The sequence below is a fragment of the Vogesella mureinivorans genome (assembly GCF_007644035.1).
In the GTDB taxonomy this organism is placed as follows: domain Bacteria; phylum Pseudomonadota; class Gammaproteobacteria; order Burkholderiales; family Chromobacteriaceae; genus Vogesella; species Vogesella mureinivorans.
The window spans coordinates 54247-107872 of sequence record NZ_VMTV02000291.1 but is presented as its reverse complement, the minus strand read 5'-3'; the positions used below and the strand labels follow the sequence as shown (position 1 = coordinate 107872).

57 protein-coding genes and 1 pseudogene (2 of these 58 running past the window's edge) are annotated in these 53626 nt (G+C 61.6%); 26 read left to right on the top strand and 32 right to left on the bottom strand.

Annotated elements, in window-relative coordinates; genetic code table 11:
* A protein-coding gene (gene fdnG, locus FLQ44_RS08890; RefSeq protein ID WP_147694083.1) for a formate dehydrogenase-N subunit alpha crosses the window boundary here: on the bottom strand, positions 1–2946 show its 5' portion. 111 nt of this gene lie to the left of the window's left edge; the window shows 2946 of its 3057 coding nt (coding positions 1–2946); the start codon lies at positions 2944–2946; its stop codon lies off the left edge, out of view.
* A 217-nt stretch (positions 2947–3163) separates the two neighbouring features.
* On the opposite strand from fdnG, the gene FLQ44_RS08885 reads away from it, so the two are divergent.
* The 4 genes from FLQ44_RS08885 to FLQ44_RS08875 all read left to right on the top strand — a co-directional run bounded on the left by FLQ44_RS08885 (position 3164) and on the right by FLQ44_RS08875 (position 7789).
* A complete protein-coding gene (locus FLQ44_RS08885) occupies positions 3164–4579 on the top strand; it encodes a sigma-54-dependent transcriptional regulator (protein ID WP_147694082.1) in 1416 nt (471 codons plus the stop codon).
* Positions 4558–6621, top strand: a complete 2064-nt coding sequence (locus FLQ44_RS08880) for a sensor histidine kinase (RefSeq protein ID WP_206208771.1) — start codon at positions 4558–4560, stop codon at positions 6619–6621. Before FLQ44_RS08885 ends, FLQ44_RS08880 begins: the two co-directional genes overlap by 22 nt.
* Positions 6622–6641: 20 nt before the next feature.
* Positions 6642–6998, top strand: a complete 357-nt coding sequence (locus FLQ44_RS23600; RefSeq protein WP_170252900.1) for a hypothetical protein — start codon at positions 6642–6644, stop codon at positions 6996–6998.
* A gap of 215 nt (positions 6999–7213) precedes the next feature.
* The gene (locus tag FLQ44_RS08875; protein WP_170252898.1) at positions 7214–7789 is read left to right on the top strand and encodes a lysophospholipid acyltransferase family protein; all 576 of its coding nucleotides are present in this window, start codon (positions 7214–7216) and stop codon (positions 7787–7789) included.
* Between the two features lie 114 nt (positions 7790–7903).
* Here the strand turns inward: FLQ44_RS08875 and FLQ44_RS08870 are convergent, their stop codons facing one another.
* Entirely contained in the window at positions 7904–8464 is a 561-nt protein-coding gene (locus FLQ44_RS08870) for a DUF1415 domain-containing protein (protein ID WP_147694081.1), read from the bottom strand.
* Positions 8465–8570: 106 nt separating this feature from the next.
* Positions 8571–8774 carry a cold-shock protein gene (locus FLQ44_RS08865; RefSeq protein WP_026107859.1) on the bottom strand — a complete coding sequence of 68 codons (204 nt, stop codon included), beginning with the start codon at positions 8772–8774 and terminating at the stop codon, positions 8571–8573.
* A 317-nt stretch (positions 8775–9091) separates the two neighbouring features.
* On the opposite strand from FLQ44_RS08865, the gene FLQ44_RS08860 reads away from it, so the two are divergent.
* Complete coding sequence (locus FLQ44_RS08860; RefSeq protein WP_170252896.1) at positions 9092–10180, top strand: HD domain-containing phosphohydrolase; 1089 nt, start codon at positions 9092–9094, stop codon at positions 10178–10180.
* A gap of 167 nt (positions 10181–10347) precedes the next feature.
* Positions 10348–10659, top strand: coding sequence for a pyrimidine/purine nucleoside phosphorylase (ppnP, locus tag FLQ44_RS08855; RefSeq protein WP_147694079.1), 312 nt, complete (start codon positions 10348–10350; stop codon positions 10657–10659).
* 45 nt (positions 10660–10704) lie between these two features.
* On the opposite strand, the gene FLQ44_RS08850 is transcribed toward ppnP, so the two are convergent.
* Both FLQ44_RS08850 and FLQ44_RS08845 read right to left on the bottom strand, forming a co-directional pair.
* Entirely contained in the window at positions 10705–11733 is a 1029-nt protein-coding gene (locus tag FLQ44_RS08850; RefSeq protein ID WP_147694078.1) for a potassium channel family protein, read from the bottom strand.
* Between the two features lie 47 nt (positions 11734–11780).
* Positions 11781–12479, bottom strand: a complete 699-nt coding sequence (locus tag FLQ44_RS08845; RefSeq protein WP_170252894.1) for a Crp/Fnr family transcriptional regulator — start codon at positions 12477–12479, stop codon at positions 11781–11783.
* 30 nt (positions 12480–12509) lie between these two features.
* Here FLQ44_RS08845 and FLQ44_RS08840 point away from each other — a divergent pair, with 30 nt between their 5' ends.
* Together FLQ44_RS08840 and FLQ44_RS08835 are read left to right on the top strand one after the other, a co-directional pair.
* Positions 12510–13022 carry an Mpo1 family 2-hydroxy fatty acid dioxygenase gene (locus FLQ44_RS08840; RefSeq protein ID WP_147694076.1) on the top strand — a complete coding sequence of 171 codons (513 nt, stop codon included), beginning with the start codon at positions 12510–12512 and terminating at the stop codon, positions 13020–13022.
* Positions 13023–13062: 40 nt separating this feature from the next.
* Entirely contained in the window at positions 13063–14322 is a 1260-nt protein-coding gene (locus tag FLQ44_RS08835) for an Hsp70 family protein (protein ID WP_240801226.1), read from the top strand.
* Positions 14323–14774: 452 nt separating this feature from the next.
* Here FLQ44_RS08835 and FLQ44_RS08830 read toward each other — a convergent pair whose 3' ends face one another.
* From FLQ44_RS08830 to trxB, 6 genes are all read right to left on the bottom strand, one after another.
* A complete protein-coding gene (locus FLQ44_RS08830; protein WP_147694075.1) occupies positions 14775–15710 on the bottom strand; it encodes a DUF808 domain-containing protein in 936 nt (311 codons plus the stop codon).
* A gap of 101 nt (positions 15711–15811) precedes the next feature.
* On the bottom strand, positions 15812–16555 hold the full coding sequence (locus FLQ44_RS08825) for an alpha/beta hydrolase (protein ID WP_240801225.1): 744 nt from the start codon (positions 16553–16555) through the stop codon (positions 15812–15814).
* Positions 16556–16608: 53 nt separating this feature from the next.
* Entirely contained in the window at positions 16609–18012 is a 1404-nt protein-coding gene (locus FLQ44_RS08820; protein WP_147694073.1) for a PhoH family protein, read from the bottom strand.
* 51 nt (positions 18013–18063) lie between these two features.
* Positions 18064–18507, bottom strand: coding sequence for a peroxiredoxin (locus tag FLQ44_RS08815; RefSeq protein WP_147694072.1), 444 nt, complete (start codon positions 18505–18507; stop codon positions 18064–18066).
* Between the two features lie 14 nt (positions 18508–18521).
* A complete protein-coding gene (locus FLQ44_RS08810) occupies positions 18522–19064 on the bottom strand; it encodes a Smr/MutS family protein (protein WP_240801232.1) in 543 nt (180 codons plus the stop codon).
* 72 nt (positions 19065–19136) lie between these two features.
* A complete protein-coding gene (gene trxB / locus FLQ44_RS08805) occupies positions 19137–20087 on the bottom strand; it encodes a thioredoxin-disulfide reductase (protein WP_147694070.1) in 951 nt (316 codons plus the stop codon).
* A gap of 116 nt (positions 20088–20203) precedes the next feature.
* On the opposite strand from trxB, the gene FLQ44_RS08800 reads away from it, so the two are divergent.
* The gene (locus FLQ44_RS08800) at positions 20204–20383 is read left to right on the top strand and encodes a YjfB family protein (RefSeq protein WP_170252892.1); all 180 of its coding nucleotides are present in this window, start codon (positions 20204–20206) and stop codon (positions 20381–20383) included.
* Positions 20384–20442: 59 nt separating this feature from the next.
* Here the strand turns inward: FLQ44_RS08800 and FLQ44_RS08795 are convergent, their stop codons facing one another.
* From FLQ44_RS08795 to glnE, 7 genes are all read right to left on the bottom strand, one after another.
* Complete coding sequence (locus FLQ44_RS08795; RefSeq protein ID WP_147694068.1) at positions 20443–21012, bottom strand: hypothetical protein; 570 nt, start codon at positions 21010–21012, stop codon at positions 20443–20445.
* Positions 20993–21454 (bottom strand): YbaN family protein, encoded by a 462-nt coding sequence (locus FLQ44_RS08790; protein ID WP_147694067.1) that lies wholly within the window; start codon positions 21452–21454, stop codon positions 20993–20995. The genes FLQ44_RS08795 and FLQ44_RS08790 overlap by 20 nt, the downstream gene beginning before the upstream one ends.
* Positions 21455–21510: 56 nt before the next feature.
* Positions 21511–22104 (bottom strand): TetR/AcrR family transcriptional regulator, encoded by a 594-nt coding sequence (locus FLQ44_RS08785; protein ID WP_147694066.1) that lies wholly within the window; start codon positions 22102–22104, stop codon positions 21511–21513.
* Positions 22101–23156: a lipopolysaccharide heptosyltransferase II gene (waaF, locus tag FLQ44_RS08780; RefSeq protein WP_147694065.1), complete on the bottom strand. Its 1056-nt coding sequence runs from the start codon at positions 23154–23156 to the stop codon at positions 22101–22103. The genes FLQ44_RS08785 and waaF overlap by 4 nt, the downstream gene beginning before the upstream one ends.
* Positions 23157–23217: 61 nt before the next feature.
* Positions 23218–23424, bottom strand: a complete 207-nt coding sequence (locus FLQ44_RS08775; protein WP_017508367.1) for a zinc-finger domain-containing protein — start codon at positions 23422–23424, stop codon at positions 23218–23220.
* A gap of 48 nt (positions 23425–23472) precedes the next feature.
* Positions 23473–24396, bottom strand: coding sequence for a branched-chain amino acid transaminase (locus FLQ44_RS08770; protein WP_147694064.1), 924 nt, complete (start codon positions 24394–24396; stop codon positions 23473–23475).
* A 52-nt stretch (positions 24397–24448) separates the two neighbouring features.
* Positions 24449–27145, bottom strand: coding sequence for a bifunctional [glutamate--ammonia ligase]-adenylyl-L-tyrosine phosphorylase/[glutamate--ammonia-ligase] adenylyltransferase (gene glnE / locus FLQ44_RS08765; RefSeq protein ID WP_147694063.1), 2697 nt, complete (start codon positions 27143–27145; stop codon positions 24449–24451).
* Between the two features lie 28 nt (positions 27146–27173).
* Between glnE and FLQ44_RS08760 the strand changes: the two genes are divergently transcribed.
* Genes FLQ44_RS08760 through FLQ44_RS08745 form a run of 4 tightly spaced genes read left to right on the top strand, consistent with a single transcriptional unit; the run spans position 27174 to position 33855 of the window.
* Complete coding sequence (locus tag FLQ44_RS08760; RefSeq protein ID WP_170252890.1) at positions 27174–31028, top strand: YhdP family protein; 3855 nt, start codon at positions 27174–27176, stop codon at positions 31026–31028.
* A 15-nt stretch (positions 31029–31043) separates the two neighbouring features.
* A complete protein-coding gene (locus tag FLQ44_RS08755) occupies positions 31044–31853 on the top strand; it encodes a carbon-nitrogen hydrolase family protein (RefSeq protein ID WP_147694061.1) in 810 nt (269 codons plus the stop codon).
* A gap of 11 nt (positions 31854–31864) precedes the next feature.
* A complete protein-coding gene (gene tldD / locus FLQ44_RS08750) occupies positions 31865–33301 on the top strand; it encodes a metalloprotease TldD (RefSeq protein WP_147694060.1) in 1437 nt (478 codons plus the stop codon).
* Positions 33302–33360: 59 nt separating this feature from the next.
* Positions 33361–33855 (top strand): MarR family winged helix-turn-helix transcriptional regulator, encoded by a 495-nt coding sequence (locus tag FLQ44_RS08745; protein ID WP_147694059.1) that lies wholly within the window; start codon positions 33361–33363, stop codon positions 33853–33855.
* A 221-nt stretch (positions 33856–34076) separates the two neighbouring features.
* On the opposite strand, the pseudogene FLQ44_RS24335 reads toward FLQ44_RS08745, so the two are convergent.
* The 5 genes and pseudogenes from FLQ44_RS24335 to FLQ44_RS08715 all read right to left on the bottom strand — a co-directional run bounded on the left by FLQ44_RS24335 (position 34077) and on the right by FLQ44_RS08715 (position 38077).
* Positions 34077–34514 (bottom strand): annotated as a pseudogene (locus FLQ44_RS24335) (GNAT family N-acetyltransferase).
* A gap of 69 nt (positions 34515–34583) precedes the next feature.
* Positions 34584–34979 (bottom strand): peptide-methionine (R)-S-oxide reductase MsrB, encoded by a 396-nt coding sequence (gene msrB, locus FLQ44_RS08730; protein WP_147694056.1) that lies wholly within the window; start codon positions 34977–34979, stop codon positions 34584–34586.
* A 42-nt stretch (positions 34980–35021) separates the two neighbouring features.
* Positions 35022–35669, bottom strand: a complete 648-nt coding sequence (locus FLQ44_RS08725; RefSeq protein ID WP_147694055.1) for a histidine phosphatase family protein — start codon at positions 35667–35669, stop codon at positions 35022–35024.
* Between the two features lie 46 nt (positions 35670–35715).
* Entirely contained in the window at positions 35716–36591 is an 876-nt protein-coding gene (locus FLQ44_RS08720; RefSeq protein WP_147687891.1) for an AEC family transporter, read from the bottom strand.
* A 121-nt stretch (positions 36592–36712) separates the two neighbouring features.
* Positions 36713–38077 (bottom strand): deoxyguanosinetriphosphate triphosphohydrolase, encoded by a 1365-nt coding sequence (locus tag FLQ44_RS08715; RefSeq protein ID WP_240801224.1) that lies wholly within the window; start codon positions 38075–38077, stop codon positions 36713–36715.
* A gap of 157 nt (positions 38078–38234) precedes the next feature.
* Here FLQ44_RS08715 and FLQ44_RS08710 point away from each other — a divergent pair, with 157 nt between their 5' ends.
* On the top strand, positions 38235–39461 hold the full coding sequence (locus tag FLQ44_RS08710; protein ID WP_170252888.1) for an MFS transporter: 1227 nt from the start codon (positions 38235–38237) through the stop codon (positions 39459–39461).
* Positions 39462–39481: 20 nt separating this feature from the next.
* Positions 39482–40084 (top strand): helix-turn-helix transcriptional regulator, encoded by a 603-nt coding sequence (locus FLQ44_RS08705; RefSeq protein WP_240801223.1) that lies wholly within the window; start codon positions 39482–39484, stop codon positions 40082–40084.
* 42 nt (positions 40085–40126) lie between these two features.
* Here FLQ44_RS08705 and FLQ44_RS08700 read toward each other — a convergent pair whose 3' ends face one another.
* Positions 40127–40933 (bottom strand): hypothetical protein, encoded by an 807-nt coding sequence (locus FLQ44_RS08700; protein WP_147694052.1) that lies wholly within the window; start codon positions 40931–40933, stop codon positions 40127–40129.
* A gap of 414 nt (positions 40934–41347) precedes the next feature.
* Between FLQ44_RS08700 and FLQ44_RS08695 the strand changes: the two genes are divergently transcribed.
* Positions 41348–41833 (top strand): AtaL-like protein, encoded by a 486-nt coding sequence (locus FLQ44_RS08695; protein WP_147694051.1) that lies wholly within the window; start codon positions 41348–41350, stop codon positions 41831–41833.
* Between the two features lie 59 nt (positions 41834–41892).
* Positions 41893–42324, top strand: coding sequence for a c-type cytochrome (locus FLQ44_RS08690; protein WP_147694050.1), 432 nt, complete (start codon positions 41893–41895; stop codon positions 42322–42324).
* A 106-nt stretch (positions 42325–42430) separates the two neighbouring features.
* On the opposite strand, the gene FLQ44_RS08685 is transcribed toward FLQ44_RS08690, so the two are convergent.
* On the bottom strand, positions 42431–42862 hold the full coding sequence (locus FLQ44_RS08685; protein ID WP_147694049.1) for a c-type cytochrome: 432 nt from the start codon (positions 42860–42862) through the stop codon (positions 42431–42433).
* A gap of 152 nt (positions 42863–43014) precedes the next feature.
* Here FLQ44_RS08685 and FLQ44_RS08680 point away from each other — a divergent pair, with 152 nt between their 5' ends.
* Genes FLQ44_RS08680 through FLQ44_RS08655 form a run of 6 tightly spaced genes read left to right on the top strand, consistent with a single transcriptional unit; the run spans position 43015 to position 47090 of the window.
* Positions 43015–43449 carry a Fur family transcriptional regulator gene (locus FLQ44_RS08680; RefSeq protein ID WP_147694048.1) on the top strand — a complete coding sequence of 145 codons (435 nt, stop codon included), beginning with the start codon at positions 43015–43017 and terminating at the stop codon, positions 43447–43449.
* Positions 43446–44372 (top strand): CobW family GTP-binding protein, encoded by a 927-nt coding sequence (locus FLQ44_RS08675; RefSeq protein WP_147694047.1) that lies wholly within the window; start codon positions 43446–43448, stop codon positions 44370–44372. The genes FLQ44_RS08680 and FLQ44_RS08675 overlap by 4 nt, the downstream gene beginning before the upstream one ends.
* 12 nt (positions 44373–44384) lie before the next feature.
* Positions 44385–44573, top strand: a complete 189-nt coding sequence (locus tag FLQ44_RS08670) for a hypothetical protein (protein ID WP_147694046.1) — start codon at positions 44385–44387, stop codon at positions 44571–44573.
* Complete coding sequence (locus tag FLQ44_RS08665; protein ID WP_147694045.1) at positions 44570–45310, top strand: metal ABC transporter ATP-binding protein; 741 nt, start codon at positions 44570–44572, stop codon at positions 45308–45310. Before FLQ44_RS08670 ends, FLQ44_RS08665 begins: the two co-directional genes overlap by 4 nt.
* Positions 45310–46185, top strand: coding sequence for a metal ABC transporter permease (locus FLQ44_RS08660; RefSeq protein ID WP_147694044.1), 876 nt, complete (start codon positions 45310–45312; stop codon positions 46183–46185). The genes FLQ44_RS08665 and FLQ44_RS08660 overlap by 1 nt, the downstream gene beginning before the upstream one ends.
* An 8-nt stretch (positions 46186–46193) precedes the next feature.
* Complete coding sequence (locus FLQ44_RS08655; protein WP_147694043.1) at positions 46194–47090, top strand: metal ABC transporter solute-binding protein, Zn/Mn family; 897 nt, start codon at positions 46194–46196, stop codon at positions 47088–47090.
* On the opposite strand, the gene FLQ44_RS08650 is transcribed toward FLQ44_RS08655, so the two are convergent.
* The gene (locus tag FLQ44_RS08650) at positions 47080–47742 is read right to left on the bottom strand and encodes a sulfite exporter TauE/SafE family protein (protein WP_147694042.1); all 663 of its coding nucleotides are present in this window, start codon (positions 47740–47742) and stop codon (positions 47080–47082) included. The two genes, FLQ44_RS08655 and FLQ44_RS08650, sit on opposite strands and share 11 nt — an antisense overlap.
* Positions 47743–48039: 297 nt before the next feature.
* Between FLQ44_RS08650 and FLQ44_RS08645 the strand changes: the two genes are divergently transcribed.
* On the top strand, positions 48040–48822 hold the full coding sequence (locus FLQ44_RS08645) for an enoyl-CoA hydratase (RefSeq protein WP_147694041.1): 783 nt from the start codon (positions 48040–48042) through the stop codon (positions 48820–48822).
* Between the two features lie 77 nt (positions 48823–48899).
* Here the strand turns inward: FLQ44_RS08645 and FLQ44_RS08640 are convergent, their stop codons facing one another.
* From FLQ44_RS08640 to FLQ44_RS08620, 5 genes are read right to left on the bottom strand one after another with little or no spacing between them, the layout of a single operon-like run.
* Complete coding sequence (locus FLQ44_RS08640; protein WP_147694040.1) at positions 48900–49682, bottom strand: peptidylprolyl isomerase; 783 nt, start codon at positions 49680–49682, stop codon at positions 48900–48902.
* Positions 49683–49700: 18 nt separating this feature from the next.
* The gene (locus FLQ44_RS08635; protein ID WP_147694039.1) at positions 49701–50492 is read right to left on the bottom strand and encodes a peptidylprolyl isomerase; all 792 of its coding nucleotides are present in this window, start codon (positions 50490–50492) and stop codon (positions 49701–49703) included.
* A gap of 2 nt (positions 50493–50494) precedes the next feature.
* Positions 50495–50755, bottom strand: a complete 261-nt coding sequence (locus FLQ44_RS08630) for a BolA family protein (RefSeq protein ID WP_147694038.1) — start codon at positions 50753–50755, stop codon at positions 50495–50497.
* Complete coding sequence (locus FLQ44_RS08625) at positions 50752–51054, bottom strand: YciI family protein (RefSeq protein WP_147694037.1); 303 nt, start codon at positions 51052–51054, stop codon at positions 50752–50754. The genes FLQ44_RS08630 and FLQ44_RS08625 overlap by 4 nt, the downstream gene beginning before the upstream one ends.
* On the bottom strand, positions 51054–51587 hold the full coding sequence (locus tag FLQ44_RS08620) for a septation protein A (protein WP_147694036.1): 534 nt from the start codon (positions 51585–51587) through the stop codon (positions 51054–51056). The genes FLQ44_RS08625 and FLQ44_RS08620 overlap by 1 nt, the downstream gene beginning before the upstream one ends.
* Positions 51588–51891: 304 nt before the next feature.
* On the opposite strand from FLQ44_RS08620, the gene FLQ44_RS08615 reads away from it, so the two are divergent.
* Positions 51892–52824 carry an exopolyphosphatase gene (locus FLQ44_RS08615; RefSeq protein ID WP_147694035.1) on the top strand — a complete coding sequence of 311 codons (933 nt, stop codon included), beginning with the start codon at positions 51892–51894 and terminating at the stop codon, positions 52822–52824.
* Here the strand turns inward: FLQ44_RS08615 and FLQ44_RS08610 are convergent.
* Positions 52821–53492, bottom strand: a complete 672-nt coding sequence (locus FLQ44_RS08610; protein WP_206208769.1) for an HAD family hydrolase — start codon at positions 53490–53492, stop codon at positions 52821–52823. The genes FLQ44_RS08615 and FLQ44_RS08610 overlap by 4 nt on opposite strands.
* 95 nt (positions 53493–53587) lie before the next feature.
* Here FLQ44_RS08610 and FLQ44_RS08605 point away from each other — a divergent pair, with 95 nt between their 5' ends.
* A protein-coding gene (locus FLQ44_RS08605) for a nucleotide-binding protein (RefSeq protein WP_147694033.1) crosses the window boundary here: on the top strand, positions 53588–53626 show its beginning. The gene runs 588 nt beyond the window's last position; only the first 39 of its 627 coding nucleotides appear in the window; its start codon is at positions 53588–53590; its stop codon lies beyond the right edge, outside the window.

Below are 53626 nucleotides of genomic sequence, written 5' to 3'. Positions count from 1 at the left end.
TTCCCAGCCCCAGTGCAGCGGTATGCCGATCTGGTGCACGGTCTGGCCGTTGACCTGCAGCGCCATCAGCCGCTTGGTCACCACCGCCTTGGCCTTGATGAAGCCGCGCTTGGAGCTCACCTTCACCGTGTCGCCCTGCACAATGCCTTTTTCCTGCGCCAGCGCCACGCCGATTTCGACAAACTGTTCCGGCTGGGCAATGGCGTTCAGCAGCACCGATTTGGTCCAGAACTGGAAGTGCTCGGTCAGGCGGTAGGTGGTACCCACGTACGGGTAGTCCTTGTGCGTGCCCAGGCGCTCGCGGTCGGTCTTGAAGATACGCACCGCCGGGCTGCTGACCACTTTGGGGTGCAGCGGGTTGGTGCCGATCGGGCTTTCCATCGGCTCGTAGTGCTCGGGGAAAGGGCCGTCGGCCAGCTTGTCGGTACAGAACAGCCGCGCCACGCCTTCCGGGTTCATGATGAACGGGTTCATGCCGCTGTCCGGGCCGGCGTCGGCCTTGAAATCGGGGATGTCCGCCCCGGCCCATTTTTCGCCGTTCCAGCCGATCAGCTTGCGCTTCGGGTCCCACGGCGCACCGGCCGGGTTGCAGCTGGCGCGGTTGTACAGGATGCGGCGGTTGGCCGGCCACGCCCACGACCAGCCCGGCGTATTGCCCAAACCGGTGTCGGTGTTGTCGCGGCGTGCCATCTGGTTGCCGGCTTGCGTCCAGCTGCCAGAGAAAATCCAGCAGGCGCAGCTGGTGCTGCCGTCGTCTTGCAATGTGGCAAAGCCGGGCAGCTGTTCGCCTTTTTTGGCCAGGAATTTGCCCGGCTCTTTCGGGTCTGGCAGGTCGGCCAGCGCCTTGCCGTTCATTTCGCGCGCCAGTTCTTCCGGGCTCGGGGCGTTCGGGTCGCGGTAGTGCCACGCTACGTTCAGGATAGGCTCGGCCACCTTGCCGCCTTCTTGCAGGTACATCTGGCGCAGGGTGTTGAACAGCTCGCCGATAATCTCGTTATCGCCCTTGGCTTCGCCCGGCGCGTCGGCGCCTTTCCAGTGCCACTGTAGCCAGCGTGCCGAGCTGACAATGGCGCCGTCTTCTTCGGCAAAACAGGTGGACGGCAGGCGGAATACCTCGGTCTGGATGTCGGCCGGGTTCACATCGTGCGCTTCGCCGTGGTTCTGCCAGAAGGTGGAGGTTTCGGTGGCGATCGGGTCGATGATCACCATGTATTTCAGCTTGCTGAACGCCTGCGTGACCTTGGTGGCATCGGGGAAGGACGCCAGCGGGTTGAAACCCTGCACGATAAAGCCGTTCATCTTGCCCTGGTGCATCAGCTCCACGATGTGCAGCACGTCGTACAGCTTGTCCCACTTGGGCAGCCAGTCGAAGCCCCAGTTGTTGTCTGCGGTGGCTTTGTCACCCCAGAACCACTTCATCAGGCTGACAAAGAACTTGGGCGTGTTGCTCCAGTAGTTGAACTGGTTGGGCTGCAGCGCCTTGGGCGTGGTTTTGCTGATGTAGCTGGCGTAATCGGGGTGGTCTTTTTCGTTGGGCAGCGTCAGGTAGCCGGGCAGGGCGGTGGACAGCAGGCCCAGGTCGGACAGGCCCTGGATATTGGAGTGGCCGCGCAGCGCGTTCACGCCGCCGCCGGGCATGCCCATATTGCCCAGCAGCAGCTGGATCATGGCCATGGTGCGGATGTTTTGCGCGCCCACGGTGTGCTGGGTCCAGCCCAGTGCGTACAGGATGGTGCCGACTTTGTCCGGGCGGGCGGTCTCGCCCAGCTGTTTGCACACTTCCAGAAAGCCTTCTACCGGCGTGCCGCACAGGTTGGTGACTACCTCGGGTGTATAGCGCGCAAAGTGCGCTTTCATCAGGTTCCATACGCAGCGCGGGTGCTGCAGCGTGGGGTCGGTTTTGGCGTTGCCGTCGGCATCCAGCTCGTAGGCCCAGCTGCTGCGGTCGTACTTGCCCTTGGCTTCGTCGTAGCCGCTGAACAGGCCTTCTTCAAAGCCAAAGCCTTCGCCCACGATAAAGCTGGCGTTGGTATAGGCTTTTACGTAGTCCCAGTGAATCTTGTCGTGGGCGATCAGCCAGTTGATCACGCCGCCCAGGAAAGGGATGTCGGCGCCGGCGCGAATCGGCATGTACAGGTCGGACACGGCGGCGGTGCGGTTGTAGCGCGGGTCCACCACGATCAGCTTGGTGCCGCGGGTTTTCTTGGCTTCGATGGCCCATTTGAAGCCCACCGGGTGCGCCTCGGCGGCGTTGCCGCCCATCACCAGGATAAAGTCGGCGTTCTTGATATCTACCCAGCTATTGGTCATGGCGCCACGGCCAAAGGTAGACGCCAGTGCCGATACGGTCGGGCCGTGGCACACGCGGGCCTGGGCGTCGGTGGCGATAATGCCCAGGCTGCGCAGGAATTTTTGCGTGATGATGCCGGTTTCGTTGGAGCCGGCCGACGCGGTGAGCATGGCGGTGGTAAGCCAGCGGTTAAGCGGCACGCCGTCGGCGTTTTTGTCCAGCACGTTGGCGTCGCGGTCGGCCTTCATGTGCTTGGCAATGCGGTGGAGGGCGTCGTGCCAGCTGATGCGCTTCCACTCATCGCTGCCGGCTTCGCGTACTTCCGGGTATTTCAGGCGTTTGGGGCTATGGATGAAGTCCAGCAGGCCGGCGCCTTTGGGGCAGAGCGAGCCGCGGCTTACCGGGTGGTCCGGGTCGCCTTCGATGTGCATGATTTCCGCTTTGGCGTTTTTGGCACCGTCACCCAGGCTGTACAGAATCAGGCCGCAGCCTACCGAACAGTAGGTACAGGTGTTGCGCGTTTCGCGTGCACCCAGCAGCTTGTACTGGCGCACCTCGGCCAGCGCTTGGGCCGGGCTAAAGCCCATGGCCACCAGGCTGGAGGCGCCTACCTGCGCCGCGCTGAGTTTGAAAAACTGCCGCCGGTTCACTTCCATCGGACTCTCCTTTTTATCGCTATTCGTTTGACGTGCGTCGGGTTGCGCAATAGCCTTGGCATAGCATTTGCCGTGCCCGTGGTAGGGTTTTTATATTTTTCACGAATAAACAAGGTGTTGCGTGTGGCTGCCCAGGGTTGGCCGCATGGGTACCAGACAAATAGTCGCAATAGCCCTGCGCGTGGTGCGACTATTTGTCCGCAGAAGGAGTAGGGTCTTGCAGCGAGAAAATACCTTGGCAGCGGCCGCTGACAGCGCGGCCAAACCATGGGGCAGCTACAGCGTGCTGGTGGTGGATGACGAGCCGGGCATGGTGAATTTCATCCGCCGGGCGCTAGAGGTGCGCTGCGGCAGCGTGCATGCCGCCGGTAGCGTGGAAGAGGCCGAGCCGCTGGTGGCGCAGCAGCGTTTTGACCTGATCGTGCTGGATATTTCCCTGCCCGGCATGTCGGGGGTGAACTGGCTCAAGCAGCTGCGTGAGCGCGGGGTAAACAGCGAAGTCATCCTGATGACGGCGTTTGCCGACGTGGAAACTGCTATCGATGCGCTGCGCGCCGGCGCCTCGGACTTTCTGCTCAAGCCGTTTTCGCTGGCGCAGCTGATCAACTCGGCACGGCGTGCCTTCGAGCGGGCGCGGCTGGAGGCAGAAAACTGGGTGCTGCGCCGCGAGGTGGCCTCGCACGCCAGCCGCAGCCATGTCAGCCGCGACGGCTTGATCGGCCACTCGCCCGCCATTGCCGAGCTGCGCACGCTGCTACAGCGCTTTGCCCCCATGCCCTCCACCGTGCTGATCCAGGGTGAATCCGGCACTGGCAAAGAGGTGGTGGCGCGCGCGCTGCATCAGCAAAGCCCGCGCGCCAACGCCAGCTTTGTGCCGGTAAACTGCGCGGCCATTGCGCAGGAGCTGATCGAAAGCGAGCTGTTTGGCCACGTGAAAGGCGCCTACACCGGTGCCACCGGCAGCCGCGACGGCCTGTTTTACTACGCCCGCGGCGGCACGCTGTTTCTGGATGAAATCGGCGAGCTGCCGCTGCCCATCCAGGCCAAGCTGCTGCGCGTGCTGGAGGAGCGGCGCATCCGGCCGGTGGGCTCGGAGCAAGAGATCAAGGTAGACGTGCGCGTGATTGCCGCCACCAATAAACCGCTGGCGGACGAAGTAGCCGCCGGGCGCTTCCGTGCCGACCTGTACTACCGCCTGCAGGTGCTGGAGCTGCACTTGCCGCCGCTGCGCGAGCGCACCGAGGACCTGCCCGAGTTGGCCGCGCACTTCATGGACCTGCTCAGCCCTGCGCTGGGGGTGCAGCCGGTCGCCGTGGAGCCGGCCATTCTGGCCGCCATGGCCGCCTACGACTGGCCGGGCAATGTGCGCGAGCTGAAAAACCTGGTAGAGCGGTCGCTGATCCTGGGCTACGTGCCGCGCGACCTGCCGTGCACCCGTGCCGTGGGCGGCACGAGCCCGGCGGGCGAGCCTGCGGCCAACCTGGCCGGCGCGGACGAGTGCCTGGCCGAGGTGGAAAACCGCCATATCCGCGCCATTCTGGCCGCCTGTGGCGGCAATAAATCCGAGGCGGCGCGCCGCCTGGGCATCTCGCGCAAGACGCTGGAGCGCAAATGTCTGGCCTGGGGCGAGTAGCGCGGCTATGGCAGCGGCTGATGCAGCCGCTGAACCGCTCGGTACGCAACCGCTTTGTGGCGCTGGCGCTGTTCCCGCTGGTGGTGGGCTTTCCGGTGCTGTTATTGCTGCTGGCCGGCTGGGGTGGGGCGGCGTTCCAGGAACTGCTGGTGTTCAAGGTACGCAGCGACCTGGCGGTGGCTACCACCTATTTTGAACGGGTGCAGGGCGACGTTGGCCGCAGCATCGAGGCATTGGCTAACTCCGAGGCGCTGGCCGACGCCCAGCGCCGCCCTGGCCCCGGGCTGGATGCGCTATTGCAGGCACGCGCGCAGTCGCTGGCGCTGGATTACCTGCTGCTGGTCGACGAGCAGCGCCAGGTGCTGGCCAGCTCGCTCAATGGTGCGCGGCACCACATCTACCCCGCCGGCGGGGTGCCAGCCGCCGGGCTGAGCGGACAAAGCCGTGTGGCGCTGGATGCGTTTAGCCCCGCACAGCTGGCCGCACTGTCACCGGCCTTGCAGCAACGGGCGCGTATCGACTTGCGCCCTACGCGCGGTGCCCGGCCCAGCCTGCAGCAGCAAAGCCAGGCCGGGCTGGTGCTGCACGCTGCGGCCGCTGTGCCGGGCCGGCGTCTGGCGCTGGTAGGGGGCTTGTTGTTGAACCGTAATGTGGATTTTGTCGACCGCATCCAGCACCTGGTTTACCCGCCGGGCTCGCTGCCGCAGCGTAGCCGTGGCTCAACGACGCTGTTTCTGGATGATGTGCGGATTGCCACCACGGTCGCGTTGCCCCATGGCGGTCGCGCCATCGGTACTCGTGTGTCCGGCGCGGTAGCCGAGCGTGTGCTGGAGCATGGCCAGCTGTGGCTGGACCGCGCGCTGGTGGTGGGCGACTGGTATGTTTCCGGCTATCAGCCACTGCAGGATAGCCGTGGCGAGCGGGTGGGCATGTTGTACGTGGGCTTTCTGGAGCAGCCCTTTGTGCTGGCCAAATGGATGGCGCTGGCCGTGCTGTTTGTGCTGTTTGCCATCACCATGGCGGTGGCGGCCTGGGTGAGCTGGCGTTTTGCTCAGTCGGTTATCCACCCGGTAGGGCGGCTGCGCGCCACCATGCGCCAGGTAGAGGCCGGGCAGCTGGATGCCCGCGTCGGCACGCTGCCGCAGGACGACGAGCTGGCCCTGCTGGCCAGCCATTTTGACCACCTGCTGGACCGCATCCAGTCACAAAACCAGGCGCTCACCCGCTGGGCCGCCGAGCTGGACGACAAAGTGGCCGAGCGTACGCGCGAGCTGGCGGCGGCCAACCAGACGCTGCTCACGGCGCAGCAGCAGCTGTTCAAATCGGAAAAGCTGGCGGCCATTGGCCAGTTGGCCGCAGGCATCGCCCACGAGGTCAACAACCCGGTGGCGGTGATGCAGGGCAACCTGGAACTGATGCGCGAGCTGCTGGGCGAGGCCGCCGCGCCGGTGGCCGAGGAGTTCCGCCTGCTGAACGAGCAAGTGCAGCGCATCCGCCTGATTGTGGCCAAGCTGCTGCAGTATGCACGCCCCAGCGAATACGCAGGCTACCTGCAGCAAGTGCGGCCAGAGGAGGTCTTCCAGGATAGCCTGGTGCTGGTTAGCCACCAGCTGGGGCGCAGCCATGTAGCCGTCCGCAAGGATTGGCAAGCCGCGGGCGCCTTGCTGGTAAACCGCTACGAGCTGCAGCAGGTGCTGATCAACCTGCTGCTTAACGCGCTGCAGGCCATGCCGGATGGCGGCATGCTGGCGCTGGCCACGCAGGATTGCCCGGGGCGTGATGGCCAGGCCGGTGTGTTGTTGTCGGTATCGGATAGCGGGCCGGGTATCGCGCCGGGTGATATGGCGCAGCTGTTTACGCCTTTCTTTACGCGCAAGGCAGATGGCAGCGGCCTGGGTCTATGGGTGTGCCTGGGCCTGGTAGAGCGCTATGGCGGTGATATCCATGCGGCCAACCTGGCGGCGGGCGGGGCGGTTTTCCGCGTATGGCTGCCCTGCGAGCCAGCGCTGGCCAGCCCAGGAGAAGTGGTGGGCGACCTGTAAGGTTTGGCTGGCGGATAGCATTGAAAAAGCGCCCTGGTCGGGGCGCTTTTTTTGTGGCCGTCCAGGCGGCCTGTAAAACGGGTGACAGCTGCCGCCTGCTGCGTGGTGCCATGCAGCAGGGTGTGTTGGGGTGGGTAGGCCGTGTTGCCAGCAAGCTGGCGGGTTTATTCCCTTGCTTCGCGTTCTATCCGCCGCCGCTCTATTTCGCGGCGTGCTGCGGCATTGCGGATATCACAAGGGCGGCTACGGGGCATGGGTTTGCCGGCGAGTGCGTTACTGCGCACTTCGGCACGAACTTCATAGTACGAAGACTTGGACTGATACTGCGACATGACGGCTTCTCCTTTGAAGGGATGCTGCTCTATCTAGCAATCTGACCGCTTAGCGTTACTGCTTTATTACGCCGTGCCGGCGTAGTGCGCAAGTATCATTTGTGTGTTGTGTAACTTGTGTGTGGCATCTGGCGGGTAAGTGTTGTATTCGTCTGGCAAAAGCTATCGAATGGGCTGGTTCGAGTATTCTTTTCTATGACTGATTTACCACGTGCACAGGCTGCTATAGAGTGCGCCGTTTAGTCTTGCGGTAGCTTTGAATGCATTTCACCATATTCGATACCCCGATCTTGCGTACGCTGTTGCGCTGGTTCTCTCTGGCCATGCTGCGGCTGCTGGGTTGGCGCTTGCACGGTGCGTTTCCCGCAGACAAGAAATATGTGCTGATCGGTGCGCCGCATACCAGTAACTGGGACTTTCCCTACACGCTGATGTTCTGCTTCGCCGGTGGCGCCAAGTTGTACTGGATGGGTAAGCACACGCTGTTTACCGGCATGAAGGGCCCGGTCATGCGCTGGCTGGGCGGGATCCCGGTGGATCGCCGCCAGAAGAATTCGCTGGTAGAACAAATGGTCGAGGTGTTTCACCGTAGCCCGCAACTGGCGGTGGCGATTCCTCCCGAGGGTACGCGTGCCAAGGTGGCAGAGTGGAAGACGGGTTTCTATCACATCGCCTGTGGTGCGGGTGTGCCGATTGCGCTGGGTTATCTGGATTTTGCCAAAAAGCAGGGTGGTGTACTGGGTATGTTTCAGCCCAGTGGCGATATTACCCGCGACATGCCGCTTATTCGTGCCCGCTACCAGAGCGTTACCGGAAAGTGCCCGCAGAATCAATAAGTTTTAGCCATGTTATTCAGACGGCCGGTAGTATGGGCGAGAATAAAAAAGCCAGCGCAAGCTGGCTTTTTTATTCTCCACAGCAAGCTGCAAAGCATGGTGTGGCGTGGTGGCTTATTTGGTTTGGGGCGCGCCGACATTCAACGCTTCCCAGCCTTCGCGACCCATCTCTTGCATCAGGGCGATATTGCGTTCGTAGATAGTAGCGGCATCCGGGAAGGCTTCTACGGCACGTTCGATACTGCTTTCGCGTATCAGGTGCAGGGTAGGGAACGGTGAGCGGTTGGTGTTGTTGCTGACATCGTTGATGGTGGTGCCGGCAAACTGGAATTTGGGGTGGAAGTCGGCCACCTGCAGCGTGCCTTCCAGGCCCATATCAGCCAGGGCAGCGTCTGCAATCTCCAGAAAGTCATTGAAATCCAGAAAACGCTGCAGCACGTAGGGGTGTACCAGCAGGGTGGTGTCTACCTCCTCCGGTTCGCTGTCTGCCAGCAGGCGCAGTTCTGCCATCAGGTGTTCCAGCAGGGTGGCCGGGTCTTTGGCGTCGCTGATGACAATGCGCACCTGGTCTTTTACGTATACCGCTTTGGCAAACGGGCACAGGTTCAGGCCGATGACGGCTTTTTCCAGCCAGTTGCGGGTGGCGGCGATGATATCGTCGTGTGAGCGTTCCACGTTGTGGCTCCTGCGGCGGATAAGCCGCCGCTAATGCGCTAATACAAAAAACCCGGATGAAGTCATCCGGGTTTTTCTGACAGGCTAGTAACAGCCAGCTTCTGAATTACAGAGGCTGAATGTTGGAAGCTTGTTTGCCCTTAGGGCCGTCAACGATGTCGAAGCTAACGCGCTGGTTTTCAGCCAGAGTGCGGAAGCCTTTAGCGTTGATCTGGGAGAAGTGAGCGAATACGTCGTCACCGCCGTTGTCCGGAGTGATGAAGCCGAAGCCCTTGGAGTCGTTAAACCATTTAACGGTACCGGTTGCCATGTTCTGTTCCCTTATGAGAATAGCGTTGAGTATGAGAAAAGCGCATGTCAATCAAGGGAAATGACAAACTGTGGTACGGGCAACGCCACTACAACAACTGACAGATCACGACTTGAAAAACTGCAGCACGCAGTCTGCCTGTGCTTCATTGCCTCGGCAAGTGTTTTTTGCTGGGCGGCGTAAAAAAAATGCATCGGCAATAGTGGTTTCATGGCATGCATACAGGTATTGGCAGTATTTGCTATCTGGCTTTGCCGGGTAAACACTATAGTAGATTCACGCTGGCAGCTTATAAGCCTTCGCCTCTGGAGATAGTCATGGATCGTTACCGCATTGAAGATGAAGAAAGTTTTTCCGATTTTCAGTACGCGCTGGACGACTACGCCCCGCGCGCGGCCAACTTGCTGGCCGCCCTACGGCAAAGCCCGCACGATGCCGGCATGCTGGCCGAGCTGATGCGGCTTTTTCACACTATCAAAGGGGATGCCGGCCTGTGCCGGCTGGCGTTCGTGGAGCCCATGGTGCACGCCGCCGAAGACCTGCTTTCCCGTGTACGCAGTGGCAGCCTGCCATTTGATGCGGCGCTGGAGCAGCTGCTGCTGCTGGCCATGGACCGGCTGGAGCTGGTGGTCAGCGAGCTGGAAAGCGGGCGCGAGGTATCGTTGGCCGATTTCAACCGCCTGATAGCCGAGATGAGCCAGCTGAACGATACGCCGCCGGCGCTGGTAGAGGCGCAGGCGTGGCTGGTGATCAAGCGCCTGACCGGCTTTTTGCCGCAGCAGCCGGCACAGGTAACCGTATCCCGTTCGCCGCAGGTCGATGCCGACTTGCTGTACTTCCGTACCCTGGCCTTGCAGTTCGAGCAGCGCTCGCTGCTGTTTCAGGGGCGTACCGAGCGCAACCTGCTGTTGGCCGCGGCGTGTAACGAGGCGTCTACCCAGCCCATCGACCCGCTGCAGCTGGAGGCGGCGGTATGCATGCACGATGTGGGCATGATGTTTCTGCCGGAAGAGCTATGGCTCAAGCATGGCAAGCTCAGTGATACAGACCGCCTGCAGTTGGCCGCCCACCCGGACTGGGGGGCAGATATGCTGGCCCGTATGCGCGGCTGGGAGGAGGCGGCACGCATTGTGCGCGAGCATCACGAGCGTATAGATGGCACCGGCTACCCGGCAGGCAAGCGCGCAGGCATGATTTGCGAGGGGGCCAAGCTGTTGGCCATTATCGATACCTTCGAGGCGGTCATCCTGAAGCACGGCCAGCGCCGCCAGGTGCGCTCGCTGCTGCGGGCTGTGGCCGAGGTGAATGCGTGCGAGTCGCAGTTTGACCCGGCATGGATTGGCTGTTTCAACCTGGTGGTGCGCGACATGATCGCACGGGGCTTTGTGCTGCCGCATGTGCGCTAGCGGGCACGGGCAAGTGCTTGAATCCACTTGGCTTGTGAGCCGGCGGTGGCGCTAGGGGTGACGGCGGGGCGTTTGGCGCCCCGTTTCATTTATTGACGCTGCAAATCGGCTGCGGGCATGATGCAGATAAGAGCCGTGTAACGGCCGTGCCCAAACAAGGAGAAATCATGAGCCAGTTCGATAATGTAAGTGTGGTCAAGAAGGCCAATGTTTATTTTGATGGCAAGTGCGTGAGCCATACCGTGGTACTGCCGGACGGCACGCGCAAGTCGGTAGGGGTGATTTTGCCGGCCAAGCTGCTGTTCAGCACCGGTGCGCCCGAGGTGATGGAGCTGATCGACGGCCAGTGCAAGGTGACGCTGGCAGGCGAAACAGAAGCCAAAACCTATGGCGCTGGCCAGTCGTTTACCGTGCCGGGCGAGAGCTCGTTCCAGATCGAAGTGCTGGAAACCGTACACTACGTGTGCCACTTCGGCTGATCTGCCCTGATGCATGAAAAAAGGTTGGCCGCGGCCAACCTTTTTTCATGCCTGCGCCGCATCGGGCGGAGCGGGGGCGTGTACCGCTTTACGCCCGATGATCATCAGCGATTGGCCTTCGCCCAGCAGGGTTTCTGCCGGCGGGTTGAACGCCACCTCGCCGCCCGGCATTTCCAGCGCCACCACAATCACGCTGCCATCACTCACCGGCATGCACTCGGCAATGCTGCGGCCCAGCCATAGCGGCTCTACCGGTACCACCTGGGCGCGGAAGGTGTTGGGGTAGCGCGTGTGCAGGCGCTCGAAAAAGTGCAGGGTTTCCGGCTTGATCACCAGGTTGGCCATATTCATGCCACCCAGGTAGGACGGGATCACCACCTGGTCGGCCCCGACGGCCAGCAGCTTTTTACGGGCGCTTTCGGTTTCGGCTTTCGATACGATGGACAGCCGGCTGTTCAGGCTGCGGGCCGTCACCACCACAAAAGCGTTATCGGCGTCCGATGTCAGGCTGGTGATAATGGCCTGGGCGCGTTCTATGCCTGCAGCCAGCAGGTTATCGTCTTCGGTGGCATCCCCCACGATATAGGGTCGCTCTTTGCCCCCTAGCCACTGCTGTATTTGTGCTTCGCTCTTTTCGATGATCACTACATCGTGGCCGCTACGCGTGAGCTCTTCCAGCGCGTACAGGCCGGTGCGGCTGAGGCCGCAGATGATGATGTGGTTTTCCAGGCGGGAGATGAGTTTGTCCATTTTGCGTACGCGCAGGTAGTGGGGCAGGTCGCCCTGAAACAGCAGCAGGGTAAGGGATGAAATACCGTAGCCCATCACGCCGGTGCCAAAGATGATCAGCACCACGGTGAAAATGCGGCCAACGGTATCCAGTGGGTGCGTTTCGCCATAGCCGATGGTGGCCAGGGTGATAACGGTCATGTACAGGCTGTCGAACAGGCTCCAGCCTTCCAGCAAGTGGTAGCCCAGCGTGCCCATCACCACGGCACTGAGTACCAGGGCAAACAGGAACAGCAGGCGGGTGGCCAGGGCGCGGCCCATGGCGTGGGTATTTAGCAGGCTCATGCCCGCATTTTAATGGCTTGTGCGGCAGGTGGCGGTGATTTGTACAGCTAGCGGTTGCCCAGCTGCTGCAGGGCGGGCTTGTCCAGCAGGGTAAGCTGCTTGCGCGCCACCTTGATCAAGCCAGCGTCGGCCAGCTGGCCCAGGATGGTATTGCAGGTTTGCCGGCTGATGCCGGTGGCGCTGGCCAGCGCCTCTTGGCTCAGGCTCACCGCCTGGCCGCTGCCGGCCAGTAGTAACAGGCGCTGCGCCAGCCGGGCCTCGGGCGATAGCAGGGTTTGTTGTGCCAGCCCGCTCATCAGCTGCCGGGTTTTGCCGGCCATCAGCTGGCCCAGGTAGTACCAGCCCTGCGGCCAACCTTCCAGCCAGGCCAGCAGCGGGCCGTGCGGTACATGCCATAGCAGGCAGCCGCCATCGGTGTGGGCGTGGTGTGTGCGCGGGCCGTGGTCGAATAGCGCCACCTCGCCAAACCATTGCCCGGGGGCGAGCCGCGCCAGCACGCTGTTTTTGCCCACGGCCGAGCTGCTGCCAATCAGCACGCTGCCTTGTAGCACGCAGTACAGCCCGTCGGCCGGGTCGCCCTGTAAAAACAGGTAGTCGCCGCCAGGCAGCGCCCGGCTGCGGCCCAGCGTTTGCAGGCTGGTTTGCAGGGTGTCTGGCAGGCTGGCAAACCAGCTGCTGCTGGCCAGTAGGCGTAAAGCCTGGGTTTTGTCGCCTGCTTGACAGAAAGCCTGGTGGTGCAAAGGCATGATGGTGCTTCCCGACGATGGAGGTTCACCATGAAAACGCTGCAAGCGCATTTAGTCAATTACGCCTGTTATCACCGCGACCTGCGCAATATCCATACCCATTTTGTGGGCATCCCGCTCATCGTGCTGGCGGTGGCGGTGTTGCTGGCCTGCCTGCCACTGGGGAGCGGCCTGCTGGCCCTGCACCCGGTGTTGCTGGGTGCCATTTTGTTTTATCTGCGGCTGGACCTGGCATTGGGGGCGCTGATGGCGGTGGTGATGCTGCTGGCGGGCTGGGCCGGCATGGCGATTGCCACCTTGCCTTTAGGGGGATGGATAGGTTTGGCATTGTTTGTGGCCGGCTGGGTAATGCAGTTTGTCGGCCATGCTTACGAAGGGCGCAAGCCGGCGTTTGTGGACGACCTGGTGGGCTTGTTGGTGGGGCCGCTGTTTGTAGTGGCTGAGTGGCTGTTTTTGCTGGGATTTTATCGAGATTTGCAGGCATGCATCATAGAAGGTGCTGGCCCGGTACGTGCAGTGCAGAAAGTCGCGGCAGGTGGCTGAAGATTCGCTATAATCCCGCTCCTTTTGCCTGAGGGGGTGGATGAACATGACCGTACAAGCCTGTGGCGTGGACTTTGGTACGTCCAATTCGACAGTGGGCTGGTGCCGCCCCGGTGTGCCCAGCCTGCTGGCGCTGGAAGAGGGCAAGACAACCCTGCCATCGGTGATCTTTTTCAATGCCGAAGAAGAAAGCACCACCGTTGGCCGCGCGGCCATTGCCGAGTACCTGGATGGCTACGAAGGCCGCCTGATGCGCTCGCTGAAGAGCATTCTGGGTACCAGCCTGATGAATGGCCAGACCGAAGTGCAAGGCCGCCCGCTACGCTTTCTGGATTTGCTGTCCATGTTTATCGGCCAGCTCAAACAGCGCGCCGAACAGAACGCCGGCCGCGGTTTCGAGCAGGCCGTGTTTGGCCGCCCGGTTTTCTTTGTGGATGACGACCCGGTAGCCGACCGCCTGGCACAAGACACGCTGGGCGAGATCGCCCGCAAGGTGGGCTTTAAAGAGGTCGCCTTCCAGTTCGAGCCCATCGCCGCAGCCTTCGACTACGAAAGCCGCATCCAGCGCGAAGAGCTGGTGCTGATTGTGGATATCGGAGGCGGTACCTCCGACTTCTCCTTGCTGCGCCTGGCGCCCGAGCGCGCCCATCTGCTGGACCGCCGCGCCGATATTCTGGCCAACGGTGGTGTGCACATTGGTGGTACCGACTTTGACAAGCAGCTCAGCCTGCATTCTGTCATGCCGCAGCTGGGCTACCGCTCGCGCCTGAAGAATAACGCCGAGGTGCCATCCGGCTTTTACTTCAACCTGGCTACATGGCACACCATCAACTTCGCCTACACGCGCAAAGCCCTGTCCGACCTGCAGGGCGTGTACCCGGACGCACTGGAGCAGGGCAAGCTGGACCGCTTGTTTTCGCTGATCGACAAGCGCGCCGGCCACTGGCTGGCGATCCAGGTAGAGGCTGCCAAGATTGCGCTGTCCGACGCGGCACAAACGCGGCTGGACATGGGCGAGATCGAAAAAGCGCTGTTCCATGATATTGCGCGTGCCGATTTTGACGAAGCCATCGAAAAGCAGATTGTGAGCATCGAAAGCACGGTCGCGCGCTTGCTGGCCGATGCACAGCTGCAGGCGGGCGAGGTGGATACCGTGTTCTTTACCGGCGGCTCCAGTGGTGTGCCGCTGCTGCGCGAGCGCATTGCCGCCATGTTCCCCGCCGCCCGTGCGGTGGAAGGCGACCGCTACGGCAGTATCGGCAGCGGCCTGGCGCTGGACGCCTCGCGGCGCTTTGCCTGAGTAAAGGTTGGCCGCAGGGCTGCCAGCCAAAGAAAAAACCCGCCAGTTGGCTAATGCCAGTCAGTCAGGCGAATATGCTTGGTCATCAAGTGATAGTGCGTGAGTGAAGCACCCCATCCCGTTGGCGCGAGCCGTGCAAAAGGGTGCGCCCCAGGTTTTAAGACGCCGATTTGTTTGAGTCCCGAGCCGTTAGCGAGGGACGAGTTCGGCGGCGCCTGGGGCGTGCCATTTTGGCCGGGGTTTCGAGCAGCCCCGGGTTGCGGGGGAATGAAAAGGGGGCGGCAATCCGCCCCCTTTCCCGTTTGCCGGGCGGAACCGGCATTTAAGCATCGTCCGCATAGCGGACACGCTAGCAAGCTTCAACACAACAAACCCCCTAGCCAAAAAAATGCCAGTCAGCGTTAACTGACTGGCATCACGCTAATTGCCGGGGGTTTTACTGTGCGCGCGGCTTAGTGTGCAGCGGGGCTGCCGCGTAATTTTCCGATCAGCATCACCACCGCCAGCACCAGCGCGCCGGCGACAATGCCGAACAGGCCATCCAGCACCGCCGGTACGATGGCCGCTAGCAGGCCGCCAATGCCGGCGATGCCTGCCACGCTGTGGGTGGCTGCTTCAATGGCGTGGTGGGCAAACGGCAGGCCGTGGGTGAGGATGCCGCCGCCTACCAGGAACATGGCGATGGTACCGGCCACGGCCAGAAAGCGCATCAGCGGCGGGGCTGCGTTCACCAGCAGGCGGCCCAGCTGCTGGCTGCCTGCGCCGGGCTTGCGCGTGAGGTAGAGGCCGACGTCGTCCAGCTTCACGATGCCGGCCACCAGGCCGTATACGCCGACGGTCATGATCAGTGAAATACCGCTCAGCACCGCCAGCTGCGACATGAAAGGCTGGGTGGCTACGGTACCCAGCGTAATGGCGATGATTTCGGCAGACAGGATGAAATCGGTGGTGATGGCACCTTTGATCTTGTCTTTTTCGTAGGCCACCATATCGACTGCCGGGTTGGTCAGTGCGGCCAACCTGTCGTCGTGCTCGGCGCCTTCTTCGGCGGCGTGCAGGTATTTGTGCGCCAGTTTTTCTACGCCTTCAAAGCACAGAAACGCGCCGCCTATCATCAGCAGCGGGGTAATCAGCACGGGTGCAAACGCGCTGATGGCCAGGGCCAGCGGCAACAGAATCGCCTTGTTGCGCAGCGAGCCCACCGCTACCGCCCAGACGACCGGCAGCTCGCGGTCGGCCTGTACGCCGGCCACTTGTTGTGCGTTCAGCGCCAGGTCGTCGCCCAGCACGCCGGCGGTTTTCTTGGCGGCAACCTTGGTCATTACGGCGACATCGTCCAGTACGGTGGCGATGTCATCAATCAGCATCAGCAGGCTACTACCAGCCATGATTTGTTTCCTGTCGGTAAAAAAACGCTGCCGGCAAAGCCTGGCATACATGCAAAACCCGGCGATGGCCGGGCGGGGGTATACACGGTAGCAAAGCGTGACTATGTCATCAAGTGTTGTTGCAGCCATTTATCAATGCGCTGCGCCACCTGCTGCCAGCGCGTATCCAGCATCATCATGTGCGCCATGTCGGGCAGGATCTCGACATGCAGGTTCAGGGCATGGCCCATCTGGCGTACTTCGGCGGCGCTGACCAGGTGGTCGTGCTCGCCCCCCAGCAGCAGGGTGGGCAGCCGCAGCTGGGTGCGGCTAAACGGCGATACCATGGACATGTCCATGATGGCACGCAGGCTCTCTACCTGGCTGTTGGTGGCCATCCAGGCCACGGTGCTGGCTGGTGCGTCATCCGAAAACAGCATGTGGCGCAAGTCGCCTACGGCGGGGGGCTGGCGGCCGTTCTGGAACATATTCAGCCCGATCAGCACGTCGGGTGCCTGCTGGAACAGCCGCCAGGTGGAGGCAGCCAGGCCGGTGTGCGGTACCGACGCCAGCAGCACCAGCCCGGCGGCGCGGTGCTGTTGCAGGTATTGCTGGGCTACGAAGCCGCCCATGGAGTGGCCGATCAGTACCGGCATGGTGCCGATCTGGCGTATGGCCTGGCCCAGGTTGGCCACGTAGTCGTCTATGCTCACGGCGGCCAGCCAGTCTTTGCCGTCACTGTGGCCGTGGCCTTCCAGGCTAAGCGCCCAGCAGTCGTAGCCTTGTGCGGCAAACCACGGCAGAAAGTTCACCTGCCAGCAGCTGGCGCTGCTATACGCACCATGAATAAAAAGCAGGGGTGGCACGCTGTGCGCTACCCCTGCTGCGGCTTGGTGTATCAATTCAAGATGTAGGGAACTCACAATACCTCGGCGGCGTGGTCTGCCAGGCGCGAGCGTTCGCCGCGCTGCAGGGTGATATGGCCGGAATGGTCCCAGCCTTTGAAACGGTCTACCACGTAGGTCAGGCCTGAGCTGCCCTCGGTCAGATACGGGGTGTCGATCTGGCTGATGTTGCCCAGGCAGACGACCTTGGTGCCGGGGCCGGCGCGGGTAATCAGGGTTTTCATCTGCTTGGGTGTCAGGTTCTGCGCTTCGTCGATGATCAGGTATTTGTTAAGGAAGGTACGGCCACGCATGAAGTTCAGCGACTTGACCTTGATGCGGCTGCGGATCAGGTCGCGCGTGGCAGCGCGGCCCCAGTCGCCGCCGTCGTCTTCATTGCGGTTGAGCACGTCCAGGTTGTCTTCCAGTGCACCCATCCACGGCAGCATTTTTTCTTCCTCGGTGCCGGGCAGAAAGCCAATGTCTTCGCCCACCGGCACGGTAACACGGGTCATGATGATTTCGCTGTACAGTTTTTGTTCCAGCGTCATGGCCAGGCCTGCGGCCAAGGTGAGCAGGGTCTTGCCGGTGCCGGCCTGGCCCAGCAGGGTGACAAAGTCTACCTCGGGGTTCATCAGCAGGTTCAGGGCAAAGTTTTGCTCGCGGTTGCGCGCGGTAATGCCCCACACATTGTTCTTCTGGTGGCTGTAGTCTTTCAGCGTTTCCAGTACGGCAGTTTTGCCATCGATCTGGGTGACGCGGCACTGCAGCAGCTGCTCGCCTTGCTGCCACAGCAGCTGGTTCAGGTGCAGGCTGGTGACGTCGGGGCCTTTGATCTGGTAGTAGCTGCGGCCGTGTTCCTGCCACGATTTCAGGTCTTTGCCGTTGCGTTCCCAGAAGGTGGCGTCGATCTCTCGCGTGCCGGTGTACAGCAGGTCGGTGTCTTCCAGCACCTTGTCGTTAAAGTAGTCTTCTGCCTCCAGCCCTAGCGCGCTGGCCTTGATGCGCATATTGATGTCTTTGGACACCAGAATCACGCTGCGCTCCGGCTCGCGCTCTTTCAGCGCCACCACGATGCCCAGGATCTGGTTGTCGGCCTTGCCTACCGGCATGCTGGCGGGCAACACGGCGTGGATGGCCTGGGTTTGCAGGCGCAGCTTGCCGTTGGCCGCATCGCGGCTGGCGCTTTTGAGCGGAATGCCGCTGTCGATATTGCCGGCGGCCTGGCTGACGATTTCGTCCAGAAAACGGCTGGCCTGGCGCGCGTTGCGTGCCACTTCGGTCATGCCCTTTTTGTGGGTGTCCAGCTCTTCCAGGGTGATGATGGGGATGAAGACGTCGTGTTCCTCGAAGCGGAACAGGCAGGTAGGGTCGTGCAACAGCACGTTGGTATCGAGAACAAACAGCTTGACGGTTTTAGTCTTTTTGCGGCTTGCCATGATGTGAGGCCCCTTGATGAGCGGGGCCTCGCGGTATGCCAGGCCCGTCGCTTAAATGGTATTCACGAATGCCAGCACTTCTTCGACATGGCCGGGGACCTTCAGGCCGCGCCAGGCTTTGAGGATGTTGCCCGCGCTGTCGATGACGAAAGTGCTGCGTTCGATTCCTCTTACCTGTTTGCCGTACATATTTTTCAGCTTCATGACAGCGAACAGATTACATACAGTTTCCTCCGGATCGCTGATCAATTCAAATGGCAATTCGTACTTGGCCTTGAAGTTTTCATGCGATTTCAGGCTGTCGCGCGATACGCCCACAATGGTCACGTTGGCCGCAGTAAAGGCAGCGTGGTGGTCACGAAAGCCGATAGCCTGGGTGGTGCAGCCGGGCGTGCTGTCTTTGGGGTAAAAGTACAGTACGGTCAGGCCGCTGCCTGGCAGGGTGATGCGCTGGCCGGAGGTGGCGGGGGCGGTAAAGCTGGGGCAGTGTTCCATCTTGTTTCCTTGTGTCAGCCGGGGCGTTTGAGTAGTGCCAGTACAGCACCGCTACCGCCATGCTGGGTGCGGGTTTCACAAAAGGCCAGTACTTCGGGGTGGTGGGTCAGCCAGCTGCGGACCATTTTGGGTAGCACGGGTTCGCCGCGCGAGCTTAAGCCCTTGCCGTGGATGATGCGCACGCACTGGCCCTGGTGGCGGGCGCGGTGCAGGAACAGCGCTAGCTGCTCGTGCGCCTCGAAGCGGTCCAGGCCGTGCAGGTCCAGCTCGGCACACACCGGCCAGTGGCCGGCTTTCAGCTTTTTCAGCGTGTGGGATGGCATGCCGGGGCTGCGGTGCTCGATATCGATGTGCGCTGGTTCGAACCAGCCCAGCATCTGCGCAAACAGGCCCTGTTCGTTCTCGCCGGGGTGATGCACGCGGTGCGCAGCGTGGTGCAGCGGGCGCGGCCGCGGGCGGGGCAGGGGGTGTTGTACGCGGCCATCGGGCTTGAGCGGTCGCACATCGCGCATCAGGCTGGGGAAGTCCGGCTCCGGCGGCGGCGCCGCAACGGCCACAGGCAAGACCCTTGCGGGCCTTGCCTGTGGTTTGATCGGCTTTAGCTGCTCTTTGAGCGACTTCAACGTGGCTTAGCCGTGGTCGAGGTAGCGCTCGGCATCCAGTGCGGCCTGGCAGCCCGACGCGGCGCTGGTGATGGCCTGGCGATAGATGTGGTCTTGCACATCGCCTGCGGCAAATACGCCGGGTGCGCTGGTGGCGGTAGCGTTGCCCTCGCGGCCGCCACGGGTCACGATGTAGCCGGTTTCATCCAGCTCCAGCTGGCCTTTGAAGATGTCGGTGTTCGGCTTGTGGCCAATGGCAATGAACACACCCATCAGCTTGATGTCTTCGGTGCTGCCGTCGTTGAACTTCAGGCGCGCGCCGGTCACACCGCTGTCGTCACCCAGCACTTCGTCCAGGTTGGCGTTCAGCTTCAGGGTGACTTTGCCTTCGGCAACACGAGCCATCAGCTTGTCGATCATGATTTTTTCCGCACGGAAGGTGTCGCGGCGGTGAATCAGGGTAACGTGCTTGGCGATGTTGGCCAGGTACAGGGCCTCTTCTACGGCAGTGTCGCCACCGCCTACCACGGCAACGTCCTGGTTGCGGTAGAAGAAACCGTCGCAGGTAGCGCAGGCCGATACGCCCTTGCCGGAGAAAGCTTGCTCGGACGGCAGGCCCAGGTATTTGGCCGAGGCGCCGGTGGCAATGATCAGCGCATCGCAGGTGTATTCGCCGCTGTCGCCAATCAGGCGGATCGGTTTTTCATCCAGCTTGGTGGTGTGGATGTGGTCGAAGATCATTTCGGTGCCAAAGCGCTCGGCGTGCTGCTGGAAGCGCTGCATCAGTTCCGGGCCCTGCACGCCAGCTACGTCGGCTGGCCAGTTGTCCACTTCGGTTGTGGTCATCAGCTGGCCGCCTTGCGCCATGCCGGTGATCAGAACGGGTTTCAGGTTGGCGCGTGCAGCATAAACGGCGGCGGTGTAGCCAGCCGGGCCGGAACCGAGGATCAGCAGGGGGCAGTGACGAGTTTGGCTCATGTGGGTTTTCCTGTTAGTGCGAACGGATTAGGTTTATTTTATCAGTAATCGGGAATCTGGCCGATAAAGTGTTTCTACTTGCCAAATAGTTTATGGCTACCGGAAGGAGTAATGCTATGGAGATTGGTGCCAGCACCAGTACAAACGTGAAGCAGGCTGCCGAAACGTTTGTGTTGAAAAAGGCCATGGAGGTGTCCAGCGACACCATGCAGACGCTGATGGCGTCTGTGGAGCAAAACGCGCCCAAAACAAACAACCCTGCCCATCTGGGGCAGAATGTGGATGTGAAGGCCTGATTTGCCAGCAAGCCATGAAAAAACCCGCCCTGGAGGCGGGTTTTTTCATGGCTTGCTGCTTAGGCGCTGAACTTCATGCCGCTGCTGCTTTGCAGTAGCGATTGCGATGCCTGGTACTGTGCCACGGCTTGTTGCTGGGCGCTGGCGTTCAGCTCGGCGCGGTTGCTGTCTTCGGCGCGGGCGGCAGGCTGTGGCGTGCTGCGCGGTGCGGCGGTTTGCTGGGCCGCAGCTTGTGGCGACGGGCTGGCAAGGCTGGCAGCACTGGCGTTGCCGCTATTGCTATCGCCAGTAAGGTTGGCCGCAGGCGGGTTGTTGGCCGCGGGTGCAGCACTGTCGGCCTGCTGTTGTGTTTGCTGCACGCGTACTGCCTGGGTGCTCAGCAGCTGTGCTTGCAGGCTGAACTGCAGGTCAATGGCGCGGTTGTTCAGCTGGGCGGCGGTGTTTTGCGGCTTGCCGGCTACCTGCTGGGTAGCGGCCTGCAGCTGGGCTTCGCGTGCTGTGCTGGCTTCCAGCGCCTGCTGGCCGGCGGATTCCAGGCTGCCGGCTGGCGGCAGCTCGCGCTGGCGGGCGGCTACGCTGTCACGGTATAGCGGGCTGGGGCTGAGCGGGTTAGTGCTGCTGATGTCCATGAGATTCCTCCTTGTGCACGCCTTGCCGCATTGCGCATTGCGGTAATGGCTGCGCCGCGCTGCTGGCCGTAATGGTGGGCAGGTGCCAGATCCAGGCTGACAGGCCTAGCCACAGTGCGGCCAACATGGCTTGTAGCAGGGGCTGGCTGCCCAGCATCGCCAGGCTGGTGCCAAACGAGATGGCCATGGCCAACAGGGCGATACGCTTGGTTTGTCTGCGCATGCCGCGATAAGTTCGCCAGTCGCGGATGGCGGGGCCAAAGCGCGGGTGGTCCAGCAGCTTTTGCTCCAGTGCCGGGTGGCTGCGGGAGAAGCACGCCGCTGCCATCAGGATGAATACCGTGGTGGGGAGCAGGGGGGTAACAGCACCGATGATGCCCAGTGCCAGGTTTAGCCAGCCCAGTGCGGCCCACAGGTGCTTGCGCGCTGTGTGTATCGCCATATCTCCCCCGCTTGCCGTGTCTTTACTAGCAGCTTAGTGCCTGCTTTGTCATACAGCTAGCGCGTTTGCAGGGTCAGCGCCAGCATGCGCTCGGCCAGCTGCGCTACCGATAGCTCGCCGTCGTTGCGGTACCACTGTACGGTCCAGTGCAGGCTGCCCAGCAGGGTGCGGCGCAGCAGGTGGGTGTCCTGTTTGATCAGGCCTTCTGCGGCGGCTTCGTCCAGCACGGTTTGCCACAGGGCTTCGTAGCGGTCGCGCAGCACAACCAGGCCGGGCTTGGCGCTGTCGGAAACGCTGCGCCACTCGTACAGCATCACTTCCAGCGCGGCCTGGTTGTCGCCCAGCAACGAGTGCAGGTGTACGTGGAACAGTGCGGCCAACTTGCTGCGGGTGTCGTGGGCCGCCGCCAGGGTCAGCGCCAGCTGTTCGGTGGTGGCGGTAATGCCCAGTGCCATCACGGCCACCAGGATCTCTTCTTTGGTGCGGAAGTGATAAAACAGGCTGCCCGATTGCAGGCCTACGGCATTGCCCAGGTCACGTACAGTGGTGCGTTCGTAGCCCTGGTCGCGAAACAGCTTGGCGGCGGCGCGAATCAGCTCCATGCGGCGGCTGTTGGCTTCCTGGGGGTTGTTCAGATCGTTGCGGCTCATGCTTCGCTCGTGGTGGTGGGGGCGCTGGGGTTGGCAGCGTGTTTCAATAGACTGTCCGCTGCGCTGCGAACCTGTTCTGGTGCCAGGTTTTCCAGGCAGTGCGTGTGTTTGTACGGGCAGGTGCGTTCAAAGCAAGGGCTGCAGTCCATGTTCAGCGAGACAATACTGGCGCTGTGGCTTAGCGGCGGGGTGAAATCCGGGCTGGAGGAGCCATACACGCCCACCAGCGGCACGCCCAGTGCGGCGGCGACGTGCATCAGGCCCGAATCATTGCATACCGCCAGCTTGGCCAGGCCCATCAGGTCGATAGCTTCTTCCAGGCCGGTTTTGCCGCACAGGTTCAGCGCGCAGCCATCGGCCAGGTGGGCGATTTCGTCGCCGATTTCTTTGTCTTTGCCCGAGCCGAACAGCCATACCTGATAGCCTTCGGCGTGGTATTGCCGTGCCAGCTCGGCAAAGTGGCGTGCCGGCCAGCGTTTGGCCGGGCCGTATTCTGCGCCGGGGCACATGGCCACGATGGGCTGTGCCAGCGACAGACCCAGCTTGCGGGCGGTGTTTTCCTGTACGGCGGGGGTAGAGCGCAGCTGCGGGTGGGCAATGGGCTTGTGTAAGGCCTGGCGCGGGGGCTCGCCCAGCGCGCAGAAACGCTCCACCATGGTGGGCAGCGCGTGCTCGTCCAGCTCGCGGGTGTCGTTCAGCAGGCCGTAGCGCAGCTCGCCGGTAAAGCCGGTGCGCAGCGGTATGCCGGCCAGAAACGGTATCAGCGCCGCTTTGAGCGAGTTGGGCAGCACCACCACCTGGTCGAAGTTTTCACGCCGCAGGGCGCGGGCTACCCGCCAGCGTTCGCCCAGGCGCAGCTGGCCGTGGCCGAAGGGGTTCAGGTGTGCCTTGGCCACTTCCGGCATGCGGGACAGCAGGGGCAGGGTCCATGCCGGGGCAAAGACGTGCAGCTCCAGGCCCGGGTGGCGCTCGTGCAGGCGGCGGTACAGGGGCTGCGCCATGACGCTGTCGCCCACCCAGGACGGGCCGATTACCAGTATTTTTTTGATCATGTATACAAGCAAAAAAGGTGTAGCCAGGCCACACCTTTGTTCAGGCTGTCATTAAAAAGGCTTAGTGGTGGCCGTGCGGCAGCGGGCCGGTCAGCTTGTAACGGGTGCCACAGTAAGGGCACAGGGCTTCGCCGCCATTTTTGGCTACCGGCAGGAAGACGCGCGGGTGCGAGTTCCAGGCCACCATGTCCGGGGTAGGACAGTGCAGTGGCAGGTCCTTGGCGGTGACTTCGATGATGCGTGCGGTGTTTTCTTTCAGTTCGGCCATGCTGTTAGCTTCCGGTTGGGGCCCGCATGGCGGGCCGTCTTGCTGTAATCAGGCGACGTAGGTCAGCCAGTGTTGCTTGCTTTCGTCCAGGCCTTTGACGCAGTCAAAGTAGCGTTTCTGGATTTCGGCGGTAATCGGGCCGCGTTTGCCCTCACCGATGGCGCGACGGTCCAGTTCGCGGATCGGGGTGACTTCGGCGGCGGTGCCGGTGAAGAAAGCTTCGTCGGCGCTGTAGACTTCGTCACGGGTAATGCGTTTTTCTACCAGCTCCAGGCCCATTTCGTCGGCAATCTGCACCACGGTGTCGCGGGTGATGCCTTCCAGCGCGCTGGTCAGGTCGGGAGTGTATAGCTTGCCCTTGCGTACGATAAAGATGTTTTCGCCGGAGCCTTCTGCCACAAAGCCGTCTACGTCCAGCAGCAGGGCTTCATCGTAGCCGTCTGCGGTGGCTTCGTTGTTGGCCAGGATGGAGTTCATGTAGTTGCCGTTGGCCTTGGCCTTGCACATGGTGATGTTCACGTGGTGGCGGGTAAACGAGCTGGTCTTGACGCGAATGCCTTTTTCCAGGCCTTCTTCGCCCAGGTAGGCACCCCACGGCCAGGCGGCCACGATCAGCTGCACATCGTCTTTTTTCGGGGCCACGCCCAGCTTGCCGGCGCCATAAAACGCCATGGGGCGGAAATAGCACGATTGGAGCTGGTTGGCTTTCACCACGTCGATATGGGCCTGATTGACCTGCTGTTTGCTGAATGGCAGATCCATGCCCAGGATTTTGGCAGAGCGGAACAGGCGGTCGGTATGGTCTTGCAGGCGGAAAATAGCCGGGCCACGTGCCGTTTCGTAGGCGCGTACGCCCTCGAATACGCCCATGCCGTAGTGCAGGGTGTGGGTCAGTACGTGGGTGGTGGCGTTGCGCCACTCGACCAGTTCGCCGTTGTACCAGATGAAACCGTCGCGGTCTGCCATCGACATGGTGAGTTCTCCGTTAGTCCTGTTTTTGCTGTGGTGCGATTATACAGTTGCCCTACTGAAAGTGAACCGGCTTTTCCGCCGCGCTAGCTACCGCGCCCAGCACGTTTTGCCACAGGGTCTGTACCTGCGCGTAGGCTTCCAGCGGCGGGTGGCTGCATTTATCGTTGCCATCCAGGCGGCTGGCGTGCTGCAGGCGGCGGTACAGGCGGTAGGCTTTGCGCGCTTCTTCGGCTAGCTGCGCGGGGATCAGCCCGGCGTCGGCGGCGGCGGCCAGCAGGGCGATGTTGCCGCTGTTGGCCAGCAGCGCCGGGTGCTGGCCGGCGTGGGCCAGTACCAGGAACTGCACGATGAATTCCACATCGATAATGCCGCCGCGCGCGTGCTTGACGTCGTCTACGTTGGCCGCATGGCTTTCCAGCATCTTGTTGCGCATGGCGACCACTTCGGCGCCCAGGGCGGCGCTGTCGCGTGCTAGCGCCAGCACTTGCTGGCGGATGGCTTCGAAGCGCGCGCCTATGCTGTGGCTGCCGCACACATAGCGGGCGCGGGTCAGGGCCTGGTGTTCCCACAGCCAGGCCTTGTGGTGCTGGTAGTGCTGGAAGGCTTCTACGCTGCTGACCAGCAGGCCGCTGGCGCCGTCGGGGCGCAGGCGGATATCGATGTCGTACAGCACGCCGGCCGAGGTGGTGCTGGTAAGCCAGGTGATGATCTTGCGCGCCAGGCGCGAGTACAGGTCGGCGGCGTCCGGGTGGTCGTCGTCGTACAGAAAGATCACGTCCAGGTCCGAGGCGTAGCCCAGCTCCTTGCCGCCCAGTTTGCCGTAGCCCACCACGGCAAACTGTGGCGTGTCGCGGTGGCGTTTGGGGATGTCCAGCCAGGCATGGCGTACGGTGACATCCAGCACCAGGTCGGCCAGGCGCGATAGCTCGTCGCTAAGCGCTTCCAGCGTCCACATGCCGGCCAGGTCTTGCGCTACCAGGCGGAAGGTCTGCGCGTGCTGGAAATGGCGCAGTGCGTCCATTTGTGCTTCTACATCGCCATGGCACTCGGCCAGCTGTTGTTCCAGCTGTGCGGCCAACTGTGGCCAGTCCGGCGTGGCGTACAGCACGCGGGCGTCCAGTAGCTCGTCTAGCAAAATGGGGTGGCGCGACAGGTAGTCGGACACCCAGGCGCTGGACGAGTACAGCGAGGCCAGGCGCTGCAGGGTTTGCGGGTATTCCAGCAGTAGCGACAGATAGGCGGCGCGGCGGCTGATGGCATCGATCAGCTGCAGGATGCGCTGCAGCGTGGTGTCCGGGTTGTCGAAGCTGGCCGATACCTCCATCAGCGGGCCCATCAGGGCGTCCAGCTTTTTGCGGCTGGCGTCCGGTAGCTGCTGGTAACGTTGGCCGCAGGCCAGGCTACGCAGCTGGCGCTGCATGTCTTCGGCGTTGTGGTAGCCCAGTGCGGCCAGCTTGGCCGAGATGTCGGCATTGGCGATATCGCGCCAGTCCGATTCCAGCGGGTGGGCGGCCGCGCCTTCGGTGGGCAAAAAGAACACCTGCTCGAAGTGGCGGGTAACGCGGCGGCGGTGCTGGTTCAGCTCGTCCAGAAAGGCTTGCCAGCCGCTAAAGCCCATGCTGGCGGCAATGCGCTGGCGGTTGTCGTCGCTGGCGGGCAGGCTTTGTGTTTGCTGGTCGTCCAGGTATTGCAGGCGGTGCTCGAGGTTACGCAGGAAGGTGTACGCGGCCAGCAGCTCGGTGACGGTGTCCGGCTCCAGCAGGCGCAGCTCGGCCAGCACGGCGTAGGTGTCGCGCGTGCTTTTCAGCTGCAGGCGGCGTTCGCGGCCGCCGCGGATCAGCTGGAATACCTGGGCAATGAACTCTACCTCGCGAATGCCGCCGGGCCCCAGTTTGATGTTGTCGGCCATGTCGCGGCGGGCTACCTCGCGGCGGATCTGTGCGTGCAGCTCGCGCATGGCGCCGTAGGCACCGTAGTCCAGGTATTTGCGGTACACAAAGGGGCGAACCAGTGGCGCTAGCTGGCTGGCGTCGCCGCTCATCACGCGGGCCTTGATCCAGGCGTAGCGCTCCCATTCGCGCCCCTGGGTCAGCAGGTAGTTTTCCAGCGCCGCCAGGCTCATCACCAGCGGGCCGCTGTCACCGTAGGGGCGCAGCCGCATGTCTACACGGAACACCTGGCCGTCGTAGGTAACATCGTTGATGGCGCTGATCAGCAGCTTGCCCAGGCGGGTGAAGTATTCGTGGTTGGACAGGCGGCGCGGGCCGCTGGTGTCGCCGTCTTCCGGGTAGATGAAGATCAGGTCGATATCGCTGGAAACATTCAGCTCGTGCCCGCCCAGCTTGCCCATGCCGATCACGATCAGCTCTTGCAGCTCGCCGCTTTCCTCGCCGATGGGGTCGCCCAGGTTGGCCAGCGCGCGGCGTGCCACCGGCAGCGTGGTTTGCACGGCAAAGTCAGCCAGCAGACTGATGGTGGTCACCACTTCGTGCAGGTCGGCCAGCCCGGCGTGGTCGCGGGTAATCAGGCGTGCCATCACGGCGATGCGCAGCTTGCGCAGGGCAGGGGTGAGGGCGTCGATGCTGTCGTAGCTGTGCCAAGGGGCAAAGCTGGCCATTTCGGTGGCATCAAACGGGTAATCCAGCCGTGCGGCCAACCTGTCGGCCTCGTCCGGGCGGGCCGCCAGCTGGCGGTCCAGGTAGTAACTGAATGTACGGGCACAGGCGATGGCGGCGGTATTTGCTGGCATAATGCGCTTTCCACGCAATGACGAAATCGTGACAGAACATTCTACCCCCACTCCCGCCCCCGCCGCAGCACCCGCAGACCAAAGTTTGCGGGTGATTTTCTGGCTGCGCCGTGTATGCCGCTGGCTAGGCTGGCTGCTGTCGGGCGTGGTGCTGCTGCTGGCGCTGGCTTTCTTGCTGTTCCGCTTTTATGTGCTGCCCAACCTGGATAGCTGGCGCCCGTGGCTGGCCAGCCAGGCCAGCGCGGCGGTGGGCATGCCGGTGTCGCTGGGCCAGCTGCAGGGCCAGTGGCAGTGGCTGGGCCCGCGTTTTACCATCAGCCAGCTGCAAGTGCGCCCCGACCCGGCCAGCCCGCCTGTTACGGTGCGCAGTGCGCTGGTGCAGCCCTCTTGGCAGAGCCTGCTGTACCTGGAGCCGCGCCTGGCGCTGCTGCGGCTGGACGGCCTGAGCCTGGACCTGGAACGGCGCACCAACGGTCACCTGTACCTCAATGGCGTGGATTTGTCTGCCGGTAAAGGCGATGGCGCCGGGGTGGACTGGCTATTGCGCCAGGGCGAGGTCCGCATCAGCCTGCAGCGCTTTTCCTGGCAGGATCATCTGCTGGGCTTGCCCGCGTTTACCGCGCGCCAGCTTACCGCCACCTTGAACAACACCCTGCTGGGCCACCAGCTGAAGGTGCAGGCCTTGCCTGCAGCCAGCCAGCTATCACACGTGGATTTCGAGGCCAGCTGGCAGGGCGGGCGCCTGCGTGACTGGGCGCAGTGGCAGGGCAGCGCCACCTTGCAGGCCGATGCCCCGCAGCTGAACTGGTTGCAGCGCTATTGGCCTGGCTCGCCGCTGTCTGGCCGTGGCGCGGCGTCATCCCGCGTGCAGCTGTCGTTCGAGGCGGGCCGCTTGACCGCGCTGCAAGGCAAATGGCAGCTGGAAAACGCCGCGCTGGGCCTGCCGGGTGAAGCCGCCACCGCCGTGCCCCGCCTGGCGGGCGAGGTGGATTACCGCAGCCCGGCCGCCGGCCAGCACCAGCTGTCTGCCAAGCACCTGTACCTGCAAACCCGCTTTGGCAGCCTGCTGCAGGACGCAGCCGTTAACGCGCGTTGGCACGATAGCCAAGGCGGCTTTGTGGAAGCCAGCGGCCTGCAGCTGGCGCCGGTGCTGCCACTGCTGCAGCCGCACGTGGCGGCCCTGGCCGACAGCCCTGTGCGCCAGCTGGCCGGCCAGCTGCAGGGTATGCGCTGGCAGTGGCAGGGCCCGCTGCAGCAGCCGCGGCAGTATCTGTTCAAAACCCGTTTTTCCGAGCTGGCACCGCACACCGATGCGGCCAACATGACGCTGTCGGGCGGTTTGTCTGGCGAGCTGGTGGCCGGTAGCCAGCAGGGCAGGCTCAGCCTGGTGGCCAGCCCCATGCAGCTGGCACTGCCTGGCCAGCTAAAGCAGCCACTGCGTATTCTGGGCGGCGAGGGCGAGCTGCGCTGGCAGCGCCAGGGCACCGGCTGGCAGCTGGCCATCCCGGCCATGGCCGTAGCCACCCCGGATTTCAGCGCCCGCCTGCAGGGCCAGGTACGCCTGCCCGCGCAGGGCGCCAGCCAGAGTGACTTGCAGCTGGCGATCGACCGTGTGGCCATTAACCGTGTACCGGCCTACCTGCCGCAGCTGATAGGCAGCGATACGCTCGCCTGGCTGGAGGCAGCATTGCAAGGCGGCCAGGCGCGCCAGGTGCGTGCCACGCTGCAGGGCGATGTGCTGCAGTTCCCCTTTGCCGGTGGCCGCGGCGGGCGCTTTACCGTGGATGCCCAGGTGGCGGGTGGCAAGCTGCGCTTTGACCCGGCCTGGCCGCTGATAGAAGGCATAGAAGGCCAGTACCGCATGCGTAACGACGCCATCGAAGTTACCGCCACGCGTGCCAGCACGGCGGGTATCGGCCTGCAGCAGGTGCAGGTGCGCTTGCCTGACACCATGCAAGACACGCAAACCTTGCAGATAGAGGGCCTGGCAGAGGGCGAGCTGTCCGCCATGCTGGGCTACACCCGCTTAAGCCCGGTGGACGGCTGGCTGGGCGGCTTTTTGTCCACGCTGGACAGCACGGGCCCTGGCAAACTCAAGCTGGGCCTGGCCATACCGCTGGACGATGCCGAGAAAACCCGTGTCAGTGGCGAGCTGCACCTGGTAGGTAATACCCTGCAGCTGCGCAGCCTGCCGCTACCGCTACTCACCGGCATAGACGGCGTATTGCATTTCAACGAACACGGCATTGCCAGCCCCGGCATAGACTACAGCGCCTTTGGCGGGCGCAGCCGCCTGCAGGCCAGCCTGGATGCGCGCGGGCGCATGCAGTTCAGCAGCCAGGGCCAGGTAGACGTACCGCAGGTGTTGCAACAGTACGTGCCGTTTCTCGCCCCTTATGCACTGGGCCAAACCGGCTATCGGGCAGACTTTACCGTCAGCAATACGCTGGACGCGCTGACCGTACAGTCCAGCCTGCAAGGCGTGCGCACCACGGTGCCCGCCCCGCTAGCCAAAACAGCAGAGCAAAGCTGGCCGCTGCAGCTGGGGGTATTTGCCACCCAGGCGGGCTGGCAGGTGGATTGGCAGATACCGCAGCACGCACAGGGGCTGGTCGCGCTGGATCATGCTGGCCAGCTGCTGGGGGCCGGCGTGGGCGTGGGTGCCGACGCACCCGACCCGCAAGGCCGCATTGCCATCAAGGTAGACGCGCCGGTGCTGCAGCTGGGCCCGTGGCTGGCTGCCTTGCCAGAGGGGCAGGCTGATGGCGGCGAGTGGCCATTGCCATTATCGCTGGGTCTCAGCACGCCGCGTTTCATGGCACAGGGCAAGGTGCTGAGCAATGTGCAGGCCGCACTGGCCTGGCGTGGCGGCGATAGCCCGCTGCAGCTGAATGTGAAATCGCGTGAAGTCAGCGGCACGCTGCAGTACATGCCGCACGGCAAGGGCAGGCTGCAGGCGCGGCTGGCACACCTGGCGCTGCCGCTGAACGACGACGGGCTGCCGCCCGCCAGCGAGCCCGAGCCGGAGATCAGCATCCCCGGGCTGGATGTGGATATTGCGGCGCTGCAATGGAAAGACAAAGTGCTGGGCAGCCTCAGCCTGAAAGCACAGCATCAGCCGCAGCTGTGGCTGCTGGACGAAGTGCTGCTGCAAACGCCGGAAGGCAAGCTCACCATGAGCGGCGCCGCGCCGGAAGGCAAAAGCAGCGGCGCCCGCCGTACCGAAATCAGCTTTGCGGCCAACAGCCAGAACGCCGGTGCCCTGCTGGCGCGGCTGGGGGTGCCCGACGCGCTGGTGGGCGGCGAGGGCGAGCTGAACGGCCGGGTAAACTGGCTGGGCCACGCCGCGGCGTTTGACCTGGCGCGCATGAGCGGTAGCGTAAAGCTGGACCTGCGCAAGGGGCGTTTTGCGCAGATCGACCCCGGCGCGGCGCGCCTGCTGGGGGTGCTGAGCCTGCAGTCGCTATCGCGCCGCATCCGCCTGGATTTTACCGATGTGTTCAGTAGCGGCTTTGCCTTTGACAGCCTCACCGGTAGCGCCGATATCGACGCCGGGGTGTTCCGTTCCAGCAATGTGCTCTTGCAGGGGCCGGCGGCGAAAGTTACCTTGCAGGGAGAAGCCGACCTGGCCAATAACCGCCAGCAGGTAGCGGTACGTATTACCCCCACGCTGTCGGAAGGCGTCGCGGTACTGACCGGCGCCTCGTTATTGAACCCGGTACTGGGCGCCATTACCTTTGCCGCGCAAAAGCTGCTGAAAGACCCTGTGAGCCAGATACTGTCATTTGATTACGACATTACCGGCAGCCTTACCGACCCCCAGGTGCGCAAGGTCGGGCAGCGGGTAGAGAACAAACCGGCGGCAGCCCCGGCTGCCCCCTGATGCGGGAGTATCGAGATGGATAAAGCGTTTAAAGTTGCCGCCGTGCAAATGGTGTCGGGCACCGAGCCACAGCACAACTTGGCCCGTGCCGCACAGCTGGTGGCCGAGGCCGCCGCCCAGGGTGCGCAGCTGGTGGTATTGCCCGAGTACTTTTGCCTGATGGGCCGACAGGATGGCGACAAGGTAGCCATCCGCGAAGCCTATGGCAGCGGCCCGTTGCAGGCAGCGCTGGCGGCCATGGCGCGTGATAACGGCGTGTGGCTGGTGGGCGGTACGATTCCGCTGGCCTGCCCGGATGATGGCCGCGTCTACAACACCCTGCTGCTGTACGCGCCGGATGGCAGCGTGCACAGCCGCTACGACAAGATCCACCTGTTCGGCTTTACCGGGCAGGGCGAGCGCTATTGCGAATCCGACAGCATCCTGGCGGGTACCCAGCCGCTGCGTGCCAGCACACCGTTGGCCGATATTGCGTTTGGTATCTGCTACGATCTGCGCTTCCCCGAGCTGTTTCGCCGCATGACACCATTTGACCTGCTGGTACTGCCGGCAGCCTTTACCGCCACCACCGGTGCCGCGCACTGGGAAGTGCTGCTGCGCGCCCGCGCCATCGAAAACCAGTGCTACGTGCTGGCCTCGGCGCAGGGTGGCGAACACGAAAACGGCCGCCACACGCATGGCCAGAGCCTGCTGATCGACCCCTGGGGCAATATTGTGGCCCAGATCGGCAAAGGCGAAGGCGTGGTAGTGGGCGACATCGACCCGAATACCCTACACTCGGTGCGTAGCCGCCTGCCGGCGCTAGACCACCGCGTGTTTTCCTGAAAGAACAAGACATGAGCCAAATAGCCATTGCCGAGCAGCTGCTGCTGGCACCCTACGGTGTGAACGAAAGCGTGATCGACGCCACCCTGGGCCGCATGCTGGGCCACCAGGTGGACTACGCCGACCTGTATTTCCAGTACACCCGCAGCGAAGGCTGGAGCCTGGAAGAGGGCATCGTTAAAGCGGGCAGCTTCAGCATCGACCAAGGCGTGGGCGTGCGCGCCGTTGCCGGCGACAAAACCGCCTTTGCCTACTCTGACGACATCAGCCCGTTTGCTTTGGGCAAAGCTGCCGACGCCGTGCGCGCCATTGGCGCCGCCGGTGGCCATGGCAACGCCGGTGCCGTCGCCCTGCGCCACGGCAGCGGCCTGTATGTGGCGCAAGACCCGCTGGACAGCCTGCCGGCCGAGGCCAAGGTGGCCATTTTGCAGCAGGTAGAAAAGCTGGCCCGCGCTGCCGACCCGCGCATCATCCAGGTGATGGCCGGGTTGGCCGCAGAGTACGACGTGGTGTACATCGCGCGCCACGACGGTGTGCGTGCCGCCGATGTGCGCCCGCTGGTGCGCTTGTCTGTTACCGTGATCGCCGAGCACAACGGCCGCCGCGAAGTGGGTAGCAGCGGTGGCGGTGGCCGCTACGATCTGACCCGCTTTGGCGACGCGCAAATCGCCCACCATGTACAAAAAGCGGTGAAACAGGCGCTGGTGAACCTGGAAGCGCGCCCGGCACCCGCCGGCCAGATGACAGTGGTGCTGGGTGCGGGCTGGCCCGGCGTGCTGCTGCACGAAGCCATCGGCCACGGCCTGGAAGGCGACTTCAACCGCAAGGGCACCTCGGCCTTTAGCGGCATGATCGGCCAGCGCGTGGCCGCCGCGGGCGTCACCGTGGTGGACGACGGTACGCTGGCCGACCGCCGCGGCTCGCTGTCCATCGACGACGAAGGCAACGCCACCCACCGCACCGTGCTGATCGAAGACGGCATCCTGAAAGGTTATATGCAGGACGCGATGAACGCGCGCTTGATGGGTGTCGCCCCCACCGGCAACGGCCGCCGCGAGTCCTACGCGCACATCCCTATGCCACGCATGACCAACACCTACATGCTGGGTGGCGACAAAACGCCGGAAGAAATCATCGCCTCGGTACCGGACGGCATCTATGCGGCCAACTTTGGCGGCGGCCAGGTGGATATCACCAGCGGCAAGTTCGTGTTCTCCGCCTCCGAAGCGTGGAAAATCGAAAACGGCAAACTGGCCTACCCGGTAAAAGGCGCTACCCTGATTGGCAACGGCCCGGAAGTGCTGAACTACGTGGCCATGATCGGCAACGACATGGCGCTGGATGAAGGCGTAGGCGTGTGCGGCAAAGAAGGCCAGAGCGTGCCGGTAGGCGTAGGCCAGCCCACGCTGCGCATTGACGGCGGGTTGACCGTGGGCGGCACCGGCTAAGCATGCGCCGCCTGCCGTGGGCGGGCGGCCTTTCATTACTTACATAAAAGCTATAACAGATGGCAAACAGCAACACAGTGCAGCACGATGCGGCAACCCCACTGGCAGTCTTGCAGCTGTTTCGCGTGGTGTTTCGCGCCGCTCAGCAGCATTCCGCCGACACTGAAAAGCAGCTGGGTATCTCTGGGGCGCAGGCCTGGCTGATGGCCGAGTTGTACGAACACGGCCCGCAAAAAGCCGGCGACCTGGCCGCGCGCATGGCCATCAAACCGGCCACGCTGAGCAATATGCTGATCAAACTGGTGGAGCTGGGGTACCTGGCCCGCCAGCGCAGCGAGAAAGACCAGCGTGTCGTGGAGGTATCGCTGACCGAGCAGGGCCGCACGCTGCTGGCCGGCACGCGCTGTGCGCCGCGTGGCTGGCTGCCCGAGGCGCTGGGCAAACTGCCGCCCGAGCAGCTGCAGGGCCTGGCTGCTGGCCTGGGCGGCATGCTGGCCACCATGAACGTGCCGCTGGCGGACGGTAGCGACAAGCCGTTGCCGTTTACCGAGTAAGTGCGGCCAACGTAGCCTTAGCCCCGTTAAACAAAAAGCCCCTGCATCACTATGCGGGGGCTTTTTGTTGAGGCGAGCGATCACTGTGCCGGCCAAGCCGTACACGCATCCGGGGCATTTGACCAGGCAAACCGCACGCTAGATGACGGCTATGGAAGATAGCCCTTTAAGGCCAATAAACCATCCGCTTGCTTTCCCGGGTGCGACCTTAGCTATCCTGCCTACGCGCTGCCTTCTGGTGGCTTGGCAGCCAGTGCCTGTATTTCAGACTGCGTGAGCCTGAAATAGATTTTCTCCGGTACTTTATTTGCACCCAATCGTTCGTAGAAAGCTATCGCACCGTGGTTGGTATCTTCAGCCGTCCAGTCGAAACGAACACAGCCCTTGCTCAGGGCATACGCCGCCAAGAAACGCATCATCTCTTAGCCTATGCCTTGGCCACGCCAGGCCGAGCAAACATAGAGATCTTTCATGAACAGCTGGCCCTTAAGGCCGGGTGCCGGGTACAAAATTGCGATGGTAGCGAAGCCTGCTATCTGATTACCGTTACGGGCAACCACCAGTCTTACGCCAGAATCATCACCCAGAATCTCGTTGGCAAGTGCCAGCCTCACGGTGTCTGTATTGGGCGCAGCATGGCCAAAATAGTGCTGCCCCATATCTTGAAAGGCGACAGCCAGTGCGTCGAAATTGGCCGGCTCGAAGAAGGCGATTTGCATCATGCAAACCTAGTTTTCTTCAAAGCGCAGCGCTACCGAGTTGATGCAGTAGCGTTCGCCGGTAGGGGGCGGGCCGTCGTCGAATACGTGCCCCAGGTGGGCATCGCAGCGGGCGCAGCGTACCTCGGTGCGGATCATGCCGTGGCTGGTGTCACGAATGCGCTGGATGCTGCCGGGGATGGCTTCTTCCCAGAAGCTGGGCCAGCCGCAGCCAGCGTCGAATTTGGTGGCAGATTCAAACAGCAGGCTGTCGCAGCACAGGCAATAGTAGCGGCCAACCCGGTTGTGAAAGTAGTGCTCGCCGGTAAACGGGCGCTCGGTGCCGGCTTCGCGGGTAACGTAATACTGCTCCGGCGTGAGCTGGGCGCGCCATTGCTGCGGGGTCTTGAGGATTTTATCGCTCATGGGGTGTCCTTGCGGCCAACCTTTGGCCTGATAAGTGGGTGGTCAGATCTCGTCCAGCGACATTTCGCCCAGGTGGCGGGTGTCGGCCCAGTGGTCTACCTGCCATTGCTGGCCATCGTAGCTGAGCCAGTTCAGCGAGGCATTGGGTACCACCACCATGCGCTGGCCTTGCAGGCTTTGCCCGCTGGCTAGGCGGTAGATCATGTCCAGTACGCCGCCGTGGGCCACCAGCAGGATACGTTGGCCGCGATGCTGCTGTGCCAGCTGGTCTACGGCTTGGTGAATGCGCTGGGCAAAGGTCTGGATGCTCTCGCCACCGTACAGGTCGTGCTGCAGCGTGCGGGCGCTGTAGGCGGCCCAGGCTTCGGGGTGGGTGTGCGCCGCCTCGTCCAGGCGGGCGCCTTGCATGGCGCCAAAGTGGCGTTCCATCAGCGCGGGGGCGGTACGCACGGGTAGCTGCAGCACGCTGGCAAGCGGGGTGGCCGTATCCAACGCGCGTTGTAGCGGGCTGCTGTACAGCGCGTCAAAACGGTGGCCGGCCTGCGCGATGGCAGCAGCCAGCTGGCTGGCTTGCTGTTGGCCTTGCCGGTTTAACGGTATGTCGAGCTGGCCTTGCAGGCGGCGCTCGGCATTCCAGTCGGTTTCGCCGTGGCGTACCAGGCAGAAGCGGGTAAGGTCGCGGGTGGGCATGGCGTGCTCCAGAGTGCTATGCCGGCAGTGTAATGGATTTCCGGCGCTAGCCTAGCGCCAGCACCAGGCCCAGCGGCACAAACAGCAGGCTGGCCAGGTTGCCGATCAGCACGATGGAAGCCATGCTTTCTGGCTCCTGCTGGTAAAGCTCGGCCATCAGGAAGTTCAGCACCGCAGGCGGCAGGGCGCCAAACAGGATCAGCAGCGCGTGCTGGCTGGTGTCCAGCTGTAATAGCGGGCTGGCCAGCAAGGCGGCGGCCAGGCCGGTCAGCGGGCAGAGCACGGCGCCCAGCAGGCCAATACGCCAGCCGGCCAGGCTGACATCGACCATGCGCACGCCCAGCGCAAACAGCATCAGTGGGATGGTCATATCGCCCAGCATTTTCATGCCCAGGATCAGCCAGTCTGGCAGGTGCCAGCCGGCCAGGCCAAACAGCAAGCCCAGCAAGGTGGCGATGACGATGGGGTTGCGGCTCAGCCCGCGCAGGCTGGTGTGGCGGCTGAAAATAAAGGCGCCCAGGGTAAAGTGCAGCAGATTGGACACCACAAACAGCACCACAAAAGCGTTGAAACCGTCGCGGCCAAAGGCTAGCAGGGCCAGTGGCAGCCCCATATTGCCGCAGTTATTGAACATGACCGGCGGTAGCAGGGTGCGCGGGCTGGCACCGGCCAGGCGGGCAACAGGCCAGGCGAGCAGGCCGGACAGCAGCACCACGATGACGGCGGCGGGCATCAGTTTCCATTGCGCAACCAGCTGAAAGTCTTTTGCCGACAGCGCGCTGAATACCAGCAGCGGTACGCAGACATCCATATTGAGCTTGTTGGCCGCGCGCATGTCGGGGCGGACACGGCGGGCGTACAGCCAGCCTATCAGCACGATGATGAGGACGGGCAGGATGATAGTGAGGATGCGTTCAATCATGATGGCGTGCCGGGTGGGGGATAGGCATTGTCGCTGGGTGGCCACCTGGCGTGGCTGAGGGTTTACCCTTGTTTGCGGTGTGTGGCGGGGAACAGGCTGTTCGGCAAACAGCCTGTCGCCACTACAGAATGCCGACGCCGGATATCTCGCGCGCCAGGTTGGCCGCATAGTTGTCGGTCATGGCGCCGATGTAATCCAGTACGCCCATATAGGCCTGGTACAGGGTCTGGCCTTCGGCCAGTGGCTGGGGCAGCAGGCCCAGGGCCAGTGCCTGGCGGGCATTCAGGGCGTCGTCCCCTCGGGTGATGCGGGTGTGTACGGCGGGCACCAGGATATCCAGCACGGTGCCGATGCAGGGGTAGGATGCCAGCTCGGTCACCAGCTTGGTGCGGTGGCGGTAAACCTTCTGGCTAGCCAGCGCCTTGGCATTGAGCAGGGTGTGCTTGATCTCGGGCGCGCACACGTCGATCAGGTCTTTGCCGGGGAAGGTACCCGCCAGCAGGGTGTCCTGGTGCAGCATGAATTTTTCGGCGACCTCGGCTACGCAGCGGCCTACGGCAATGCCGCGCAGCATGGCGCACTTCTGGCTGATGTCGTGGGTCTGCCAGATGCGTTCGGTTTCGCCAAAGTGGCTGAACAGCATTTCGAACTCACGTACGTCCAGAATGCCGATTTCCACGGCGTCTTCCAGATCCAGAATGGCGTAGCAGATATCGTCGGCGGCTTCCATCAGGTACGACAGCGGGTGCCGTGCCCATTCGTTTTCGCCCTTGCGCAGCAGGCCCAGCTCGGCGGCCACATGTTCGAAGTACGGCAGCTCGGCGCGGTAGATGTTGAATTTGCCGCGAGCCTGCGCACGCGGCGCGTCGGAGGTCCACGGGTATTTGATCAGCGCGCCCAGTGCGGCACTGGTCAGGCGCATGCCGCCTTCGCCCTGGTACATTTCCAGGCTGGCCACCATGCGCAGGCTGTGGGCGTTGCCTTCGTAGGTCTGGATGTCTTGCCGCTCGGCAGCGCTCAGGCCGGCCAGCAGGTGCTGGTGCTGCGGGTGGCGAAACCACTCGCGCAGGGCGTCTTCGCCGGTGTGGCCAAAGGGCGGGTTGCCGATATCGTGCGCCAGGCAGGCTACCTGTACTGCACCGCCTATATCGAAGGGTGTGTAGCCGTCTGGCAGCAGGCCTTGTGCCTGCATCATGGCACCCACGCGGTTGCCCAGGCTGCGGCCAACGCTGGCAACTTCTACGCTGTGCGTCAGGCGGTTGTGGGTGTGGTCGTTGTGGGCCAGCGGGTGCACCTGGGTTTTGCGGCCCAGGCGGCGAAAGGCGCTGGAGAACACCACGCGGTCGTGGTCGATGTGAAAGTCGCTACGCAGGCCGGCGGCGCCTTCCAGCGTGGCGGGGGTGCGGGTCTGGCGTACTTCCTGGTCGATCAGCTTGAAGCGGCGGGTGGAAAGCAGCTGTTGCCACTGCATGCGGGGTGTGTTCATGGTGGTGTTCCGTGGGGAGGCTGCCGATATCATGCCAGAAACTGGCCGGCTTGCAGCGCTTGTCATGATGGTAAACTTTTTAGTTTACAAAATAAGCCATGTCTTTTAGCCTGCTGCCTGGATTAAATGAATGCAGCCACGCTGCGGGAAGACGGGCATGACGGTAGCGCATCCGAAACTGATTTTACTGGCTGTGTGCCTGGTGGCACTGATGAGTACGGCCGGGGTGGCCATGCCCTACCCGATACTGGCCCCCATTTTTGTGGATGCGCCGGCAGACGGCTTCAATCATTTTGCCGGCTTGCCGCCCAAGCTGCTGCTGGGGCTGGCTTTGGCGGCCAACCCGCTGGGCATCCTGCTGGGCAGCACGTTTATCGGCGCACTGTCCGACCGCCTGGGCCGGCGCCGCGTGCTGCTGTCTACCTTGACCTTGACCCTGGCGGGTTACTTGCTTACCGCTTGGGCACTGGATTTGCGTTGCTATCTGCTATTTGTGTTTGCCCGTTTCCTGACCGGGGTGACCGAGGGCAATGTGGCGGTAGCGCGGGCGATCGTGGCGGACCTGCACCCGCAGCTGGACCGCACGCGCAGCTTTGCCACGCTGAATGCGGTGTTGTACATGGGCTGGCTGGTGGGGCCGATGATTGGTGGCTTTACCCTGCCACTGGGGGAGCCGGTGCCGTTCCTGATCGGTGCCTTTACCTTGCTGCCCTGCCTGGCCATTTTGCTATGGGTGCTGCCCGAAACCGGGGAGGCCAAGGGTTTGCAGGGTATGAGTATGTTGGCCGCCGTGCGCGAGCAGCACGCCTTTCGCTTGCTGCGGCAGGACAAGCTGCTGGCGGCGCTGTTCTGGATGCAGCTGACTTTCGCGCTGGGGGTTAATGCTTTCTACGAGTTTTACCCGCTGTGGCTGGTGGAGTATGCCGGGCTGGGTAGTAGTGGCATAGCCTGGGTAACCGCGGGCCTGTGCCTGATCATGGCGCTGACCAGTACGCTGGTGGGCAAGCTGGGGCTGGGGGCAGACCCTTTGCGCCGGGCGCGGCAGCAGGCGGTACTGGTGGGGAGCAGCTTGCTGTTACTCGCGCTGTTACCAGCGGTGCCGGGGGTGGGCTTGCTGGTGGTCATCGGTTTGCCGCTATCAATTTATAACGCCGTGCTGCCCAGCTGGTGCGCCGAGCGGTTTTCGGCGTATGGCCAGGGGAGTGTCATGGGCCTGCTGAGTACGATCTTTTGCATCAGCAATGTGCTGATTGCCGTTTTTGGTAGTTTGCTGACGCTGGTGGATACCCGTTTGACCATCGCGCTGGGTGGTTGCATGTGCCTGTTGGCCGTGGTGATGTTGAACCGCTTGCTGCGAGCCAGTGCGGTAGCCGGGAGGGCGTGATGAGTAGCCAGGATCAAATAATGTACTTGCTGAAAACGCGTGGTGCCTTGACGGCGCAGGCGGTGGCCGAGGCCATGGCGCTGACCAGTATGGGCGCACGCAAGCATCTGCAACAGCTGCAGCAGCGTGGCCTGGTGGTGGTAGAGGACAGGGCAGCAGGCAAGGGCAGGCCGGCCAGGTTCTGGTTGCTCAGTGATGCCGGCCATGCGCGGTTCCCAGACCGCCATGGCGAGCTTACCGCCCAGCTTATTACCTTGCTGCGCAGTAGCCTGGGCGACGCCGCGCTGGATACGCTGGTGGCGGCGCGCGAGCAGCAGGCTATGGGCCACTATCAACAAAGGTTGGCCGGCGTGCAGTCATTGCACGAGCGCCTGGCGCTGCTGGTGCAGGTGCGAACCGAGGAAGGCTATATGGCCGAGCTGCAGCCGCAGGAACACGGCTGGCTGCTGGTGGAAAACCATTGCCCTATCTGTGCTGCGGCAAAGGCGTGCCAAGGGTTTTGCCGTTCCGAATTGCAGCAGTTTCAGCTGTTGCTACCAGGCGCCAAGGTGAGGCGCGCCGAGCACCTGCTGGATGGTGGGCAGCGTTGTGTTTATCAGATTATTCCATTGGTACAGGCATGAAAAAACCCCGCCGGGGCGGGGTGTAAAGTTGGCGTGCATGTCTCAGATGGTGACAGTAACGCGTGATTGGTTTTTGCCTGGGCTACTGGTAGGTATTTCATAGCCCAGCATGAACATGGCCGATTCGAACTTGCGTAGCGCATCGGGCTGTTGGCACCAGTCGGCAGTGGACTGGGCCAGTGCAGCATTCACTACCCAGCCTGCGCGGATTTTCCACTCGGCATGGAAGCGGCTGCGATTAGCCAGCTGTTTGAAGTGCAGCAGCTCGGTGCTGGGGTTTCTGTTCATGGTGGAAGCGCCTGGTGCCCACGGAAAGCAAAGCTCTTCCGGCAATAGCATGCGGCGGCTTTCACAGAACTGGCGCACCAGATAACCCATGGCGGCACCGGTACGGCCGTCATAGATCATGACGTTTTCGGCTGCGAGTGCGTAAACCTTGGTAAAGCCGGCATTCATGCGCAGCTCGCCGTCAAAACGAGTTACATCAGGCTCGTCGGACTGCAAGATGTCTAGCGCCTGTTTGATTTTGCTCACCAGGTGGTGCTGGTTGTGTCGCGCCCAGTCGCGGTTCAGCGTGTAGAGCTTGATGACCTTGCCACCCGAACCCCAGAGCAGGATATCGTCGATGACGGCTACGACTGCAGCAGCATCGTCTGTGGCCAGCGCATGGCGCAAACGAGTGCGCATGCTGCTTAGTTGAACCTGATTTTCCTTGAAGTAGTTGCCATTCCAGTAAAAGCGGGAAAAAGCTTGTTCCAGGGTGTTGGCAAAAAAATCCCGGTCGTAATTGGCCGGCAGGATCTTGTCACGTACCTTGAATGCATGTTCCCCGAAACTTTCACCGTCCATCCAGCAAGTGAGCTGTCCAATGAAATCCTGGACAGGCTGACGCTGAAGATATTCTGTTTTGCTTGTTAAATTCATATATTTGAACAGGACCCTAGTAGCAGATAGCGGTAAGTTGTGCTTAAGCGTTACGTGTTTGGGCCAGCATTCTGTATTAAGGCGTTTGTGCGTGGCTCAATTTATATTCTCTCACATTCATTTCTTTTCACAACCCTTCAATATGCAATCGTATTTTGATAACAAAATTAAAATGCCATTGTATTTTTATATTAAACCAATTGATTTAAGAACTTTTAGCGAAGCTTTTAAGTTTGGCTATTTTGGGCAAAATTTTCGTTAAATTTTTTTTGTGGGTTTTGTTGCTTTTTGGCAACCCGGCGTACAATTGCAGCTTGTTCGGTGACGAAAGGCGGAAAGATGAGGTTTGAGCACCTGGTAAAGATGTTTGACGAGCGTGCGGCGGTGCCGCTGATTTCGCGCCGCCAGCTATGGCTGGGCCTGGTTTTGCGCGCAGAAGACCCATGCCGCTTCGATGAGAACATCACCGAGGCGCGCATCTTGTCCTACGACCAGCAAGAAATGCAGCGCGAGGTGGTGTTTGGCAGCCTGGTAGTGAAGGAATGCGTACGATTTGTTGCGGATAGCCAAGTGGCATACCAAACGCAAGCTAGCGAACATTACAACGCCAGTACGCTGGACATGTTCATAGAAGAACCGCAGCCTGGGCATTTGTTCATCCGCTTTGTGTACGAGAACGATTTGCCAGATGGGCCGGTCTCAAACGATACGAATGATCCGGGCTACTATGTGCCCTATCTGAAATCGGCTTACCAGCAGGCGGATACCCTGACTTCGCAAACCATTCTGACGTTGGCGCAAGAGGGTGTGCTGGGTTCTCCTTGAGGCCATGCGGTGAGTGGGGTGGCCATGTTGGCCGCAAACTTGTCAAACTGATTTGGGTAATGATGAAAAAACTGATGATTGCTGTTGTGCTGGCGGCTGTAGGGATGCAGGCGGTGGCGGGTGTGGGCGAAGACCGGCAGAGAAGCTTCAAGAAAATGCTATTGAGCTATGAGCCTATCGGCGTGATGCTGCGGGATGGCCCGTTTCGGAAGGATCAGTTCATCAAGCATGCCAATGCCCTGAAGCTTGCGGCGCCAGTGCCTTTTACCCAGTTTGCACCAGGCACTATGGATGACGTTAGCCGTGCAAAACCGGAAATATGGCAACAGCCTGCGCGCTGGAAGCAGGAAGAAACCCGCTTCTTGCAGGCGGTTTCTGCTTTGCAGGCGGGTGCGGCGAATGATGATCTGGCGACGGTGCGCAATAAGTACAATGCAATTAGTCAGAGCTGCAAGAGCTGTCACGATGCGTTTCGGGGCCCCAAGAAATAAGTACGTTAGTGCGTAACCGCATGGCTCGGTAATAAACAAACCCTGCTGGCGCAAGCAAGCAGGGCTTGTTTTCTGGCGGCAATGCTGGCTTGCATTGCGGCGGGGTTCAGTCTGCGCGGAAGCTGTCGTGGCAGGTTTTACAGGTTTTCATCACAGCGCCGAATTGTGGCTTGATGTCGTCCAGTGTCTTGGCAGCGGCTGCAGTTTGTTTCAGCTTGGCCACCTCAGCCTTGTGGCTGTCAACCGCAGCTTTGAACTCTGCAGGTTTGGTCCAGATTTCAGCCTTGGCGTCGGTTTTACCTTTGTCACTGCCGGGCGTGAAATGCTGCCAAGGTTGCTGGGCAAGCTCATCCAGGTGGGCAGCCATTTTGGCGAACTCGTCCTTGTTGAAAGGGCTTTCGCCTTTCACTACCTTGGACATCGGCCCAACGGTTTTCTTGTATTGCTCAAATACATCTTTGCGGGCCTTGATCGGGTCGGCGGCCAGTGCTGGGGTCAGGATGGCGCAGGACAACAAAGCCAGAAGCAGTTTTTTCATCTTTCACCTCGCGGTTACGGGTTCACAGTTTGATTAATGCAAAGCATAGCACAGCATGCTTATGTTCTGGCTTAGGCAAAGATTAAGTCTTGTTAATCACTTTGTTATACCGTAACATTTGAGAACTCCTTTCGTTTGGATGCCTACATTTTATGGAAATCGCCTGTTTTATCGAGGCGGCCGACCGCCACTGCCAGCAGCAGGGCGTTAAGCTGACTGCGCTGCGCCGCCAGGTGCTGGAGCTGGTGTTGAGTTACCCCGGCGTGGTCAAGGCTTACCAGGTGCTGGCCGACCTGCAAAAACAGCGTGGCATTGCTGCGCCGCCAACGGTGTATCGCGCACTGGATTTTCTGGTGGCGGCCGGGCTATTGCACAAGGTGGATGCCTTGAATGGCTACATTGTTTGCCACCATGTGGGGTGCAGCCACGAAGGGCTGATTCTGGTGTGCGGTGACTGCGGCCAAGTAGAAGAGCTGGATGCGACGCCAGTACTGGATGTGCTGCGCCAGCAAGCTGGTGGTGCGGGGTTTGCCATCAGCCAGCAAAACCTGATGCTGACAGGGCGTTGCAAGGAGTGCCGTACATGAAAAAAACATTAGTCAACGTGCTGACCGGTTTTCTGGGTGTAGGTAAAACCACGGCGCTGCGTCACATGATAGCCAACCGCCCAGCCCATGAGAAATGGGCCATCATCGTTAACGAGTTTGGCGAAATCGGCATTGACGGCGCCGTGCTGGACAATGGCGAGCTGCCGGTGGCCGAGATTGCCGGTGGTTGCCTGTGCTGCGTGGCCGGCCCGCAAATGACGGTGACCGTGGCCAACCTGGTGCGCCGTGAGCGGCCAGACCGGCTGATTATCGAGGCCAGTGGCCTGGCACACGCTGCGGGGCTGATTGACGAGCTGCGCGCCGAGCCTTTGGGCAATGCGCTGGAAGTGGGCGCCGTCATGACGCTGGTCGACCCGCGCCAGTTTGCCAATAACGATTATTTCCGCCAGCCCCTGTATCGCGACCAGGTCATGATTGCGGATGTACTGTTGGCCACCAAGGCTGATTTGTGCGATGCCGACACGCTGGAAGCCTACCGCCAGAAGGCGGCAGGCCTGTTTCCGCCCAAGTCTGTGGTGGCCGAAATACATGAAGGTGCGGCCAACCCTGCCTGGCTGGATGCCGCGGTGCAACCCAAGGCGCGTTATCGCCCGGCGGTGAAAAGCGAAGATCAGGCCGGCTGGCAGTCACAGGGCTGGACCTTGCCGCCGGATACCGAGTTTTCCGGCGAGGCCTTGACCGCCTTCTTTGATGCCTTGCCGGACATGGTATCGGGCCTGGTGCGTGCCAAAGGCGTATTCCGCGTGCTGGATACCTGGCTGTGGCTGAACTGGACAGAAGGGCGCTGGGCAGCAAACCAGGTGGCCTGGCGTCGTGATAACCGCTTTGAGCTGATTGCCAGCCAGATTGATGTCGCCCGCGTTGAGGCGGTGCTGCAGGCCTGTGTCCTACCAAAACAATAAAGAACGTATTACATGCCCCATCAACATAGTCATACCCACCATGCCCATTCCCACCCCCATCCGCATGGTGCGGGCGAGGAAAACCATCTGCCGCGCTGGCGCCTGCTGGCCATGTCGGCGTGGCAGCGCCTGCTGCTGGCCGCCGTGCCGCTATGCCTGCTTTGGCTGCTGGTAGGCTGGGCACTGGGGGGGGAGGCATGATCGAGCTGGATAATCTGACGGTTTCCTACCAGCGCCACCCGGCGGTTCATCATGTGAGCGGGCGTTTTGCCGCCGCCACCGCTACGGCCATTTTCGGGCCGAATGGCGCCGGTAAAAGCACGCTGCTGAAAACCATCATGGGGGCGCTGAAGCCCGATAGTGGCCAGGTGGCTTTCAAGGGGATCAGCCGGCGTGATCTGGCCTACTTGCCGCAGCAGTCCGAGATCGACCGCTCACTGCCCGTATCGGTGATCGACCTGGTCAGCAGCGGCCACTGGCGCCAGAGTGGCTTGTTTGGCCAGGTTCGCCGCCATCATGACGAAGCCAGCTGGAACGCGCTGGTGGCGGTGGGGCTGGAAGATTTCGCCACGCGCCCCATATCGGCGCTGTCTAGCGGGCAGTTTCAGCGTGTGCTGTTTGCCCGCATCCTCGTGCAGGATGCCCGGTTGATCATGCTCGACGAGCCATTTAATGCGGTAGATGCCCGCACCACGCAAGACCTGTTGCAGCTGGTCGCGCGCTGGCAGCAGGAAGGGCGCACGGTGATCGCCGTGCTGCATGACATTGCCCAGGTACGCAGCCACTTTCCCCAGACATTATTGATGGCGCGCGAGGTTATAGCCTGGGGCGATACCGCTGCGGTGCTAACTGAAGAGCGCTTGCGCCAGGCCAGTGAAACGGCCGCGCACTGGCTGGCCAGGGCACCGCTGTGCCAGGTAGACGGGGAGGGTGTGTGATGAGCTGGTTGCAAGACATGCTGATTTCCCCCTTTGCCGACTTTGCCTTCATGCGCCGTGCGCTGGTGGGGTGCCTGGCGCTGGCGCTGGGCAGCGCGCCGGTGGGGCTGTTTCTGGTGATGCGCCGCATGAGCCTGATGGGCGATGCCATGAGCCATGCCGTGCTGCCGGGCGCGGCGGTAGCTTACTTGCTGGCTGGCTTGAGCCTGCCGGCCATGAGCCTGGGTGGCTTTGTGGCCGGGGTGCTGGTGGCGGTGCTGGCCGGCCTGGCCACGCGCTATACCGAGGTAAAAGAAGACGCCAGCTTTGCGGCTTTTTATCTGTTGTCGCTGTCCCTGGGGGTGCTGCTGGTGTCGAAGTCCGGCAGCAATGTGGACCTGATGCACCTGCTGTTCGGCTCGGTGCTGGCGGTAGATGATGCCGCCCTGTTGCTGGTGGCCGGGGTGGCTACGTTCACCTTGCTGGTGTTGGCCGTGATTTACCGGCCGCTGCTGCTGGAGAGCCTGGACCCGGTGTTCATGCGGGCGATTGGTGCGCGTGGCGGCATCTGGCACATGCTGTTCCTGCTGCTGGTGGTGCTGAACCTGGTGGCGGGCTTTCAGGCGCTGGGGACGCTAATGTCGGTGGGGCTGATGATGCTGCCGGCTATTGCGTCGCGCCTGTGGGCGGCCTCGGTGGGCGGCATGCTGCTGACCTCGTTTGCCATTGCGGCCTTGTCGGGTGTGGGTGGGCTGTTGCTGTCGTATCACTACGAGCTACCGTCCGGCCCGGCCATTATCCTGCTGGCGGGGCTGGTGTACCTGCTATCGCTTCTGTTTGCACCCCAGGGTGGTTTGTTGCCACGGCTGGTGCGTGCCCGTCATTTCACCAATTAGGAAGAGTCATGCGTAAACTATTTGCCCTCACCCTGGCCATGTCACCCCTGCTGGCCTGCGCCAAGCTACCGGTAGTGGCGAGCTTCAGTATTGTTGCCGATGTGGCACGCGAGGTAGGGGGCGAGCGGGTAGAGGTGGTATCGCTGGTCGCACCTGACCAGGATGCCCACGTGTTTCAGCCATCGCCAGCCGACGTGCGCAAGTTGGCCGCAGCCAAGGTGTTTGTGGTGAATGGCCTGGGTTTTGAGGGCTGGATGGCACGGCTAAGCAAGTCGGCCGCGTTCAAAGGCCTGACCGTGACTGCTGCGGCCAAGGTAAAACCGCTGGCCATGGCCGAGCCAGAAGAACACGATGACCATCATGGCCATGATCATGATCACGGCAAGCAAGACCCTCATGCCTGGCACAACCCGCAAAATGTGGTGCTCTACGCAGAAGCGATGGCCGCCGGTTTTGCCAAGGCAGACCCGGAAGGTGCCGCGTATTACCGCCAGCGGGCGCAAGCCTACAAGGCACAGCTCATGGAGCTGGATGGCTGGGCGGCAAAAAGCTTTGCCGCCATTCCGGTAGCGCGTCGCAAGGTGCTGACCTCGCACGACGCCTTTGCCTATCTGGCCGCACGCTACCAGCTACGCTTCATGGCGCCGCAAGGTGTTACTACCGATGCAGAGGCCTCGGCCAAAGGCGTCGCTGCGCTGATTCGCCAAGTGCGCAAGGAGAAGGTGGGGGCGGTGTTCTTCGAGAATATGGCCGATCGCCGTTTGCTGGATCAGCTTAGCCGCGAGGCCGGGGTGAAAGTAGGTGGCAAGCTGTACTCCGATGCGCTGTCTGTATCGCCGGAGGCCGCCACCTATCTGCAGCTGTTCAAGACCAATGTGGGTGCCTTGGTGGCTGCTATGAAGTAATCAGGCTGGCCAGGTGCCATAGCCCGATCGCACAGACGGCCAGCCCGGCAAACAGCCGGACTGGCCGTAGTTGTTTTAGCTGCTGCAGTTTGGCCGCAAAGGTACCCATCAACAGCAGGTTGGGCAGGGTGCCCAGGCCGAAACTCAGCATGGCCAGGGCGCCGCCGCTGGCAGACTGCGTGGCCAGCGCCGCCAGGCTGGCGGTATACACCAGGCCGCAAGGTACCCAGCCCCAGATGGCACCGACGACGATACTATGCAGCGGGTGGCGTACCGGCAGGAAGCGCCGTGCCAGCGGCTGTAAATACTGCCAAAGTGGCGAGCCTAGCTTCTCTATGCGGCCAACCATGGCAGAAAAGCCTGCCAGGTACAGGCCAAGCAAGATCAGCAGAACGTTTGCCAAGGCAAAGAGCCCGATTTGCAGTGGGCGATAGCTGGCCTGTGCCATACCCCACTCACTCAAGCCACCAAGCAGTGCCCCCATTAGCGTATAGCTGGCAAGCCGGCCCAGGTTATACCCCAGCAGTAATAGTGGTTTCTGCCCGGTGCCGGTAACCGATATGGCCGTCACGATGCCGCCACACATGCCCAGGCAGTGCACACCGCCCAGCAAGCCGGTAATGAAGAGGGAGAACAGACTGATTTCCAGCATTTTGGTGAAAACAGTTCTAAAACTAAAAAAAGATTGTAGCAGTGATATTAAAGAAAACTGCTATTTTTTTGGCCAAATACGCCTATGGTTTATTTCATTCGACTATTAATGACATTGGTGTTAACTCGTTGGAAATACTTGAAAAATCATGGTGATAGTCCATTTTTAGTACTAGAAAATATCGACATTTCGTCACAAAATGGTCGCCTTTGCGTGAATGGGGTGGTTTCAATGTCTAGACGTACAGGCACGGTAGGAAAGTCGAACAGCCGTGTAGCACAGGTGGGGAGGTAACGAATGAGCAAGTATATTGTGGTTGAACGATTGGGTCAGTCGGCCATTGTTACCATCAACAACCCACCAGCCAACGCCTGGACGCTGGAGTCGTTGAAGGCATTAACGCTGGCAATGGAAGCGTTGGATGCCGACCCGCAAGTACGCAGCGTCGTGCTAACAGGGGCTGGTGACCGGTTCTTTTCGGCGGGTGCCGATCTTGCCCAGTTTGCTACGGCAGACCGCGAGAAGGCGGCGCGTGTGATCGATGCTTTTGCGGCTGCGTTCAATAGCATCCGCCAGTTTCGTGGTGTGACGGTGGCCGCAGTAAACGGTTTCGCGCTGGGAGGGGGGCTGGAGTGCGCGCTATCCTGCGACTATATCGTGATCGAGCGTGGTGCCAAGCTAGGGTTGCCTGAGGCGCTGGTTGGGCTGATTCCTGCTGCGGGCGGTACCAAGGCGCTTACCGAGCGTGTGGGCGTATCCTGGGCCAAGCGTATCATTCTGGGGGCCGAGCTGGTGGATGCAGACGCCGCGTTGAAAATAGGCCTGGCAGAAGAGGTAGTCGATGCGGGGCTCGCCAAGATTGTGGCCATCAGCCTGGCGGGCAAGGTGGCTAACCAGTCGCGTAGCGCCGTACTGGCGGCGCGCCGCCTGATAGAGGTGAGCGCGCAGAATACACTGGAGCGGCAGCTGCTGCTGGAAAAAGCCGCCTTCCTGGAACTGGTGGGCGGTGACGAGCAGCGCGAAGGTGTCGCGGCGTTTCTGGAAAAACGCCCGCCTTCATGGCAAGACGACGAGGATTGATTGCCCTCAGCCAATAAAAAAGCCAGCGCATGCGCTGGCTTTTTTATTACACCGGGCCGCGACAGCGGCCCTGATGCTTACTGCTGAACCTTGGCCTTGGCTTTCAGGTCTTTGATCAGCGCTTCGATGCGTTGGGACTGAATGCGCTGTTCCAGCTGTGGGCGCAGGGCATCTACCGGTGGCGCAGCTTCTACTTTGACATCGTCCAGCTTGATGATGTGGAAGCCAAACTGGGTTTTTACCGGTGTGGCAGTCACCTGGCCTTTGGCCAGCTTGATCATTGCTTCGGAGAACGGTGCGACAAAGGTGGCAGGCTCGTTCCAGCCCAGATCGCCGCCATTGACCTTGCTGCCCGGGTCGATGGATTTTTCTTTGGCCAGCTGGTCAAACGGCTTGCCTTTCTTCAGTGCCGACAGCACTGCCTGCGCTTCGGATGCGGTTTTTACCAAGATGTGGCGTGCGCGGTAGCTTTTCTTCTCCGGGAACTCGGCTTTTACCTTGTCGTACTCTGCCTTGATCTGGGCATCAGTAATCGGGTTGGTGCGTACGTGTTCCTTGATGAAGCGGTTAGCCAGCGCCATGGCTTGGGCGTTTTCCATTTCAGCCTGGAAGTCGGCAGATTTATCCATGCCTTTTTTCACGGCTTCCTGGCGCAGGATTTCGGCGGTGATCAGCTGGTCGGTGATCATCTCTTTCATCTGCGGGTTGGCTGGCTGGCCCTGCGCTTCCATCATGCGGGCAATAGCGTCAATGCGCTGCTGGCTGATGGTAACGCCGTTGACGGATGGGGTTGCCATGGCAGCAGAGCCGGCCAGCAGCAGCGTGGCAGCAATCAGGGAGTGCTTGAAGCGAGTAGTCATGAGTCTGTTCCGATCGGGTTATTGAATGTTGGCCTTCTGGCGCAGCTCGAGTACGGCGTCGCGGACGGCTTTTTCCTGAAGATCCTGGGCAATGCGTGCCTTGATGCTGTCAAATGGCAGCGGCTGGGCATTGCGGATGTCTTCCACTTTGAAAATGTGCCAGCCCATTTGCGATTGCAGTGGTTTGGCGCTGATCTGGCCTTTGCCGATGGCTTTCAGTGCTTCTGCCAATGGCGGTTCCATGGCGGCCAGGTTGCCCCAGCCCAGGTCGCCGCCGCGCTCTTTGCTGGCGTTGTCCAGTGATTGGGCTTTGGCCAACTGCTCGAACTTGGCGCCTTTTTTCAGCGCGGCAATGGCCTTGTTGGAGGCGGCTTCATCCGCCAGGATGATCTGGCGTACCTGTACTTCTTTTACATCCTTGAATTGGCTGGTGTAGCGGTCGTACTCGGCCTTGACGTCTGCATCGCTTACCGGGCGGTTCTTGCTGGCGGCTTCGAAGAATGCCTGCTGTAGCAAGTCATTGCGGGCCTCTGCCAGGCGGCTGACAAATTCCGGGTTTTTATCCAGCCCGGCTTTGTTGGCTGCTTGCAGTACCAGCTCGCGGTTGATCAGGCGCTGGCGTACATCTTCGCGCAGGGCAGGGCTGTCCTGGATGCGGCCGCCGTTTGCACTGACAATCTGGCTGACAGCTTTGTCCAGCACGGTTTGGTCGATGACGGTGCCGTTGACGGTGGCCGCGGGTGCCGCCATGGCCAGGTTGGCCGCGAAGCAGAGCACGCTGATGCCCAGTGCTTTATTCAGTTTTGTCATGTTCAGATTTCTTCTGGGGTAAGGGTGCGCATGGCCAGGGCGTGGATGCCGTTTTGCATCAGGTCGCCAAGTGCCTGGTAAACCAGGCGTTGGCGCTGGACGCGGTTTTTGCCGCTGAAGGCTGCCGATACGATCAGCAGGTCGTAGTGCCCGCCAGAGCCGGCGCCGGCATGGCCGGCGTGGGCTGCGCTATCGTCGTGGATGTCGAGGTGGCTTGGCGCCAGAGCGGCCAGGCGGGTTTCCATGGCATGGATGATGCTCATGCCGGCAGTACTTTGCGGAATGGTTTGACGCTGACCGAGGCATACACGCCTGCGGCGACGTATGGGTCCGCGTCTGCCCAGCTTTGTGCAGCTTGCAGGCTGCTGAACTCGGCCACGATCAGGCTGCCACTGAAGCCTGCAGTGCCCGGGTCGTTGCTGTCGATGGCAGGAAAGGGGCCGGCCAGTATCAGTCGGCCTTCTGCCTGTAGCGCTTGCAGGCGCTCCAGGTGGGCGGGGCGGGCAGCCAGCCGCTGGGCTAGCGAGTCGGCTACGTCCTGGCCGGTAATGGCGTACAGCATCAAGGTGTCTCCTCAATATATTTCGACAGGTACAGGCTTTGTGCAATGACAAAGGCGATCATCAGGCCGAAGCCGCCAAACAGCTTGAAGTTGACCCAGGTTTCTTCACTGAAGGTAAAAGCAACAAACAGGTTGATGCCACCAAGTGTCATGAAGAATGCTGCCCAAGCCAGGTTCAGCTTTTTCCAGATGGGGTCTGGAAGCTGTAGTTGGCCGCCCATCAAGCTTTTCATGCCGAAGCGGCCGGTAAGCTGGCCGATTAGCAGGCCACCACCCATCAGCCAGTACAGCACGGTGGGTTTCCACATGATGAAATGCTTGTCGTGCAGCAACAGCGTGGCGCCACCCATGACAACAATCAGCCCTAGGCTGATCCACTGCATGGTTTCCACTTTTTTGTGTTTGAGCCAGGTCAGGGCCACCATGATGGTGGTGGCGGCAATGGCGATGCCGGTGGCCAGGAACATGTCCTTGGTTAGCCAGTAGCAGCCAAAGAACAGAATGACTGGAAAAAGGTCGGAGAGAAATTTCATGTGCAGGATTATGGGGGCAGGCTAAATGCAAGACAAGTGTGACAAAGGGGCAGGCTTTTTGTTCATTCGCCGGTAATCGTGGCAGTTGGGCGGGCTGGCGGTGGCGTGTGCATCATTTAGGTCACAGCCTGTGCACCGCTCAGGCGAGGGGTCATGCCGAGAAGTGGATGAATGGCAAGGCAATTCTGTCCTGGCGCTTGCAGGTGCTATGTCTACATGCTGATTTCCTGCGCGCACAAAGGCAAGCAGCACGCTATCATGAGCTGTTCGCCTGATTAATACGGCATCGAGCTGGAGAACCATTATGGCCTATGAAAAGTATCGTTTGGTAACCCGCAGTGACTTTGACGGTTTGGTCTGCGCCGTACTGCTTAACGAGCTGGATCTTATCGACGAGATCAAGTTTGTGCACCCGAAGGACATGCAGGACGGCAAGGTAGAGATCACCAGCCGTGATATCACCACCAACCTGCCTTATGTGCCTGGCGCTTACCTGGCGTTTGACCACCATTTTTCCGAGACTTTGCGTAATAGTGGCGAAATCACCAACCATGTCATCGACCCGGATGCGCCCTCGGCCGCCCGTGTGGTGTACGACTACTATGGCGGCAAGGCGCGCTTTACCGGTATTAGCGACGACATGATGGAGGCGGTGGACAAGGCCGATGCCGCCCAGTTCAGCCGCGACGAGATCCTGGCGCCCAAAGACTGGGTACTATTGAACTACCTGATGGACGCGCGTACCGGCCTGGGGCGTTTCCGTGAGTTCCGCATCAGCAACTACACCTTGATGATGGATCTGATCCAGTATTGCCGTAACCATACCATCGAAGAAATCCTGGCCCTGCCCGACGTAAAAGAGCGGGTAGAGCTGTATTTCGAGCACGAAGCCAAAGCGCGCGAGCAGATCGAGCGTTGCGCTACGGTGCACGGCAACCTGGTGGTGCTGGACCTGCGCGAGGAAGACCTGATCCACCCGATCAACCGCTTTGCCATCTACGCCATGTACCCGCAGTGCAATATCTCCATTCATGCGCTATGGGGGCTGAACAAGCAAAACACAGTGTTTGCCACTGGCAAATCCATCCTGGACCGCAGCAGCAAGACGAACGTAGGCGCGCTGATGCTGGAGTACGGCGGCGGTGGCCACGAAGCCGCTGGCACCTGCCAGGTAGAGAACGAGCAAGCCGTCGAGGTGCTGGGTGCACTGATTAGCCGGATTAATGCCGACGGTTAAGCCAGTGCGGCCAGCAAGGCCTGTGCTGCATACAGGTCCTGGCATACCGCCAGGGCCTGTTTTGCTATCTGCGCAGGCGGTGGCGCCATGTCGGGCACGATAATGACGCGCATGTTGGCCGCAAGCGCTGCCTGGGCACCATGCGGCGAGTCCTCCAGCACAATGCAGTCTGCCGGGGTAACACCCAGCAGCTGTGCCGCTTTCAGATACACATCCGGTGCCGGCTTGCTGTGTGCCACCTCATCTCCCGCCACGGTGTGGGCAAAGTAGCGTTGCAGGCCAGTGCGGGTGAGTTTCAGGTCTGCCAGTGTGCGTTGTGTGGCGGTGCCTACGGCACGCGGCAGGTTTTCCCGGGTGCACCAGTCCAGCAGGTGAAGTATGCCGGGCTTAAGCGGGATCTCTTCCTGGTGTAGCATCTGGTGATAGCGTTGGCGTGCCAGCTGGCCAAAAGCCTGCACATCATGCCCTGCGGGCAGGGTGTCTGCCAGGTACTGCAGGCAGCGCTCGGTGGATAGCCCCACCATCATCTGCAGTTGTGCGTGGCTGAGCGGGATGCCCTGCTCGGTGGCGGTTTGCCGCCACACGCGCTCGGACAGCGCCTCGGTGTCTATCATCAGGCCATCCATATCGAACAGCAGGGCGGCAAAGGGGCGGGCAGGTGTCGTCATGGCAAAATCATGATCAGTTTGGGCATGGCAGCATAAACCAGCAGGCCGCGCGCTGCACGTTACGCGGTGGGCAGCCTGCATAGCAGAAAGTACTTATGGCGTATTCGATACTGGTGGCCAACCCCAAGGGGGGG

What these genes read in the sequence shown, in the direction of transcription:
- FLQ44_RS08685 (WP_147694049.1), bottom strand. Translation starts at nt 42,862, where the DNA reads ATGAAAAAACTGCTTCTGGCTTTGTTGTCCTGCGCCATCCTGACCCCA.
- FLQ44_RS08630 (WP_147694038.1), bottom strand. Translation starts at nt 50,755, where the DNA reads ATGAGCATCATCCATGCCATGGAAACCCGCCTGGCCGCTCTGGCGCCA.
- FLQ44_RS08625 (WP_147694037.1), bottom strand. Translation starts at nt 51,054, where the DNA reads ATGCTGTACGCCATTACCGGCCAGGACGTAGCCGACTCGCTAGCCCAG.
- FLQ44_RS08845 (WP_170252894.1), bottom strand. Translation starts at nt 12,479, where the DNA reads ATGCCTTTGCACCACCAGGCTTTCTGTCAAGCAGGCGACAAAACCCAG.
- FLQ44_RS08865 (WP_026107859.1), bottom strand. Translation starts at nt 8,774, where the DNA reads ATGGCAACCGGTACCGTTAAATGGTTTAACGACTCCAAGGGCTTCGGC.
- FLQ44_RS08670 (WP_147694046.1), top strand. Translation starts at nt 44,385, where the DNA reads ATGCCCCATCAACATAGTCATACCCACCATGCCCATTCCCACCCCCAT.
- FLQ44_RS08695 (WP_147694051.1), top strand. Translation starts at nt 41,348, where the DNA reads ATGAGGTTTGAGCACCTGGTAAAGATGTTTGACGAGCGTGCGGCGGTG.
- FLQ44_RS08880 (WP_206208771.1), top strand. Translation starts at nt 4,558, where the DNA reads ATGTCTGGCCTGGGGCGAGTAGCGCGGCTATGGCAGCGGCTGATGCAG.
- FLQ44_RS08615 (WP_147694035.1), top strand. Translation starts at nt 51,892, where the DNA reads ATGGCCTATGAAAAGTATCGTTTGGTAACCCGCAGTGACTTTGACGGT.
- FLQ44_RS08665 (WP_147694045.1), top strand. Translation starts at nt 44,570, where the DNA reads ATGATCGAGCTGGATAATCTGACGGTTTCCTACCAGCGCCACCCGGCG.
- FLQ44_RS08720 (WP_147687891.1), bottom strand. Translation starts at nt 36,591, where the DNA reads ATGATTGAACGCATCCTCACTATCATCCTGCCCGTCCTCATCATCGTG.
- FLQ44_RS08840 (WP_147694076.1), top strand. Translation starts at nt 12,510, where the DNA reads ATGAAAACGCTGCAAGCGCATTTAGTCAATTACGCCTGTTATCACCGC.
- ppnP (WP_147694079.1), top strand. Translation starts at nt 10,348, where the DNA reads ATGAGCCAGTTCGATAATGTAAGTGTGGTCAAGAAGGCCAATGTTTAT.
- FLQ44_RS08610 (WP_206208769.1), bottom strand. Translation starts at nt 53,492, where the DNA reads ATGACGACACCTGCCCGCCCCTTTGCCGCCCTGCTGTTCGATATGGAT.
- FLQ44_RS08725 (WP_147694055.1), bottom strand. Translation starts at nt 35,669, where the DNA reads ATGCCCACCCGCGACCTTACCCGCTTCTGCCTGGTACGCCACGGCGAA.
- FLQ44_RS08775 (WP_017508367.1), bottom strand. Translation starts at nt 23,424, where the DNA reads ATGGCCGAACTGAAAGAAAACACCGCACGCATCATCGAAGTCACCGCC.
- tldD (WP_147694060.1), top strand. Translation starts at nt 31,865, where the DNA reads ATGAGCCAAATAGCCATTGCCGAGCAGCTGCTGCTGGCACCCTACGGT.
- FLQ44_RS08640 (WP_147694040.1), bottom strand. Translation starts at nt 49,682, where the DNA reads ATGACTACTCGCTTCAAGCACTCCCTGATTGCTGCCACGCTGCTGCTG.
- FLQ44_RS08850 (WP_147694078.1), bottom strand. Translation starts at nt 11,733, where the DNA reads ATGAGCCTGCTAAATACCCACGCCATGGGCCGCGCCCTGGCCACCCGC.
- FLQ44_RS08815 (WP_147694072.1), bottom strand. Translation starts at nt 18,507, where the DNA reads ATGGAACACTGCCCCAGCTTTACCGCCCCCGCCACCTCCGGCCAGCGC.
- FLQ44_RS08835 (WP_240801226.1), top strand. Translation starts at nt 13,063, where the DNA reads ATGAACATGACCGTACAAGCCTGTGGCGTGGACTTTGGTACGTCCAAT.
- glnE (WP_147694063.1), bottom strand. Translation starts at nt 27,145, where the DNA reads ATGCCAGCAAATACCGCCGCCATCGCCTGTGCCCGTACATTCAGTTAC.
- FLQ44_RS08660 (WP_147694044.1), top strand. Translation starts at nt 45,310, where the DNA reads ATGAGCTGGTTGCAAGACATGCTGATTTCCCCCTTTGCCGACTTTGCC.
- FLQ44_RS08700 (WP_147694052.1), bottom strand. Translation starts at nt 40,933, where the DNA reads ATGGACGGTGAAAGTTTCGGGGAACATGCATTCAAGGTACGTGACAAG.
- FLQ44_RS08635 (WP_147694039.1), bottom strand. Translation starts at nt 50,492, where the DNA reads ATGACAAAACTGAATAAAGCACTGGGCATCAGCGTGCTCTGCTTCGCG.
- FLQ44_RS08645 (WP_147694041.1), top strand. Translation starts at nt 48,040, where the DNA reads ATGAGCAAGTATATTGTGGTTGAACGATTGGGTCAGTCGGCCATTGTT.
- FLQ44_RS08655 (WP_147694043.1), top strand. Translation starts at nt 46,194, where the DNA reads ATGCGTAAACTATTTGCCCTCACCCTGGCCATGTCACCCCTGCTGGCC.
- FLQ44_RS08820 (WP_147694073.1), bottom strand. Translation starts at nt 18,012, where the DNA reads ATGGCAAGCCGCAAAAAGACTAAAACCGTCAAGCTGTTTGTTCTCGAT.
- FLQ44_RS08675 (WP_147694047.1), top strand. Translation starts at nt 43,446, where the DNA reads ATGAAAAAAACATTAGTCAACGTGCTGACCGGTTTTCTGGGTGTAGGT.
- FLQ44_RS08705 (WP_240801223.1), top strand. Translation starts at nt 39,482, where the DNA reads ATGTACTTGCTGAAAACGCGTGGTGCCTTGACGGCGCAGGCGGTGGCC.
- FLQ44_RS08860 (WP_170252896.1), top strand. Translation starts at nt 9,092, where the DNA reads ATGGATCGTTACCGCATTGAAGATGAAGAAAGTTTTTCCGATTTTCAG.
- FLQ44_RS08795 (WP_147694068.1), bottom strand. Translation starts at nt 21,012, where the DNA reads ATGGACATCAGCAGCACTAACCCGCTCAGCCCCAGCCCGCTATACCGT.
- FLQ44_RS08680 (WP_147694048.1), top strand. Translation starts at nt 43,015, where the DNA reads ATGGAAATCGCCTGTTTTATCGAGGCGGCCGACCGCCACTGCCAGCAG.
- FLQ44_RS08620 (WP_147694036.1), bottom strand. Translation starts at nt 51,587, where the DNA reads ATGAAATTTCTCTCCGACCTTTTTCCAGTCATTCTGTTCTTTGGCTGC.
- FLQ44_RS08650 (WP_147694042.1), bottom strand. Translation starts at nt 47,742, where the DNA reads ATGCTGGAAATCAGTCTGTTCTCCCTCTTCATTACCGGCTTGCTGGGC.
- FLQ44_RS08800 (WP_170252892.1), top strand. Translation starts at nt 20,204, where the DNA reads ATGGAGATTGGTGCCAGCACCAGTACAAACGTGAAGCAGGCTGCCGAA.
- FLQ44_RS08830 (WP_147694075.1), bottom strand. Translation starts at nt 15,710, where the DNA reads ATGGCTGGTAGTAGCCTGCTGATGCTGATTGATGACATCGCCACCGTA.
- FLQ44_RS08715 (WP_240801224.1), bottom strand. Translation starts at nt 38,077, where the DNA reads ATGAACACACCCCGCATGCAGTGGCAACAGCTGCTTTCCACCCGCCGC.
- FLQ44_RS08770 (WP_147694064.1), bottom strand. Translation starts at nt 24,396, where the DNA reads ATGTCGATGGCAGACCGCGACGGTTTCATCTGGTACAACGGCGAACTG.
- waaF (WP_147694065.1), bottom strand. Translation starts at nt 23,156, where the DNA reads ATGATCAAAAAAATACTGGTAATCGGCCCGTCCTGGGTGGGCGACAGC.
- FLQ44_RS08875 (WP_170252898.1), top strand. Translation starts at nt 7,214, where the DNA reads ATGCATTTCACCATATTCGATACCCCGATCTTGCGTACGCTGTTGCGC.
- trxB (WP_147694070.1), bottom strand. Translation starts at nt 20,087, where the DNA reads ATGAGCCAAACTCGTCACTGCCCCCTGCTGATCCTCGGTTCCGGCCCG.
- FLQ44_RS08690 (WP_147694050.1), top strand. Translation starts at nt 41,893, where the DNA reads ATGATGAAAAAACTGATGATTGCTGTTGTGCTGGCGGCTGTAGGGATG.
- FLQ44_RS08790 (WP_147694067.1), bottom strand. Translation starts at nt 21,454, where the DNA reads ATGGCGATACACACAGCGCGCAAGCACCTGTGGGCCGCACTGGGCTGG.
- FLQ44_RS08745 (WP_147694059.1), top strand. Translation starts at nt 33,361, where the DNA reads ATGGCAAACAGCAACACAGTGCAGCACGATGCGGCAACCCCACTGGCA.
- msrB (WP_147694056.1), bottom strand. Translation starts at nt 34,979, where the DNA reads ATGAGCGATAAAATCCTCAAGACCCCGCAGCAATGGCGCGCCCAGCTC.
- FLQ44_RS08755 (WP_147694061.1), top strand. Translation starts at nt 31,044, where the DNA reads ATGGATAAAGCGTTTAAAGTTGCCGCCGTGCAAATGGTGTCGGGCACC.
- FLQ44_RS08710 (WP_170252888.1), top strand. Translation starts at nt 38,235, where the DNA reads ATGACGGTAGCGCATCCGAAACTGATTTTACTGGCTGTGTGCCTGGTG.
- FLQ44_RS08785 (WP_147694066.1), bottom strand. Translation starts at nt 22,104, where the DNA reads ATGAGCCGCAACGATCTGAACAACCCCCAGGAAGCCAACAGCCGCCGC.